50 protein-coding genes and 2 pseudogenes (1 of these 52 running past the window's edge) are annotated in these 57,671 nt (G+C 51.0%); 17 read left to right on the top strand and 35 right to left on the bottom strand.

The window, feature by feature from the left end:
* From rimL to OGV52_RS07950, 5 genes are all read right to left on the bottom strand, one after another.
* Nucleotides 1-430: the 5' portion of a 50S ribosomal protein L7/L12-serine acetyltransferase gene (rimL, locus tag OGV52_RS07970; protein ID WP_115190558.1), read on the bottom strand. Its footprint begins 116 nt before the window's first position; 430 of the gene's 546 nt are visible here — the first part of the coding sequence; its start codon is at nucleotides 428-430; the stop codon falls past the left edge of the window.
* Nucleotides 431-532: 102 nt separating this feature from the next.
* Entirely contained in the window at nucleotides 533-757 is a 225-nt protein-coding gene (locus OGV52_RS07965) for an HP1242/YdcH family protein (protein WP_003833168.1), read from the bottom strand.
* A gap of 167 nt (nucleotides 758-924) precedes the next feature.
* Nucleotides 925-2,580, bottom strand: coding sequence for a glucan biosynthesis protein D (locus OGV52_RS07960; protein WP_153690343.1), 1,656 nt, complete (start codon nucleotides 2,578-2,580; stop codon nucleotides 925-927).
* A gap of 193 nt (nucleotides 2,581-2,773) precedes the next feature.
* The gene (gene hglS, locus OGV52_RS07955) at nucleotides 2,774-4,117 is read right to left on the bottom strand and encodes a 2-oxoadipate dioxygenase/decarboxylase HglS (RefSeq protein WP_016156596.1); all 1,344 of its coding nucleotides are present in this window, start codon (nucleotides 4,115-4,117) and stop codon (nucleotides 2,774-2,776) included.
* A gap of 120 nt (nucleotides 4,118-4,237) precedes the next feature.
* Entirely contained in the window at nucleotides 4,238-5,140 is a 903-nt protein-coding gene (locus tag OGV52_RS07950) for a manganese-dependent inorganic pyrophosphatase (protein WP_065554425.1), read from the bottom strand.
* 230 nt (nucleotides 5,141-5,370) lie between these two features.
* Here OGV52_RS07950 and pcaQ point away from each other — a divergent pair, with 230 nt between their 5' ends.
* Nucleotides 5,371-6,294 (top strand): pca operon transcription factor PcaQ, encoded by a 924-nt coding sequence (gene pcaQ / locus OGV52_RS07945; RefSeq protein ID WP_003020288.1) that lies wholly within the window; start codon nucleotides 5,371-5,373, stop codon nucleotides 6,292-6,294.
* Nucleotides 6,295-6,339: 45 nt separating this feature from the next.
* On the opposite strand, the gene OGV52_RS07940 is transcribed toward pcaQ, so the two are convergent.
* The 7 genes from OGV52_RS07940 to cybB form a co-directional block, all read right to left on the bottom strand.
* The gene (locus tag OGV52_RS07940; RefSeq protein ID WP_287108325.1) at nucleotides 6,340-8,028 is read right to left on the bottom strand and encodes a methyl-accepting chemotaxis protein; all 1,689 of its coding nucleotides are present in this window, start codon (nucleotides 8,026-8,028) and stop codon (nucleotides 6,340-6,342) included.
* Between the two features lie 169 nt (nucleotides 8,029-8,197).
* Entirely contained in the window at nucleotides 8,198-9,316 is a 1,119-nt protein-coding gene (locus OGV52_RS07935; protein WP_016153173.1) for an S-(hydroxymethyl)glutathione dehydrogenase/class III alcohol dehydrogenase, read from the bottom strand.
* Nucleotides 9,317-9,348: 32 nt separating this feature from the next.
* Nucleotides 9,349-9,624: a metal/formaldehyde-sensitive transcriptional repressor gene (locus OGV52_RS07930; RefSeq protein WP_003833178.1), complete on the bottom strand. Its 276-nt coding sequence runs from the start codon at nucleotides 9,622-9,624 to the stop codon at nucleotides 9,349-9,351.
* A 331-nt stretch (nucleotides 9,625-9,955) separates the two neighbouring features.
* Nucleotides 9,956-11,257: an AppA family phytase/histidine-type acid phosphatase gene (locus OGV52_RS07925; RefSeq protein WP_287108324.1), complete on the bottom strand. Its 1,302-nt coding sequence runs from the start codon at nucleotides 11,255-11,257 to the stop codon at nucleotides 9,956-9,958.
* 278 nt (nucleotides 11,258-11,535) lie between these two features.
* Complete coding sequence (locus OGV52_RS07920; protein ID WP_029139549.1) at nucleotides 11,536-12,804, bottom strand: Y-family DNA polymerase; 1,269 nt, start codon at nucleotides 12,802-12,804, stop codon at nucleotides 11,536-11,538.
* 2 nt (nucleotides 12,805-12,806) lie between these two features.
* Nucleotides 12,807-13,226 carry a translesion error-prone DNA polymerase V autoproteolytic subunit gene (locus OGV52_RS07915; protein ID WP_016153176.1) on the bottom strand — a complete coding sequence of 140 codons (420 nt, stop codon included), beginning with the start codon at nucleotides 13,224-13,226 and terminating at the stop codon, nucleotides 12,807-12,809.
* A 171-nt stretch (nucleotides 13,227-13,397) separates the two neighbouring features.
* Nucleotides 13,398-13,928: a cytochrome b561 gene (cybB, locus tag OGV52_RS07910; protein ID WP_019076843.1), complete on the bottom strand. Its 531-nt coding sequence runs from the start codon at nucleotides 13,926-13,928 to the stop codon at nucleotides 13,398-13,400.
* A gap of 240 nt (nucleotides 13,929-14,168) precedes the next feature.
* Here cybB and OGV52_RS07905 point away from each other — a divergent pair, with 240 nt between their 5' ends.
* On the top strand, nucleotides 14,169-15,095 hold the full coding sequence (locus tag OGV52_RS07905) for an alpha/beta hydrolase (RefSeq protein WP_287108322.1): 927 nt from the start codon (nucleotides 14,169-14,171) through the stop codon (nucleotides 15,093-15,095).
* Between the two features lie 40 nt (nucleotides 15,096-15,135).
* On the opposite strand, the gene aldA is transcribed toward OGV52_RS07905, so the two are convergent.
* The 3 genes from aldA to hrpA all read right to left on the bottom strand — a co-directional run bounded on the left by aldA (nucleotide 15,136) and on the right by hrpA (nucleotide 21,554).
* Nucleotides 15,136-16,575: an aldehyde dehydrogenase gene (gene aldA, locus OGV52_RS07900; protein WP_287108321.1), complete on the bottom strand. Its 1,440-nt coding sequence runs from the start codon at nucleotides 16,573-16,575 to the stop codon at nucleotides 15,136-15,138.
* A 199-nt stretch (nucleotides 16,576-16,774) separates the two neighbouring features.
* Nucleotides 16,775-17,566, bottom strand: a complete 792-nt coding sequence (locus OGV52_RS07895) for a YdcF family protein (protein WP_287108320.1) — start codon at nucleotides 17,564-17,566, stop codon at nucleotides 16,775-16,777.
* An 85-nt stretch (nucleotides 17,567-17,651) separates the two neighbouring features.
* On the bottom strand, nucleotides 17,652-21,554 hold the full coding sequence (gene hrpA / locus OGV52_RS07890; protein WP_047498566.1) for an ATP-dependent RNA helicase HrpA: 3,903 nt from the start codon (nucleotides 21,552-21,554) through the stop codon (nucleotides 17,652-17,654).
* Nucleotides 21,555-21,755: 201 nt separating this feature from the next.
* On the opposite strand from hrpA, the gene azoR reads away from it, so the two are divergent.
* Nucleotides 21,756-22,361: an FMN-dependent NADH-azoreductase gene (gene azoR, locus OGV52_RS07885; RefSeq protein WP_006684422.1), complete on the top strand. Its 606-nt coding sequence runs from the start codon at nucleotides 21,756-21,758 to the stop codon at nucleotides 22,359-22,361.
* A 43-nt stretch (nucleotides 22,362-22,404) separates the two neighbouring features.
* Here azoR and OGV52_RS07880 read toward each other — a convergent pair whose 3' ends face one another.
* The 10 genes from OGV52_RS07880 to OGV52_RS07835 form a co-directional block, all read right to left on the bottom strand.
* Nucleotides 22,405-22,590, bottom strand: a complete 186-nt coding sequence (locus OGV52_RS07880) for a hypothetical protein (protein WP_016153181.1) — start codon at nucleotides 22,588-22,590, stop codon at nucleotides 22,405-22,407.
* A 98-nt stretch (nucleotides 22,591-22,688) separates the two neighbouring features.
* On the bottom strand, nucleotides 22,689-23,090 hold the full coding sequence (locus OGV52_RS07875) for a hypothetical protein (RefSeq protein ID WP_016156605.1): 402 nt from the start codon (nucleotides 23,088-23,090) through the stop codon (nucleotides 22,689-22,691).
* Nucleotides 23,066-24,370 (bottom strand): phosphatase PAP2/dual specificity phosphatase family protein, encoded by a 1,305-nt coding sequence (locus OGV52_RS07870; protein ID WP_049282411.1) that lies wholly within the window; start codon nucleotides 24,368-24,370, stop codon nucleotides 23,066-23,068. The genes OGV52_RS07875 and OGV52_RS07870 overlap by 25 nt, the downstream gene beginning before the upstream one ends.
* The gene (locus OGV52_RS07865) at nucleotides 24,360-26,120 is read right to left on the bottom strand and encodes a bifunctional alpha/beta hydrolase/class I SAM-dependent methyltransferase (RefSeq protein ID WP_287108317.1); all 1,761 of its coding nucleotides are present in this window, start codon (nucleotides 26,118-26,120) and stop codon (nucleotides 24,360-24,362) included. The genes OGV52_RS07870 and OGV52_RS07865 overlap by 11 nt, the downstream gene beginning before the upstream one ends.
* Nucleotides 26,113-26,754 (bottom strand): lysophospholipid acyltransferase family protein, encoded by a 642-nt coding sequence (locus OGV52_RS07860; protein ID WP_047501707.1) that lies wholly within the window; start codon nucleotides 26,752-26,754, stop codon nucleotides 26,113-26,115. Before OGV52_RS07860 ends, OGV52_RS07865 begins: the two co-directional genes overlap by 8 nt.
* Nucleotides 26,755-26,757: 3 nt before the next feature.
* Nucleotides 26,758-27,675, bottom strand: coding sequence for a phosphatidate cytidylyltransferase (locus tag OGV52_RS07855; protein ID WP_287108316.1), 918 nt, complete (start codon nucleotides 27,673-27,675; stop codon nucleotides 26,758-26,760).
* The gene (locus OGV52_RS07850; protein ID WP_103766346.1) at nucleotides 27,672-28,277 is read right to left on the bottom strand and encodes a CDP-alcohol phosphatidyltransferase family protein; all 606 of its coding nucleotides are present in this window, start codon (nucleotides 28,275-28,277) and stop codon (nucleotides 27,672-27,674) included. Before OGV52_RS07850 ends, OGV52_RS07855 begins: the two co-directional genes overlap by 4 nt.
* 111 nt (nucleotides 28,278-28,388) lie before the next feature.
* A complete protein-coding gene (locus tag OGV52_RS07845) occupies nucleotides 28,389-28,712 on the bottom strand; it encodes a YdbL family probable chaperone protein (protein ID WP_016156611.1) in 324 nt (107 codons plus the stop codon).
* Nucleotides 28,713-28,719: 7 nt separating this feature from the next.
* Complete coding sequence (locus OGV52_RS07840; RefSeq protein ID WP_016156612.1) at nucleotides 28,720-28,911, bottom strand: YnbE family lipoprotein; 192 nt, start codon at nucleotides 28,909-28,911, stop codon at nucleotides 28,720-28,722.
* Complete coding sequence (locus OGV52_RS07835) at nucleotides 28,908-31,547, bottom strand: YdbH family protein (RefSeq protein WP_103766347.1); 2,640 nt, start codon at nucleotides 31,545-31,547, stop codon at nucleotides 28,908-28,910. Before OGV52_RS07835 ends, OGV52_RS07840 begins: the two co-directional genes overlap by 4 nt.
* Before the next feature lie 690 nt (nucleotides 31,548-32,237).
* Between OGV52_RS07835 and OGV52_RS07830 the strand changes: the two genes are divergently transcribed.
* On the top strand, nucleotides 32,238-33,227 hold the full coding sequence (locus OGV52_RS07830; RefSeq protein WP_003833196.1) for a 2-hydroxyacid dehydrogenase: 990 nt from the start codon (nucleotides 32,238-32,240) through the stop codon (nucleotides 33,225-33,227).
* A gap of 112 nt (nucleotides 33,228-33,339) precedes the next feature.
* Complete coding sequence (hslJ, locus tag OGV52_RS07825; protein ID WP_046274558.1) at nucleotides 33,340-33,759, top strand: heat shock protein HslJ; 420 nt, start codon at nucleotides 33,340-33,342, stop codon at nucleotides 33,757-33,759.
* Nucleotides 33,760-33,772: 13 nt separating this feature from the next.
* On the opposite strand, the gene OGV52_RS07820 is transcribed toward hslJ, so the two are convergent.
* On the bottom strand, nucleotides 33,773-34,039 hold the full coding sequence (locus tag OGV52_RS07820) for a putative hemolysin (protein ID WP_003020360.1): 267 nt from the start codon (nucleotides 34,037-34,039) through the stop codon (nucleotides 33,773-33,775).
* A gap of 274 nt (nucleotides 34,040-34,313) precedes the next feature.
* Between OGV52_RS07820 and nifJ the strand changes: the two genes are divergently transcribed.
* The 5 genes from nifJ to ttcA all read left to right on the top strand — a co-directional run bounded on the left by nifJ (nucleotide 34,314) and on the right by ttcA (nucleotide 41,346).
* Nucleotides 34,314-37,838, top strand: coding sequence for a pyruvate:ferredoxin (flavodoxin) oxidoreductase (gene nifJ, locus OGV52_RS07815; protein ID WP_287108314.1), 3,525 nt, complete (start codon nucleotides 34,314-34,316; stop codon nucleotides 37,836-37,838).
* A 366-nt stretch (nucleotides 37,839-38,204) separates the two neighbouring features.
* Nucleotides 38,205-39,338 (top strand): porin OmpC, encoded by a 1,134-nt coding sequence (gene ompC, locus OGV52_RS07810; protein WP_016156616.1) that lies wholly within the window; start codon nucleotides 38,205-38,207, stop codon nucleotides 39,336-39,338.
* A 145-nt stretch (nucleotides 39,339-39,483) separates the two neighbouring features.
* A complete protein-coding gene (locus OGV52_RS07805; RefSeq protein ID WP_043016208.1) occupies nucleotides 39,484-39,696 on the top strand; it encodes a KTSC domain-containing protein in 213 nt (70 codons plus the stop codon).
* An 81-nt stretch (nucleotides 39,697-39,777) separates the two neighbouring features.
* Complete coding sequence (gene uspF / locus OGV52_RS07800; RefSeq protein ID WP_016153190.1) at nucleotides 39,778-40,212, top strand: universal stress protein UspF; 435 nt, start codon at nucleotides 39,778-39,780, stop codon at nucleotides 40,210-40,212.
* Nucleotides 40,213-40,410: 198 nt separating this feature from the next.
* Nucleotides 40,411-41,346, top strand: a complete 936-nt coding sequence (gene ttcA / locus OGV52_RS07795; RefSeq protein WP_181221782.1) for a tRNA 2-thiocytidine(32) synthetase TtcA — start codon at nucleotides 40,411-40,413, stop codon at nucleotides 41,344-41,346.
* Nucleotides 41,347-41,395: 49 nt separating this feature from the next.
* Here the strand turns inward: ttcA and dbpA are convergent, their stop codons facing one another.
* The 4 genes from dbpA to OGV52_RS07775 all read right to left on the bottom strand — a co-directional run bounded on the left by dbpA (nucleotide 41,396) and on the right by OGV52_RS07775 (nucleotide 45,490).
* Nucleotides 41,396-42,769 carry an ATP-dependent RNA helicase DbpA gene (dbpA, locus tag OGV52_RS07790; RefSeq protein WP_047498663.1) on the bottom strand — a complete coding sequence of 458 codons (1,374 nt, stop codon included), beginning with the start codon at nucleotides 42,767-42,769 and terminating at the stop codon, nucleotides 41,396-41,398.
* Between the two features lie 28 nt (nucleotides 42,770-42,797).
* Nucleotides 42,798-42,965 carry a proline-rich small protein YnaL gene (gene ynaL, locus OGV52_RS07785; RefSeq protein ID WP_016153197.1) on the bottom strand — a complete coding sequence of 56 codons (168 nt, stop codon included), beginning with the start codon at nucleotides 42,963-42,965 and terminating at the stop codon, nucleotides 42,798-42,800.
* Nucleotides 42,966-43,240: 275 nt separating this feature from the next.
* On the bottom strand, nucleotides 43,241-44,224 hold the full coding sequence (gene zntB / locus OGV52_RS07780) for a zinc transporter ZntB (protein WP_016153198.1): 984 nt from the start codon (nucleotides 44,222-44,224) through the stop codon (nucleotides 43,241-43,243).
* 156 nt (nucleotides 44,225-44,380) lie between these two features.
* Nucleotides 44,381-45,490: a methyl-accepting chemotaxis protein gene (locus OGV52_RS07775; protein WP_049282424.1), complete on the bottom strand. Its 1,110-nt coding sequence runs from the start codon at nucleotides 45,488-45,490 to the stop codon at nucleotides 44,381-44,383.
* Nucleotides 45,491-45,900: 410 nt separating this feature from the next.
* Between OGV52_RS07775 and OGV52_RS07770 the strand changes: the two genes are divergently transcribed.
* On the top strand, nucleotides 45,901-48,015 hold the full coding sequence (locus tag OGV52_RS07770; RefSeq protein ID WP_287108311.1) for a putative bifunctional diguanylate cyclase/phosphodiesterase: 2,115 nt from the start codon (nucleotides 45,901-45,903) through the stop codon (nucleotides 48,013-48,015).
* 67 nt (nucleotides 48,016-48,082) lie between these two features.
* Entirely contained in the window at nucleotides 48,083-49,315 is a 1,233-nt protein-coding gene (locus OGV52_RS07765) for a GGDEF domain-containing protein (RefSeq protein ID WP_049282426.1), read from the top strand.
* A 12-nt stretch (nucleotides 49,316-49,327) separates the two neighbouring features.
* Here the strand turns inward: OGV52_RS07765 and smrA are convergent, their stop codons facing one another.
* Nucleotides 49,328-49,891, bottom strand: coding sequence for a DNA endonuclease SmrA (smrA, locus tag OGV52_RS07760; protein ID WP_016153202.1), 564 nt, complete (start codon nucleotides 49,889-49,891; stop codon nucleotides 49,328-49,330).
* Nucleotides 49,892-50,104: 213 nt separating this feature from the next.
* Between smrA and ogt the strand changes: the two genes are divergently transcribed.
* From ogt to uspE, 3 genes are all read left to right on the top strand, one after another.
* Entirely contained in the window at nucleotides 50,105-50,620 is a 516-nt protein-coding gene (gene ogt / locus OGV52_RS07755; RefSeq protein WP_075848156.1) for a methylated-DNA--[protein]-cysteine S-methyltransferase, read from the top strand.
* Between the two features lie 194 nt (nucleotides 50,621-50,814).
* The gene (gene fnr / locus OGV52_RS07750) at nucleotides 50,815-51,567 is read left to right on the top strand and encodes a fumarate/nitrate reduction transcriptional regulator Fnr (RefSeq protein ID WP_003020397.1); all 753 of its coding nucleotides are present in this window, start codon (nucleotides 50,815-50,817) and stop codon (nucleotides 51,565-51,567) included.
* Nucleotides 51,568-51,718: 151 nt separating this feature from the next.
* Complete coding sequence (uspE, locus tag OGV52_RS07745) at nucleotides 51,719-52,669, top strand: universal stress protein UspE (RefSeq protein WP_016153204.1); 951 nt, start codon at nucleotides 51,719-51,721, stop codon at nucleotides 52,667-52,669.
* Nucleotides 52,670-52,717: 48 nt separating this feature from the next.
* Here uspE and OGV52_RS07740 read toward each other — a convergent pair whose 3' ends face one another.
* On the bottom strand, nucleotides 52,718-52,978 hold the full coding sequence (locus OGV52_RS07740; RefSeq protein WP_049281460.1) for a DUF2534 family protein: 261 nt from the start codon (nucleotides 52,976-52,978) through the stop codon (nucleotides 52,718-52,720).
* A 243-nt stretch (nucleotides 52,979-53,221) separates the two neighbouring features.
* Between OGV52_RS07740 and OGV52_RS07735 the strand changes: the two genes are divergently transcribed.
* Nucleotides 53,222-54,253, top strand: a complete 1,032-nt coding sequence (locus tag OGV52_RS07735) for a mechanosensitive ion channel family protein (protein ID WP_115190545.1) — start codon at nucleotides 53,222-53,224, stop codon at nucleotides 54,251-54,253.
* Between the two features lie 204 nt (nucleotides 54,254-54,457).
* Here the strand turns inward: OGV52_RS07735 and OGV52_RS07730 are convergent.
* Together OGV52_RS07730 and OGV52_RS07725 are read right to left on the bottom strand one after the other, a co-directional pair.
* Nucleotides 54,458-54,862: pseudogene (locus tag OGV52_RS07730) on the bottom strand (cupin domain-containing protein); the annotation flags it as partial.
* 216 nt (nucleotides 54,863-55,078) lie between these two features.
* Nucleotides 55,079-55,462 carry a VOC family protein gene (locus OGV52_RS07725; protein ID WP_287108309.1) on the bottom strand — a complete coding sequence of 128 codons (384 nt, stop codon included), beginning with the start codon at nucleotides 55,460-55,462 and terminating at the stop codon, nucleotides 55,079-55,081.
* A 117-nt stretch (nucleotides 55,463-55,579) separates the two neighbouring features.
* Between OGV52_RS07725 and OGV52_RS07720 the strand changes: the two genes are divergently transcribed.
* On the top strand, nucleotides 55,580-56,350 hold the full coding sequence (locus OGV52_RS07720; RefSeq protein ID WP_047500391.1) for a DeoR/GlpR family DNA-binding transcription regulator: 771 nt from the start codon (nucleotides 55,580-55,582) through the stop codon (nucleotides 56,348-56,350).
* Nucleotides 56,351-56,760: 410 nt separating this feature from the next.
* On the opposite strand, the pseudogene OGV52_RS07715 reads toward OGV52_RS07720, so the two are convergent.
* A pseudogene (locus tag OGV52_RS07715) lies at nucleotides 56,761-57,671 on the bottom strand (IS3 family transposase); the annotation flags it as partial.

The following is a 57,671-nucleotide window of genomic DNA, read 5'->3' as shown; positions in this document are numbered from 1 at the left end:
CCTGGTTGCTCTCAACGTTTTCTACGCGACATTTAATCACGAAGCGGCGAATCTCCTGACGCTGCGCATAATGATGAATTAAGGCCTGTAGCGCCTGGGACATGATGCCTTTACCCTGATGCTCCTCATCCAGCCAGTAGCCGATATAAGCCGCTTTGTTCAGCGGTTCTATCTGGTTAAACGAGATAACCCCGACCACATTTTCTTGCGCAAAAATCAGGAACATTTTGGCGTAACCGCGCTGGTGCAACATCATATTGCCCTGCACATTCTTGCGGGTGTCCTCCTCAGAGGCAACAAACTGCGGCCAGTTCAGCGACTGCTGGAGCCAGCGTTTATTTTTAAGCACCAACTGATGCAGAGGCGTGACGTGTTGCTCTTCTACGGCACGCAGTTCCAGCGTGTCATTGATGGTAATCACTTCTGACATTTTCATTCCATTATGATGGTTAAGCAGGCCACCCTGCTCATCAAATAAAAACAGGAAGGGCTCCCTTTTGGAAGCCCTTTTACACAGCAAGCGCCGTTTTACTTAGCTCTCACTGACACTCTCTTTTTGCAATATTTTGAGCAGATCTTCCTTCAGGTGGAGTTTCTGTTTCTTAAGGCGAACAATGTCCAAACTATACCCCCGACCATCCGAACCTTCCAGTCTGGAGATCTCATGATCAAGGCTGTTGTGTTTTTCGAATAAGGACAGAAAGCGAGGGTTCTCGGATTTCAGTCGGGAAATAAGGTCTCTGTATTCTGGAAACATACTTTCTCCCTGTTAGTGGAAAAGAACGTGTATAAGAAATACACACCTCCAGAGTACCCACTTGACTTACAGAAAAATGCGAACGGGATCGAGTAAATAGTGTACAGAATGGTTGTGAAGAGGATTACAGATACGGCTCCCCATTCGGAGAGCCGTAAAGGGAGTGATTAACGCATCTCGCGGTCGTCAACGTACTGACGTTTATCCGGCGCTGGCGGGAAGTACTGATACAGCCAGGTTTCACTGATGGCGTCGCCCTGACAACGCAGGAACATACGCATATCTACCGGATCGGTTGAGTCAGTGGTCGGATACCAGTCAAACTGAATGCGATAACCGTCGATAGGTTCCACGTAAAGGATCTCAATCTGTTTCGCTTCACCGCTGGAGAGCGTAATCACCGGTTCAATACCCTTCGGCGCTGCGGCTTTTAGATCGCCACCAACGAAATCAACAGCAAAACGTCGCGCCCATTTTTCCGGGTAGTGCTCGCCCGGCGCCCATCCTTCCGGGAAGCCGCCCATGCCTGTTCGGGTCGCCATCACGCGAGCCAGCGGTGAACGCACCGGCGGCTGTGCGCTCCAGTACAGGCGATATTTGAATTCCAGATCATCGCCCGCTTTGATCGACCTTTCAGGCTGCCAGAAGCAGACGACGTTATCCAGCGTTTCGCCGGTCGTCGGGATCTCCATCAGGCCGATAGTCCCCTTGCCCCACTGGTTACGCGGTTCGACCCACAGGCTCGGACGCTTGTTGTACCAGCCCATGATATCCTGGTAATGGGAGAAGTCGCGATCGAGCTGCAGCAAGCCAAACCCTTTCGGGTTGTTATCGGTATAGGCGTTGAACTGCAGTTTTTGCGGGTTATTCAGCGGGCGGCAGATCCACTCGCCATTGCCCCGCCACATCGCCAGACGGTCGGAATCATGAATTTGCGGGTGAATGGTGTCACACATCCGACGTTCGTTGTTGCCGCAGCTAAACATGCTGGTCATCGGTGCAATACCGAGCTGCTTGATGTCTTTGCGCGCATAGATGTGGTTTTGTACATCCATGATCACCTGCGTTTTCTCGCAGTGGATCACGAACTTAAATGCACCGGTTACGCTGGGGCTGTCGAGAAGCGCATACACGGTAAAGGAGGTTGCGCCCGGTTTGACCGTTTCGAACCAGAAAGAGGTGAAATCAGGAAACTCTTCTTTGCTGTCGGTGTAGGTATCTACCGCCAGACCGCGGGCCGATAAACCGTACTGATAGGTGTCATCCACGGCGCGGAAATAGCTGGCGCCCAGGAAAGAAACGATATCGCGACGGGCTAATTCTGGCGCTTTAAACACGCGGAACCCGGCGAACCCGAGGTCAGTCTGCCCTTCCAGCTGTTTGGTATCCACACCCGCATCATTGTATTTAAACAGCTCCGGACGGAAGTGGATTTCGCGCGCCATATGCGTGCTGCCATCAACCGAGAACATGCGTACACGGCGACGAAAGCCCATTCCCACATGGAAGAACTGCGCATCAAGCTGACGATTTTCAACATTGTTCCACAGAGACTGCTCTGCGTCATATTGAATGCTGTTGTAGGCCTGCGGCGTCAGTTTCGCCAGCGTGTCAGGTAACGCGCGCGGTGCGCCGCCCCAGGGCTTCTGTGCTAAGTCATGGGCCATCGATTGCAGAACGGAAAAATCAAAACGTACGGTTTTTCCGTCTGCAATGTCAGACTCTGCCGCAAAGGCGGCGCTGGAAAAGAGTGATGCAATACCACTGGTTCCGCACACGGCGGCCATTGCCATTGAACCTTTAATAAATCGTCTGCGATTCATGCCTGAAAGTAAGTCCTTCTGGTCGTGTAAATGGTCCCGCGCCGGCCATAATCAGCGGCAAGAGAGTGCACATTTCTGACCGCTCACTCTAGACAAAATTCATTAATAATCCAATTGTTGGTCGCCGATTATCTGTACAAAATCGAAAATATTTTATGTCGATGGGAACAGACCGAATCCCATGTAAATTCAATTAAAGTAAACCACACCGCCGTTTACTGCGATCTTGCGCCTCCTGATACAACGCAAACTCATCATAAACCGCACAACCCAGCGCCTGTTCAAACGCGTCGCGGCTGGAATTACCGTGGCTACGGGCCTGAGTTTCATTCCCCAAATTAGACTGGAAAATTCCCGCGGCGCTCACCGGTAAAAAATCTTCGTAGGTAATGGGCTGAGCAACCAGCCAGCCCCGCTCAATGAGCGGTTGCGGGTCGTCATCCGGGCGAATCGCCTGTCGATGCGCCTCGCCCGACGGCGTCAGCCGGTAGCGGAACCAGGCAAGTCCCTGCTGGCGCAGCAGAAATTCGCTGTCCGGGAATGCTTTGAACACCTCCTGCAAATGCAGCTGATGCGTCAGGTTGTCTTTTCCCGTTCCCGCTTTATTCAGCAATTCGTCGTATAATGCTCTGCCTTTCGGCGTCAGGGCCACGCCGCGCTGTTCGATTTCACCAAAACGCGCCGTGTGAGTGCCACGCATTTCACCGGCAAATAACACCGGCTCTTCCAGCGCTTTAAAACTGGTCTGGCGCAATAAAATGGGCACCTCGCGGCGCGGCGGCCCTTCAATCAGTATTTTGGGTTCAATGCCACACTCCGGCATCATCGACTGAACCCGGTCGATATCCAGCGTACGCGGCGTCAGATGATTGATATGACACCCAGGGAAACACACCACATCAGCAATCAGCCGGTGCTCATTGTGCAATGCGTGATAGGTCGCCTCATCGACCGTGGCATGCTGATGCCAGCGGAAAGTTTCCAGCGCTTCTTGCACAAACTCCTGCGCCTGCTCAGGCGTAAAACTGCCCTGCACATCAAACTCATCCAGCAGTTCGTGACAACGACGGGTGAAAATATCGCGTTTCGCGAGGATCTCCGCGGCTTTTTGCCGTAGCGCGGCGTTTTCGATTAATTCGAGCCGCAATAACGAGGTGAATACCCGAAACGGGTTGCGCGAAAGCGACGCATCGTCAATGGGACGAAACGCGGTGGAATGCACGGGAACACCGGCCTGGGAGAGATCGTAATAACTCACCGGATACATGCCCATAATGGCAAACATCCGGCGTAGCGTAGAAAGCTCCTGCGCAGTGCCCACCCGAATGGCGCCGTGGCGCTCAACGTTTAGCCGGGCCAGCTCATCTGCATTCGCCAGTTTTTCATGCAGCGTAGGATTATTTTCCAGTACCGCCAGATTCACATCAGCGACAAGTTCCAGCAACGTGCCATATTGCGGGACTTCCTGCTGGTACATTGCTGACATTGCCTGCGAAAATTGTTCCCGAATCTCATCTGCCGTGATGGTGTTCGCCATAATGTCATGCCTCCAGTGAATATTACCTGGAGTGTAGAAAACGCCGCTGACTCCGGTGGGAAGAATTTACAAAGTGTGACCCCGCGTAAATTTCCCCCCCCTACAGACGGTGAACAGAACCTACTGGCGTGGTTTTAAATGACTTTCCAGCCAGGGCAACATCTGTTTTTTACGGCTGAGCATCCCCTCCACCTTACAGGGCTGTGGGATGTCTGACAGCGCTGAACCGGCAAACCACAGGCTGGTGTCGCCCAGATTAATATCGGTGAGCATCAGTACAACCAGCGCGGCATTCTTTTCCTCAGCATAGCGCGCCATTTCCAGACGGAGATCGTCCAGCACCGCATCCACCTGTTGCAGCGCATACAGTTCAAGCTGCGCCACACACACCGAATGTCCATGAATGGTGAAGGTTTTAATGTCTTTCTGCAGAAGCTCGCGAGCGCTCATGCCTTCCACGCTTGTTTTAGCAGATAGCAGGTCGCGACTAAACGCCTCGAGATCCACACCGGTTTTTTGGGCCAGGGCCTCCACCGCCAGGCGATCGTCAGAGGTGGTCGTTGGCGAACGAAGCGTGACAGTGTCACTCAATGCGGCACCCAGCAATAAAACGGCCTCAGCGGCAGACAACTGGCTGCGCTCCTCTTCCGTCATCAGTTGCCATAACAGCGTCGCGCTGCTGCCGACTGGCTTCACCCATACTTCAGGTGGCAGACGAGTGACTAATCCACCGAGTCGGTGATGATCGATAATTCCCACGACGTTACTTTCTGCCAGCGATGCCGGCCCCTGGGCAGGCTCGGTGAAATCGACCAGCCACACATCACGATCGGTCAGTTCAAACGTCAGCCGTTCGGGCATCGTCAGTCCCGCATGCTCAAAGATAAATTGCGTTTCGCGGTTAGGTTCGCCCAGACGCCATGCCGTCGCCTGCTGGCCACGTAAAGTAAGCCAACGCGCCGTCATGGCGGCGGTACAAATGGCATCGCTATCGGGGTTAAGGTGCCCTATTACATCTATCATCAATCAGTGCCTTGTGAAGAGAATGGTTCAAAAGCAAACAATAACGAAAGTATATCGACTGGACGCATTCTCTTCCATGATCCCACCACCCGGCAGCGCTGTACAAAACATAAGCAAAATAAATCAGTTGTAAGTAAAATAGGATAAATGTTAATAATATTTTGCTATCAAGTTATCAAAATCGAACAACTTCACTTGTCACCGATACGACTCTGTTTTTAACATCGCTTATGGAAAAAAATGTTCTGTTCAATCAGCGCATTCGCTTGCGCCACCTTCATACTTTTGTCGCCGTTGCACAGCAGGGAACGTTGGGCCGCGCGGCTGAGACCCTTAACCTGAGCCAACCAGCCCTCTCCAAAACGCTGAATGAACTGGAGCAACTGACCGGTACCCGGCTCTTTGAGCGTGGCCGCCTTGGCGCACAATTAACGCTGCCCGGAGAACAGTTTCTTACCCACGCAGTCAGAGTGCTGGATGCGCTCAACACCGCCGGACAAGCCTTAAACCAGCGCGAAGAGTCACAGACGGATGTCGTACGGATTGGCGCCTTACCCACCGCGGCCCTGGGCATTCTGCCGGCGGTCATTGGCCCGTTCCATAAGCAGCAAATGGAGACCACGCTGCAGGTTGCCACCATGAGTAATCCCATGATCCTGGCGGGTTTAAAGTCAGGGGAAATTGATCTCGGCATTGGCCGTATGGCCGATCCGGAATTGATGGTTGGTCTGAACTACGAGCTGTTATTTCTGGAATCGCTCAAACTGGTCGTGCGCCCTAACCACCCGTTGTTGCAGGAAACCATCACGCTGAGTCGGGTGATGGAGTGGCCGGTGGTGGTTTCACCAAAAGGAACCGCCCCTCGCCAGCACGCAGAGGCGTTGTTGCAAAGTCAGGGCTGCAAAATGCCGCCGGGCTGTATTGAAACGCTGTCAGCATCACTCTCCCGCCAACTGACGGTCGATTACGACTATGTGTGGTTTGTCCCTTCAGGCGCGGTTAGAGAAGATTTACGCCAGGCGACGCTGGTGTCGTTGCCGATACCCACCCACGGTGCGGGTGAACCCATCGGCATTCTTACCCGTGTCGATGTGCAGCTCTCTCAGGCCGCACAGATCCTGATCGCCGCAATACGCAAAACCGTACCGTTTTGATGCCAAAAATTAAGGGACCATCAGGTCCCTTAATTGATTTTATTGTTAAAACGTTTCCCAGTTCTCGCCACTGGCAGTTGCCGCCTGCGGGCGTGAATGGTCAGGCTTTGTCGTCACAGGAACGCGTTTAATAGCACTTGTCCCTGTTAAACGGAATGTGCCAACAGCTTCCGTTAAGCGCGCCGCCTGCTCTTCCAGCGATGCCGCTGCGGCAGAGGCTTCTTCAACCAGCGAGGCATTTTGCTGCGTTACCTTATCCATTTCTGAAATTGCCTGACTCACCTGGACGATACCCCGGCTCTGCTCATCAGAGGCCGCTGCAATTTCCAGCATAATGTCGGTGACGCGTTTTACCGCATCGACAATATCCGTCATCGTATTGCCCGCGGCGACCACTTCTCCGGAGCCCTGGTCAATCAGTCGAACTGATTCGCTGATCAATCCCTCAATCTCTTTTGCCGCCTGAGCGCTGCGGCTTGCCAGCGTGCGCACCTCACTGGCAACCACGGCAAACCCACGGCCCTGCTCTCCTGCCCGCGCTGCTTCAACCGCTGCGTTCAGCGCCAGAATATTGGTCTGGAAAGCAATGCTGTTAATAACGGCTGTGATTTCGGAGATTTTCTTTGAACTCGTTGAGATATTGCCCATGGTTTTGACCACGCCAGAAACCATCTGACCGCCCCGACTGGCCTTGCCGGAAGCATCTTCTGCCAGCTTGCTCGCATGATGCGCGTTGTCGGCGTTTTGCTTCACCGTCGCCGTCAACTCTTCCATGCTGGCCGCCGTTTGTTCAATCGCCGCAGCCTGTTGTTCGGTACGTGAAGACAGATCGGTGTTCCCCGCCGAAATCTCACTGGTACCGCGATAAATCTCTTCCGCGCCCTGACGCACCGTGCCTACCGTTTTCCCCAGCGAACGTTGCATTGTTTGCAGATGGCGGCTCAGGCGACCAATTTCGCTGCGCCCGGTCGGTTCCTCCGGCATGGTCAGATCCCCCGCTGAAATTTGCTCAATGCGCTGGGCGGCACGCAACAGAGGATGAATGACGGTACGGCGCAGAACAATGAACGTCATCACGGTCAGCGCCAGCGCAAGAACAAATGCGCCCAGCATAAAAGCCATACCAAGCTGTGTACGCTGATGCGCCTGTTCGCTTAACTGATTCGCCCTGGTGGTACGAATGTCGATCGCCTTTAACAGCACCTTGTTGTACGCAGAGTCCAGCGGTCTGGCCTGTTCATTTTCATGGTTGATGATCGCTTCAAACATGCCGTTTTTAGCGTACTTCAGCATCGGCTGTAAGCCGTCGGTATAGGCTTTGAAGCTGGCGCTCAGTTCAGCGTCTAACGCTTCATCGGCAGGCGTTTTTACCGCGCGTGACATATAAGCATTGAAACCGTCCTGCGATTGCTTAATCCGTTTTTCTGCCTCGGCGATATTGGCCTTCATGTCATCCATTTCGGCAATACGGCTCGCCGCGCCGGCGTGGATCATGTTGATACGCGCGGTACGCAAGTGGTTAGAGCTGTTAGATAACCCCATCCTGACCTGAATCTCATCGGTCACGTCGCGCTGATCGCGATCGGCCTGCATAAGAAAATAGCTTGCCAGCCCGGAACTTAAGGCGAACAGCAGAAGGATGCCACCGAGAATGGAGGAAAACAGCGGAACCAGCCGGATTTGATGCAGAAAGCCCAGTTTATGCTGGGCTTGCATCGATGTAGTGTTGTCCATGACCGTCGACTCTCTTGTAGGGTTTATGCGTGAAAACACGCCCGTTAGATAGTCATCGGCAATCCGGGAAGTTTACTTACCGTGAAAAGCGCCGGATTCGTCACACTTTCACAACATAATTCTAAAAAATTCAGGAAAGTGCCAGCGGTGAAATCCGCTGGCCAATGAATCAGTTATCGCCAAAGTGGATAACGGTACGGATGGATTTACCCTGATGCATTAAATCGAACGCGTCGTTAATCTGCTCCAGCGGTAAACGGTGGGTAATAAACGGATCCAACTGAATTTTCCCGCTCATCGCATCTTCAACCATACCAGGAAGCTGAGTACGACCCTTCACGCCGCCAAATGCGGAACCGCGCCAGACACGCCCGGTAACCAACTGGAACGGACGCGTTTTGATCTCTTGTCCGGCTCCTGCCACGCCAATAATGATGCTTTCGCCCCATCCTTTATGGCAGCATTCCAGCGCCGCGCGCATCACGTTAACGTTACCGATACATTCGAAACTAAAGTCCACGCCGCCATCGGTAAGCTCGACAATCACATCCTGAATCGGTTTGTCGTAATCCTTCGGATTGATGAAATCGGTCGCGCCCATTTCACCTGCCAGCGTAAATTTTTCCGGATTGGTATCAACGGCCAGAATACGCCCGGCTTTCGCCTGCGCCGCGCCCTGAATCACCGCCAGGCCAATACCGCCCAGACCAAATACGGCGACGGTATCACCTTCTTTCACTTTTGCGGTGTTATGGACCGCTCCGATACCGGTGGTCACGCCACACCCCAGCAGACACACTTTGTCCAGCGGAGCCTGCGGGTTAACCTTCGCCAGAGAGATCTCCGCGCAAACGGTGTATTCGCTGAAGGTGCTGGTGCCCATATAGTGATAAATCGGCTCGCCGTTATACGAGAAACGGGTTGTGCCATCCGGCATCAGACCTTTGCCCTGGGTCGCACGCACGGCCTGACACAGGTTAGTTTTACCCGATTTACAGAACTTACACTCGCCACATTCTGCGGTGTATAGCGGGATCACATGATCGCCCGGTTTCAGGCTGGTAACGCCTTCACCCACTTCAACCACAATGCCGCCACCTTCATGGCCGAGCACCGCCGGGAAAACCCCTTCCGGATCGTCGCCTGAGAGCGTAAAAGCATCAGTATGGCACACGCCGGTGTGGGTAATTTTAACCAGCACTTCACCTTTCTTTGGCGGTGCGACATCGATTTCGACAATTTTTAACGGTTGGCCAGGGCCGAATGCAACTGCTGCACGTGATTTCATTTGTCTCTTCCCATTATTGCGAGGTGATGGTGTTATTTTAGATAAGCACGCAGAAGATGGCCGATTTCAGCCATGCGCACGGCACGCTGGTCTGGGGTTGTTTCCCCGCTGACCAGTTCGTCTTTCAGGTGGATCTCAACCATTTCGCCCATCAGGCCATTGGATGCGCCGCGCACGGCGGCAATTTGTTGCAGGATAGCCAAACACGGCTCGCCGGACTCCAGCGCGCGCTCAAGCGCATCAACCTGACCGCGAATACGGCGTACACGGGTGAGAATGCGTTTTTTATCTTCGGGTGAATGCGGCATACGCCCTCCAAATACTATAGGGGGGTATACTATCAGTCTTTTTAACTAATTGTAAAATAAATAACTTGTTATTATTTAATACGTTGCACAAACAGCACATTTAGACATATCACCGTTTTAAGCGGTTTTAGAGCCGCAACACCGAGCGCTTTGTCGATGGATTCTGCATCGCTGAACAGTCCGGATTTTTTCTGGAGCAGCGTAACTGGATTGTCACTCGCAAAGAACAGGCAATTGAAAGACTCATGTAATTATGATCAATACGAATACCCCCGACTACAAACCGGGGGTTTCTATTTTTTAATACGCTATATATATAATAATTAGTTACTTATTCCGTAACTGCACACTCTGGCACGCGAATTTCCTTAATGAGCCTGGAAAAACTTTTTAACGAACACATTCCCTGAATATTTTTCTCTTCACATGCAATTAATTTTAAATCAACTTTGCCGGCAGGTTTTTCTAACGATAACGGTTGTATATCCCTCATATCTCTCAGCGTCTGATAAACAAATGAAACCTGAACCCAATCCGTATTATCACTGGTTCTTTTCCACTTTTCGAATACAAGCTCCCCACCAGGAGGGGTATTATCGGGTTGACCGGGCAGCGACCAGTTAAGATCTAAAGCCCCGCTTAAATTTGCAAGATTGGTATCATGACCAGCAATAAACAACAGAGATACGGGTAATTTTATGCCATACCTGTTTTCTGTTGTACCATTTGTCAATAATGCAGTGTCTATCATATCGAGTAATGGTGTGGCTCTACTACGGGCAACTTCTGGAGTTCTTTGCAAAAGATCAAACTGAGCGTTATGCAGACTTAACAAATCTCTCCATTCTTTTTCTCCCGTAATACGCCCCCAGGCTACCTGTGGCATTCCCTGGGCCTCTTGCAACAGAAATATCTCAGTCAGCGTGGAAGAAAGACTCCAGGCACCAGGTAATGATACATTGTCAGGAGTTACCTTAAGTTCAGACGGTAAAGCCTCTGGTAATGTGCATTTCGTAGACTTCTCTGTAGTCTTACATGTCTCCGATTGTGAGAAATTTAAAACATTTTCCAGGGTCCGAAACGAAGATTGATAGCGTTGGGTATACAGTTCAATATTTCCTCCGGCCCGTTCCAGAATAGCGTTTTTAACCTTCAATGTGTTAAACGAACATTTCCCCATTTTTACCGGATTAAAAAGAGGATCAGTTTTTTCTTCATCCTTCTGATAATGCACTTGAATTTGACATTTTGGTGCTAACCCAACCAGAAACGCCTCACCCGTTTTACGGGTGCGTTGATCCGTGTCTGCAATAACAGCAACCTGCCCTGGAGATGGGCACGTTTGATTATTCAACAGACCTTTGCTCGTGAACCATAAACGTTGATACTGACCTAATTCAGAAACAAGTTCTCCCCCACGAGGCGTTAGCCATCCTAACGGCACATCCCATTGTGGCCATTGATCGGGTGTAACATCTTTCATTATTGGAGTGAACTTCGTAGGTGCTCTTACTCCATGACGACTCACTATCACAACCCGCTCAAGTTTCATACCGTTCTGCTCTTCAGCATGTATTGAGAAAGAACCGCATAAGAGAGAAAAAAATAATAAACGAATGATGAATGTATTCATTACCAGCACCACCTTTTCGTAAGTGAAAAACAAACAACTCGTATAAGCCAGTTCGATAACTGGTTCTATCAGATAGAAATAATCCTACTCCTGAGTTCACAACAATCCAACTTTTTGAATATCAACTTTGTATCTTATCGAAGTATTAAAGGAGCGCTAATTTAGCCGCACTGGAAAGGTATCCAAGGTTATGGAATCGTTGGCAATTTACAACGTCCTGTCATTGAAAGGATAATTGATCCGGTATAAATAAGGTGGGCGGAAGCCTTGTTTGGCTATCAATTTACCCGCAGCAAATCACTGTATCTCGTTGTATAACGTGGTGAAAGCATGTCTCGCTTCATCGCCCACGGCTGCTGTATCCCTTGCCCGGCAAAGTAGAGCGTTCCTTTCCCCTTTTCAGCATTAAGAGTATCCAGTAGGTCCATCAATTTATCGCTGTTACGCCGCGGGGCGTTATTATCAAAAAGATTCAGCTGTGCAACGCCAGAGCTAAAAAAATCCCCCAGCATAACGCCCGCTTTTTGATAACGTAGCCCCTCTCGCCAAACGGCGTCCAGGCTGCGCGTGGCTGCTGTAATAATGTCCCGGCTATCCTGAGTTGGCGTCAGCAGTTTTATCGATGCGCTGTTACCGTAATAAGGTTCATTCAGGGCAAACGGACTGGTTTTGATAAACGTAGAGATAAACCGGCAGTACTGGTGTTCTCTGCGCAGCTTTTCCGCAGCACGTGAAGCATAGGTGCAAATGGCCTCTCTCATGGCGTTGTAATCCGTGAGTTTTTCACCAAACGATCTTGAGCAGATAATTTCCTGCTTATCCGGCGCAAATTCTTCCAGCGCCAGACAAGGCTCACCGCGCAATTCCCGGACGGTTCGCTCAAGCACGACGCTGAAATGTTTACGAATGAAGCGAATATCGGTATCCGCCAGGTCGAGAACCGTTTTAATGCCCATGACGTCCAGTTTTTTGCCGATGCGGCGTCCGATGCCCCAAACTTCATCAACCGGGAGTGCTGCCATCAGCTTACGCTGGCGTTCAATATTTGAGAGATCCACGACTCCGCCCGTCTGTTCCTGCCACTTTTTGGCCGCATGGTTTGCCAGTTTGGCCAGGGTTTTGGTCTGAGCGATACCGACCCCAACCGTGAGACGTGTTTTCTGCAAAATGGTTGCTCTGATTTCCTGACCAAAATCCGTAAGATCCCTGCAGTTTCGCACGCCCGTTAAATCACAAAAGGCTTCATCAATACTGTATATCTCCACGCGTGGCGATAACTCCTCCAGAATCGACATCACCCTGCTGCTCATATCCGCATACAGTTCGTAGTTCGAACTAAAACAGAACACGCCATAGCGCCTGAACAGATCTTTCTGTTTGAAGTACGGAGCGCCCATATTAACGCCAAGCGCCTTTGCCTCTACGCTGCTGGCAATAACGCAGCCATCGTTGTTTGAAAGAACGACAACGGGCTTCCCTTTCAGATCAGGCCGGAATGCCGACTCACAGCTGGCATAAAACGCGTTAACATCCACCAGTGCAAACATCATCAGCCCGCTGCTTTAATGATAAATGTCACCACGCCAAATATATCCAGCGTGTCCTCGCTGCTAATCATGATCGGCGCGTAGGCGCTGTTCTCTGGTTTCAGCATCACAACCGGATGTAATTGCAGGCGTTTAACGGTGAATTCGCCCTCAACGGCGGCAATAACGATGTCTCCATGGGCAGGTTTTCTGGCGCTGTCGACAATCAGTAAATCGCCCTCGCCGATCCCTGCTCCCCTCATAGAGTCGCCAGATGATTTAACAAAATAGGTTGCGCTGGGATGCCGTACCAGCAGGTCATTGAGGTCGATACGTTTCTCAACGTAGTCCTGTGCAGGAGATGGAAAACCGCAGGGCACAAGATCGCTAAATAACGGAAAGTGTTTAATTTCGCGGCGTTCCGCAGGCTGGAAAAACAACATAATAATCTGCCTCTCATTTACTGTATTTATATACAGTAGTTTTAATAAGAGCAGCAATCAAGTAGCGAGAGTGATGAACTGGACGTTGTTTAACCATCTTGTCGGTAAGTTTTTATGATGTCTGGAAAAATAATCGGCTAAAAAAATACCCCGCATTTGCGGGGCATTACATCAGGAGCGTTTTCGCGGCATCATGCGCAGCAGCGTATTGTCCTTCCAGAAATAGTGGTGCATCAGAGCCGCAGCGGCATGCAGAGCAATAACAAAATAGCCCAGATTTGCCAGCGTCACGTGCCAGGACTTCAGCATATCCACTACATCAAAATTGGCCTCTGCCGCATGCGGCATAACAATGCCGAATGCAATCCACGGGTTACCCCGGTTATACATCATCACCAGTCCAATAATCGGCAGAACAATAAACAGCAGATAGATAACCAGATGCCCCAGATGCGCCATTCCGGTCATCATCGGCTTCGGTTTTGGCACAATCGGCGGTGCCGGATATTTTAGCCTGACCAGCAGACGCGCCACCATCAGCGTTAAAATAGTGATGCCACAGGATACGTGCACCATGTTAAATAAGGGACGATAGCTGCGCGGGAAAAATCCGCGAAACTCCATAGCGCTGTAGGCCACAATGACCAACAAAAAGACCAGCCAGTGAATGCCAATTTGCAGGCCAGAATACTTATTCCCCATAACACTTCCTGAATAAAAACAATAATGCGTCACCATAACGGGCTTTTGTTAAAAATTCATTAACTTTTGCTCACCCGGCTTATTCGTACGCGGGATAAATTTATCAAGCTCTCGCCTTCCGGCGGAGATTCGCCTCCACCGTCTTTCATTTCCCGCGAATTCAATACGTCGTGAGTCTCTCCCCGTTTTCAATTCATTAACTATGTTATAGCTAACCTTTGCCAATGAGGGAGCATAGTAATGGAAGCACTGAGTCGTGAAGCGTTAGAAAACATGATGGAGCAAGCCGTTGCCCACGCGGCCACCTTCTCATGCTGGCCGCAGGGTGAAGCCCCCGGAGCAAAAAACAGCGATGCGGTATTCACGCCTGAACCCCGGCATACCGGAACGTCTGCTTATGATCGTGCGGTAACCGGCATTCGTGCACCAGAAATTACCGTTTACGCCCCTGCAAAACCTAACGGCACAGGGATCCTTGTTACCCCTGGCGGCTCTTATCGTCGCGTGGTGATGGATAAAGAAGGCAGCGCACTGGCACCGTTCTTTAACGCTCACGGTTATACCCTGTTTGTGATGACCTACCGCATGCCGGGCGATGGTCACGAGGAAGGCGCAAATGCGCCGCTGGCCGATGCCCAACGCGCCATGCGCTACATTCGCGCCAACGCTCATGAATGGAAAATCAACCCTGACCGTATCGGCGTGTTGGGCTTCTCCTCCGGGGGACACGTGGCCGCCAGTCTGGGAACCCGGTTTGACGAATCGGTTTATACGCCGATTGATAGCATAGACGAACAATCTGCGCGCCCTGCTTTTATGGCGCTGGTGTACCCGGTGATCACCCTGCGCGAAGATATCGGTCACCCAGGCTCTCGCCTTGAGCTGGTTGGCGCAACGCCCGAAAAGGAAGACCTGCAGCGCTATTCTCTTGAAGAGCAAGTGGATCACACAACGCCGCCGACGTTCTTGCTACACGCCATTGACGATCCGGCGGTGAAGGTGGAAAACAGCCTGGTCTTCTTTAATGCGCTACGTAGGCCAGGGGTTTCGGTCGAAATGCATCTGTTTGAACGCGGTAAGCACGGATTTGGTATTCGCGATGCGCAGGGATTGCCGCTGGCCATCTGGCCGGAATTGATGATGAACTGGATCGCCAGCAAAGTGTGAGAATTGCGCCGGGTGGCGTACAGGCTCACCCGGCGAAAACTTAGGACTGCAGATACACCACCTGCGTTTGCAGATATTCGTTCAGACCGTGTTTACCGTCAGCCCCGCCAATCCCGGACTTGCGCCAGCCAGCATGAAAGCCCTGCATCGCCTCGAAGTTTTCACGATTAATATAGGTTTCGCCAAACTTCAGCCCTTTGATCGCCTTCATCGCCGTATTCAGATTCTGCGTATAGATCGATGAGGTCAGACCGTAATCGCTGTCATTGGCCATCATCAGCGCCTGTTCCAGCGTATCAAACGCTACCACCGGCAGCACCGGACCAAACGTCTCCTCGTGCATAATCGCCATCTCCTGGCGCACGTCTAACAGTAACGTCGGTGGATAGTAATACCCTTTGCCGGAAACGGCCTTACCGCCCAGCACCACTCTGGCGCCTTCCTGCACCGCTCGTGCAACTTTCTGCTCTACACGCTCCAGCGCAGAGGCGTTAATCAGCGGTCCCATCGCAATATCATTGCGCTCAGCCGGATTGCCAAACTGCACGGCTTTCATCGCCTCGCCCAGACGATTGACGAATTGGTCATAAATACCTTTCTGAACGTACACGCGCTCGGCACAGTTGCATACCTGTCCGGTGTTGATCACCCGCGAGTCAACAATTGCCTTTACGGCCAGTTCAAGATCGGCATCATCCATCACGATAGCCGGGGCCTTACCGCCCAACTCCAGACAAACTTTGGTGATATTTTTAGCCGCCGCAGCCATAATTTTCTCACCCGCCCCGACGCTACCGGTCATGCTCACCATGGCCACCTTCGGGTTTGCGGCCAGCGCCTGACCGACCGTTTCACCACGTCCCAGCACCAGATTAAATACGCCGCGCGGCAAGCCAATATCATCAACAATTTTGGCAAAGGCGATGGCGTTATTCGGTGTAAATTCACTCGGCTTAATGACAATGGTATTACCCGTCAACAGTGCGGGAGCCAGTTTGCGGGCAATCAGGAAAAACGGAAAGTTCCACGGCAGAATGCCCGTAGTCACGCCCAAAGCGCGCTTAAACAGCAGAATATTCTCGCCCGGACGATCGCTTTGCAGGATCTCGCCTTCATAGCGACGCGCCCACTCCGCCATGTAATCGATATAGTCGGCGGTAAACGAGACTTCGACCTCAGCCAGTTGCTGTATTTTTCCACCCTCCGCCACAATCAGCGCGCTGATTTCACTGGCTCGCTGACGGATACCCGCAGAAATTTTGCGTAACCAGTTCGCCCGTTCAATGGCGGGCAGCGCTTCCCATTGCGGCTGAGCGCGCTGTGCAGCATCGATCGCTTTACACGCATCCTCGGCACGTCCATCGGGAATACGCGAGATCACCTCTTCCGTGGCCGGATTGACGACATCAATCCAGGCATCATCGTGCCAGGTCACAAACTGCCCATCGATATACATAGGATGTTGTACGGGTACTGACATGCGGCTCTCCTGTGATTGATTTGTTTTTAACAAGTAAAACTATTGTTAATTAATATCAATCATGCAGGTCGTATTATGGCTGGAGTGGCTGTTCTGTGAGCGGCTTCATAAAAGCGTCTGGCAAAGTGATGATGAAGGGAAAAAACAGGTGTGATTTTTGCCCGTTTGCCGCAAAACGCCGACAAACGGGCAACAGGAATTACAGAGAGCGGCTCTCCAGTAAATCAGTCAGCACGATGTCATTTTGCAACTGCTGCCAGGCTTGCTCAACGTTCTGAGGAATATCAACATGGGCAATAAAATTGCGGCCACACGGCCCATAACCGGTGGCATCATCACGCAGGCGAGGAAGCTCACCGGTTATGAGAGACAGATAGCGATCCACTGACCACAAACCTTCTGCTGCTGGCACAAAATCCACGCCGTCTTGCTGTTGGGCCAGCTCAGGGATGAATCCAGGGAAACTCAACCAGCGCGGCGCATGCGGCTCATCGCGGGTTACGCGCTGAAAGGTTGCCATCGTGCGACGTTGCATAGTGGGATCCTGTACCACAATGACGGTATGAATACTTTCCGTCGCCTGATTCAATAATGCACAGCTAAAACGGGCATTCTCACCGCAGTTTGTTGACTGGTCTTCCACCCAAATCTTCTCCCCCGGGATTTGCCAGAACTGATGTGCGATATCGGCAAGGATCGCCGCTTCCGCGCGCCCGGTGGTACGAATGATGTTGTAACGAGGATGCTCTGCAATCGCGTCATACAGAAATCGTGTGGAGTGACCGATGCCACCGCTAATCAACAAGGGAACCTGTTGCTCTTTCGCGATCCGGCAGGCGGCGTCGATGGTCGGAATAACCGCGTTCCCTGCCAGAATCACGCAATCTGACTGAACGGTGATATTCCCCGTAAAATCATTCTGCGCCAACCATCGCCCTACGGTATTGATCGCCGCAAGCGTGGTTGCGGAAAGTGTCGGAAACTGGCTCATACTCATGACTCCTGATCTTAATACTTTATCGGGTTGCATACCGGGCGGTGACGTCACCTTACCCGGTATGCTGTCTGGTACCGATTTATCCCGAAATCTGCTCCATCGCCTGCAAAATACGTTTATCGGAAATCGGATACGGCGTACCAAGCTGCTGGGCAAAATAGCTGACGCGCAGCTCTTCTATCATCCAGCGGATCTCTTTGACATCGTCATCTTCACGGCGCGCGGGAGGCAGTTTATTGAACCACTGCTGCCAGGCCTGCTGCACGCTATCTACTTTCAGCATCTGCGCACGGTCACGATGCGGATCGATAGCCAGTTTTTCCAGACGCTTTTCGATAGCCTGCAAATAACGCAGCGTATCGCCCAGACGCTTGAAACCATTGCCGGTAACAAATCCACGGTACACCAGCCCGCCCATCTGCGATTTGATATCCGCAAGCCCCAGCGCCATGGTCATATCCACGCGCCCTTTCAGACGTTTGTTGATATTAAACACCGCGGTCAGAATTTGTTCGACCTGCTTAGCAATATCCACCACCGTATCATTCAATTCAGCCCGCACTTTCTCATGCAGCGCCGCAAAGCCTTCTTCGGTCCACACCGGACCACCGTTGGCGTCGATCAGTTGATCCACACCACAGGATATACAGTCGTCAATCAAATCCAGCACTTTACCGTACGGGTTAAAATACAGCCCCAGCTTGGCTTTGTTGGGCAGTTTTTCATGCAAATATTTGATTGGTGAAGGAATATTCAGCAACAACAGGCGGCGTAAACCGCACCACATCGCCTGCTGTTGCTCCAGCGGGTTATCAAACAGTTTGATGGCAACGCTGTCACGCTCATCCACCAGCGCTGGCCAGGCTTTGACCTTATAGTTACCGCGTTTTTGCTCGTAACTCTCCGGAAGCTGACCGAAGCTCCAGATGTGCAACCCGCTCTGTTCGATACCGTCATCCGCCACCGCAGACAATGTTTCCTGCACTTTACCCTTCAGTGCGTCTTTCAGATCCTGCAGCGAACGTCCTTCCTGCAGCTTTTTGTTCTTATCATCCACTACCCGGAAGGTGATTTTTAGGTGATCGGGCACCTGATCCCAATGCCAGTCTTCACGGTCAACGGTCACGCCGGTCATGCGGCGCAGTTCACGCTCCAGCGAGTCCAGCAGCGGCAGTTCCAGCGGCGTGACGCGGCCTAAAAACGCTTCCGCATAGTTCGGCGCGGGCACAAAGTTGCGTCGTACCGGTTTCGGCAGAGACTTAATCAGGGCGATCACCAGTTCACGGCGCAGCCCCGGAATTTGCCATTCAAAACCGCTCTCTTCGATCTGATTGAGCAGCGGGAGCGGAATATGTACGGTCACACCGTCCGCATCGGCTCCGGGTTCGAACTGGTAACTTAACCGTAGTTTGAGATTGCCCTGATGCCAGAAGTTCGGGTAATCCAGCTTACTGATTTTTTCCGCGCCCTCTTTGATGAGCATGCTCTTTTCAAAGTTGAGCAGATCCGGCGTTTCACGGCTGATCTTTTTCCACCAGCTGTCAAAGTGACGCGCGGAGACCACATCATGGCTGATGCGTTGGTCGTAAAACTCAAATAGCGTCTCATCATCAACCAGAATGTCGCGACGGCGCGATTTGTGCTCTAACTCTTCCACCTCAGCGCGTAACTTCAAATTGTCACGGAAAAACGCATGGCGCGTTTGCCAGTCGCCTTCCACCAGCGCATGGCGGATGAACAGTTCACGCGACAACGCGGGATCGATCTGGCTGTAGTTCACCTTACGGGCTGCAACAATCGGTAAACCGTAGACGGTAACCTTTTCTGTTGCCATCACCGCGCCCTGCGCACGTTCCCAGTGCGGTTCACTGTATGAACGTTTGATCAGATGCTGGGCAACCGGTTCGACCCACTCAGGATCGATGCGTGCAGCAATACGTCCCCACAGGCGGCTGGTTTCCACCAGCTCCGCTACCATCGTCCACTTCGGCGGTTTTTTAAATAGACCAGAGCCCGGGAAGATCGAGAAGCGAGCGTTACGCGCCCCGGTAAATTCCTGTTTATCGGCATCTTTCATCCCGATATGTGACAGTAAACCGGTCAGCAACGCGACGTGGATCTCTCTGTATTCAGCGGGTTCGCTGTTAACAGGAATCCCTAACTCTTTCACCACCTGGCGCAGTTGCGTGTAGATATCCTGCCATTCACGCACGCGCAGGTAGTTCAGAAAATCAAGTTTGCACTGACGACGGAACTGGTTTGACGACAGCGCTTTCTGCTGCTCGCCGAGATAGTTCCACAGATTCACAAATGCGAGGAAATCAGACTCTTTGTCGTGGAAACGGCGATGCTTCTCGTCGGAGGCCTGCTGCTTGTCCATCGGGCGCTCGCGCGGATCCTGAATAGACAGCGCCGAGGTGATAATCATCGCCTCACGTACGCAGCCATGTTTTTGCGCTTCCAGCACCATGCGCGCCAGGCGTGGATCCACCGGCAGTTGCGAGAGCTGACGACCCAATGGCGTCAGTTTGTAAGCGGTTGCCTGTTCGTCGGTGGTTATCGCCCCCAGTTCTTCGAGCAGGCGTACACCGTCCTGAATGTTACGTTTATCCGGCGCTTCAACAAACGGAAACGCCGCGATATCGCCCAGCCCCAAGGCGGTCATCTGCAAAATAACGGACGCCAGGTTGGTACGCAGGATCTCCGGGTCGGTAAACTCCGGGCGCGACAGGAAATCGTCTTCGGAATACAGACGAATACAGATCCCCTCCGAAACACGACCGCAACGGCCTTTACGCTGGTTGGCAGAGGCCTGCGACACCGGTTCAATCGGCAAGCGCTGAACTTTGGTGCGGTAACTGTAACGGCTGATACGCGCAGTACCCGGATCAATCACATACTTGATCCCCGGAACGGTCAGCGAGGTTTCCGCCACGTTGGTCGCCAGCACGATACGGCGACCGCTGTGCGACTGGAACACACGGTTCTGCTCGCTGTTGGAAAGACGCGCATATAGCGGTAGCACTTCGGTATGGCGCAAATCCAGCTTATTCAGCGCATCGGCGGTATCGCGGATTTCGCGCTCGCCGCTCATGAAGATCAAAATATCGCCCTGACTTTCACGGCCTAACTCATCTACGGCATCAAAAATTGCTTGCAATTGGTCACGCTCGGTGTCATCTGCGTCTTCAACAATTGGACGATAGCGAACTTCCACCGGATAGGTTCGACCAGAGACTTCGATAATCGGTGCATTATTGAAATGCTTTGAAAAACGCTCCGGATCGATGGTCGCCGAAGTGATGATAATTTTTAGATCCGGACGGCGCGGCAGAAGCTCTTTCAGATAGCCGAGCAGAAAATCGATATTCAGGCTGCGCTCATGCGCTTCATCGATGATGATGGTGTCGTACTGCATCAGCAGCCGATCCTGCTGGATTTCCGCCAGCAGGATACCGTCCGTCATCAGCTTAACCATGGTGTTGTCGCTGACATGATCGCTAAAACGGACTTTATAACCGATACAACCGCCCGGCTCGGTTTGCAGCTCTTCTGCAATACGGTTCGCCACGGTACGCGCCGCCAGACGGCGCGGCTGGGTGTGGCCGATCAGCCCTTTTACCCCGCGCCCGAGCTCCATACAGATTTTGGGTAACTGAGTGGTTTTCCCTGACCCCGTTTCCCCGGCGACAATCACCACCTGGTTATCGCGTATCGCTTCCAGAATATCCTGTTTTTTCTGACTGACGGGCAGGTTTTCCGGGTAGCTGATGACCGGACGCGCGGCTTCACGCAGCACAACTTTACCTGCAGCGTGATCAATCTCTTTTGCCATCTCCTGGTAAATGGCCTGTTGTGCATCAGGATTTTTAACCTTCTTCACGCCCTGCAGGCGGCGGGCAAAACGCTGTCTGTCACGCAGCATCAGTGAATCCAGCTGTTGCTGCAACATGTTGAAGGTTAATTTTTGTTGTTCTGTCATAGCGTTAAAAGGCAGTGCTCTGCCGGGTTAAATCTCTTTTAGATGATAGGTATAGAGTACCACATCAGCGCTTTTCATGTGTTGTTCAATAATTTCGAACATAGGATTCGATATATTGCGCTATCACTGCGACAGGATTGTGAATAAAGTGTCAACAAGCAACGGGGCACTCCCCCTTCAAACACATAAAAGGAAACACCCATGAGCAAGGTATTAGTTCTTAAATCCAGTATTCTGGCAGGGTACTCTCAGTCTGGTCAGTTGTCTGATTATTTTGTTGAACAGTGGCGTGAAAAGCACTCCGCTGATGAAATCACCGTCCGTGACCTGGCTGCAAATCCTGTTCCGGTACTGGATGGCGAACTGGTGGGTGCGCTGCGCCCGAGCGATGCACCGCTGACACCGCGTCAGCAGGAAGCGCTGGCGTTGTCCGATGAGCTGATTGCTGAGCTGAAAGCGCATGATGTGATTGTTATCGCTGCGCCGATGTATAACTTCAACATCCCAACCCAGCTGAAAAACTATTTCGATCTGATTGCCCGTGCAGGTGTGACTTTCCGTTATACCGAGAAAGGTCCGGAAGGTCTGGTGACGGGTAAACGCGCAGTCGTGTTGACCAGCCGTGGTGGTATCCATAAAGATACGCCGACTGACCTGATCACGCCGTATCTGAACGTATTCCTGGGCTTTATCGGCATCACCGACGTGAACGTCGTCTTTGCTGAAGGCATTGCGTACGGCCCGGAAGTGGCGTCCAAAGCGCAGTCCGATGCGAAAGCCGCTATCGACAGCGTCGTCGCTGCCTGATAATTCACCCTCTCACCATACGGTGGGAGGGTTTCTCCAGCATTTACTTCTTTACCTGCACCTGTTTGCCGTGAATGCGGTTAATATCACGCCAGATGGTTGCATAATCTCTGCACTTCGCCAGATTCTCTTCCCAGCAATGCAGCAAAAATTGTTCTGGCTCGGCAACATCCCGGCTTAACAGCTTGAATATCCAACGATTCCAGACATACCACTTGAAAAGCCACATGATTTAACTCCGCAACGCGACCGGTGTTGAACTATATCAGCCTCAGTTTGATGCCGTGTGGCAACTATTGCGATGTCGATGAATAAGTCAGATGAATACTACAGTAGCAGCACCAGCCAGAAAGCCCACAGAACTGTAACAAGACAGAGCGTTTTTCGACATTGTCGCAATGCACCTGACTGGCGTTCAGCCAGCGTCAGGGCTTTCAGCCGTTCGCGTCGCCAGATAAAGTACAACGCGTTTCCGGCCTGCTTGTTGTTTTGCTTATTAATCAGCGAAAAATAGCGCTGGTCGAGCCACAGTCGCCAACAACCAAACCAGACCACAGCGCACAGCAATGCAATGACGGCGCGCACGACACCTGGTGAAGCAACAAACAGCGCCCACACCATCGGCGGGAGGGAAAAAAGCAGAATGAAGCGCCAGCTTGCCAGCGTGTGCCGTAGCAAAGCGTGCTGAAGCACCTCAGCATCTGTTACATTGTCACTTTCCGTTGCCATTGTTGCAGCATCTCCAGATGTTTATCAGTCAGCACCACATGTGGTCGACTTGCTCGAATTTGCACCACGGCGTGCTCTACCGTCGGCGCATGGCCATAACGCAACAGCCACGCTGCGACCACCATTGCACTGCGCGACAATCCTAAGGCACAGTGCACCAGCACAGTTCCCTGCCGCACACGCAGAGTTTCCAGACTGTCCACCGCCTGCTGTAGCTCGGCTTCATGTGGGATCACTAAATCCAGCATCGGTACACAATGATAAGAGTGCGAGGCTGTCGCCCGTCCACGCGAAAACTCAAAGGTTAAGTCGAGCACCGCCTTTTGCGCAGGCGCGCAGCGCGGAAAACTGCCGAGATATACGCCAGCCGCAATCGGACTTACTGCCGGTATACGGCGGGTGAACCAGAGCATCGACAGCCACATTCCTGAACGCCACGGTAATGATAGCCAGTAAACAGAGGGAGGCAGTCGACCCTGTAAATCTTTCGCCGTCACCACCGCGCCGAATCCAGCGTAACCGCAGCCGACCATCAACAAGCCCAGCGCTGGCCATAACAACCATGGCGTCAGCAACACAGCGGTAATAAAACATAATGCCGAGCCCAGCAGGTAGCGGCGCATCAACCTCAGACAGGCTGCATCCGGTTTGCTCCAGCGCCAGCGGCATTGTTCCGGTACCATCCAGTCAATCAGCATGCCTGCCACCAGCCCGGTAATAATATCGATAAAGTGATGCTGCCAGGTGGTCAACACCGATAGCGCGATCAGTAATGACCAGCCATCGCACAGTCTGCGCCAGCCGCCGGACAGATGGCGACTGAAATGCCGCCACAGCAGCCAGCAGAGAATGATATGCAGCGACGGCGACTGGTTATAGGGCAGATCGAACTGTTCGAGCTGTGCAAACAGCCAACCCGCCGCGCCCGTCACTTCGGGGCGGGTAAAGCTAAACTGTAACGGGAACAGTAAAAAACCGCCGCAGGCAATCAACGATGCCAGTACCAGTCTGAGCACCAACCGACGCTGCTCGAAACGCGTGGTGCAAACAAACAGGGATAACCCGTAAAACAGATCCAGACTCCAGTACGGGATGATGGTCCACGGAATAAAAGGAATAGCAGATTCCCAACCAAAGACGATGCTACCAACGTTCTGATACTGAGCATCTTGCCAGGCGGTAAACTGATTCACCTTGCCGTACGTAAGGAAAAAAAATGGTGCCAGCAGCAGTAACCAGCCCACCGCCTGCACCGTAACTTTACGCTGTTCAGGAAGCACGGCGTACCGCCATAGAAACGGTGAAAATCCCCCATTCATCAATCAGTTGGGTGCACTTCTCAAAGCCCGCCTCGCGAATCAGCGCATCCATTTCACCCTGCGTACGCACGCGCATAACCCATGCTTTGCCGTCTTTATGACTGGTCAGCGACCAGGCTATCGTTTTAAGCTGTGGATGCCACGGCTGCCCGGTGTATATCAATAGGCCCCCTGGCGCTATCGCATCCGCAAGCCCGGCCAGAGAGTTTTTGACCAGCAAATTCTCTGGAAACAGCTCGTACAAACCAGAGACAATCCCCAGAGTAGGACGAGGTTCCAATGCCGCCAGTTCTTCACGGTTGAAGGCATCGCCTTGTTCAAAGCGTGCAATGTCAGTCAGACCTATGCTGGCGATCATTTCCCGACCTATATTCACATTCAATGTACTGTAATCGCGCAGTAAAATTGAGCGTACCGCCGATTCGCCAGCCAACGCATCGAACACATAACGCCCGTGTCCGGCAGCAATATCCACCACATGTACCGGCGTGCCCTGCTCCGCCAGTTGTGCAACCGCCTGGCTAATCAACATCTGCAGATGAATCTTACGTTGACGGATCCCTTTCCAGCCCACGCTGTTGAGGTAGTTTTTGTCAATCAAACGCCCCAGCGCGCTGCTGCCCTGCGGCTGATTGCGATAGACGTAATCCAGCGTACTCCCCGAATCAAAGCCGGTTTCAAATCCCAGACGAACGCCTGTCGATTGTGTCCCGAGAAGCTTCATGCCATAGCGCAGGCCACGATACGCAATGTCGTCGAGAGAATATGGCGCGGGTCCCCCGCTGAGCATCCGCCAGGTATCAGCGCCAGGGCTCCAGCGATCTTCGTTGCTGTAATCAAAACGCTGCAGTGGCATAGCATATAAGGTGGTAATGAAATTACGCATTTTGTCGAACGCCAGATGCCGGTCTTTCTCCCCCAGCGTATCGTGATAAAACCCCGGCAACACGTGCAGCTCCTTGAGAGGATTTCTCAGGCGCTGATAAAAATCAATTTGCGGCTGGCGATGCACGACAAAATCATCCCCGGACACCAGCAATTGCACAGGCATCGTAATGGCGGCAGCATCGTTGACAATGCGTTCTGCCGTTTTGTAGAGATCCAGCAGAATGTTCACCGCAATGGCACGGGTGATCTGGGTATCAAGATTAAAGCTCGCTACACGATCGACATCGTGCGTCAGGTATTTTCCTTTAACATAAGAGTTAACGAAAAACAGACCGCGCAGTCGTTGCATCAGCGCCAGTCCTGGACGGGCAAACGGCACATACAATTTAACTTTGAAAGCCGGTGATGCCAGTACTAATCCACGAATAGCGGGGGCATAGTCATGAGCCCAGGTTGCGGCCAATACCGCGCCAACGCTCTGAGCCACGACCACCACATCTTCCATTGCGGCATGACTGTCAGCGGCAGCGAAACGCACAAACTCTTCAACATCTTGTACCGAACGCGCCAGAGAAGGGCTATAACCGCGCTGGCCTGGAGAGTGGCCGTGACCACGAGCATCCCAGGCATAGAATGCGGTGTCCGGCATCGCCAGCTCATCCACAATATGCTGCAACCGTCCGGAATGTTCGTGACCGCGATGGAACATGACGATCACTTTCGTCGTCGCACCCGGCGCCGTAGCCGGCCAGTGGCGGAAAAACAGTTCAGTGTTGTCGCTGGTCACAAAATGTCGTTCGTCAGGTATTCGTGTATTAGTCATGCGAATGTAATCCTTTAGTTTGTTGCTCCAACAGCAACAGTTGCTGTCTGAGTCCGTTCATAAAGAGGTGTTTATCCCCATGAAAATGCAACGTTCTGCCAATATTGACGTCAATAAACAGCGGCAGCGGTATACGGTTCCCTTTCGCCATCACAGATTCTGTGCCACGTAGCCAGACGGGAATGATCGGTACCTCCGGTACATGCTGGCTAAGATGCCACAATCCAGATTTCAACGATGACAATTTTCCAGGTTCACCCCGCGTACCTTCCGGAAAGAGGATCAGAATCTTTCCGTCGCGTAATGCCTGTTCACACTGCGCTAACGGATTAGTTTCTCCGCCTTTTCGCGAAATGGGAATAATGTTGAGAATATTAAGCGCAAACCAGGCCATTGCTTTATTACGCAGGAAATAGTCAGCGGCAGCCACCGGATGGACCGACGACTGGCGGCGCAGCGGAAAGAGCGAAAGCAGCGCAAAAACATCCATATGGCTGTTGTGATTGGCAACGATAATTGCCGGACCGCATGCAGGTAAACGTTCCCGGTGCTTGATACGTAACCCCAGCCACAGCCAAATCACCGGCCAGACAATACACAGCGTAAACAGCGTTCGCAGAATTGAACTCAGCATAAGTTAGTAGCAAAAGTAACGAATGAAATGGAAAAACACCGGCGCGGTGAAGATCAGAGAATCCAGCCGGTCAAGGAGCCCACCATGACCCGGCAGCAATGTTCCGCTGTCCTTCACGCCGATATCGCGTTTGATTGCTGACATCACCACATCTCCACAAAAACCACTGATGCCGATAATAAAACCCGCCAACAATGACAATGGAATGCTTAACTGCGTCATCAGTGGCCCAAGCAGCGCCGCCATTAGCGTGGTGGTCGCTACGCCGCCGACCAGTCCCGCCAGCGTCTTATTAGGACTGACTTTGGGCATGACTTTGATGCGCCCAATTGATTTACCCCAAAGGTACTGCGCAATATCGTTGAATTCCGTTAAGCCAACCAGGAACAGTACCAGCAATGCACCGGTTTGTTTGCCGTCATCAGGCAAAACCAGCAAAAAAGCGACGTGGCTGAAGGCAAACACGGTAGTCATCAGGCTCCAGTGATGCTGCGAGGCGTAGCGCAAGAAGCCATGAGTATCGCCCGCAATGACCATCCGCACGGGTAAGAATAAAAAAGCGTAGACCGGGATAAACACCACAAACATACCGTACCAGTTAATGCCAATCAGCCAGTAGTTAATCGGAATAGCAATGAACATCCACAGCAACGGCATGCGATCGGTCTGACGCGACGGCACCAGCGTTAAAAACTCCTTTAACGCCATGAAGCTGACCAGCGCGAAAAAGATCAGTGCCAACCAGTGTGGGCTTAAAATCGCCAGAGAAAACAGGATGATGATTAGCCACCAGGTGCGAATACGTAACGTCAGTTCCCGCCAGTCTTTATCCGGCCGTCGCCACACCAGTAAGCCATTCACCACCGTTGCAACCAGCAGCAGTGCAAAAATGACCGCAAATGACTGCTCCAGCAGCATCATTTCGTCCCCTCTTCGCATAATGCGCTCTTACAGCGATTAACCACCGTCCATAGCAGCAGGAGGGTAGCAATACCCCACAACACGTTGTTCCACTGTACAAGCTGCGGCCACAGAGTCAGTGCCAGGCCCCATGCGCCAAATACCAGCGCCCGGTCACTTTTGCCCAGCGGTCCGGCATAGCAGCGAACACCATTAATCGTTTGCGCCAGAACGCCGCAAAACTCCGTCATTACCGCACAAAACAGCATCACCATAACCAGTATTACGTTACTGTCAGGGAGAAGCATAAACGGCAGATAAAGCGCTATATCAGAAAGAATATCCCCGCTTTCGTTTAGAATAGCCCCAAGGCGCGATTGTTGGTGACATTCACGCGCCAGCATGCCGTCGAGCGCATTAAGCGCCATTCGGATAAACAGCACGATGGGCAGAAGAACAAAATATTCGGGTTGGGGGAAAATCACCAGTACGCCACCGGTCACAAAAGAAAGCGCCATTGCGGCGAGAGTTACGTGATTCGCCGTGACGCCATTCTTATGTAGCCAAAACATCAATGGGCGTAAAAGTGTCTGAAAGGCGGGCTTGATCTGATAAAGCGTCATCATCACTCCTTGATAATTTACGGTCTTGACTATAGTGAATTAATTATCAATACCCGCCTAATACTTTCCTTTGGTGTAAAAACAAATCGGATTCTATCTACAACTTCGTCATTATTTTCTCAACCACTTACCATTGATGCCCTGGACGTACTCCCCTGGTTTAGCCCGAGCGACCAGCTTTTGTCCGGCCATTTTCGCCACTTCATCTGGAGGAATGTTATTGCTCTCAGCCAGTTGCTGATAGCTGGCGCTGCGTGCTTTATTAATCTCACTCACCAGCGCCTGCGTTTCGGCGTCGGTTTGCAATGCCACCAGATAACCATTAAGCGTTTCGCCCACCCGCCCCTGGGATCTGGCTTCATTCAAGGTCAATGCCCACCCATTGCCACTGAATAAACTCAATGCCACCAGGATCACTGCAAGCTGTTTTTTCATCGTGACCTCAGAACAGATCGCTGCGCGATTTTAATAAGCTCTCAACGTCTTTATCGACTTTGATATGGATCTCATGCTCGATTTTGACGTTCATATTAATAGTGATCGGCTCTTTAGGCGCAGCCACTTCGATTCTGGGTGTGCAGCCGATCAGCAGAGATGAAGCCAGCAGACCCAGCATGGCAGCTATCGTTTTCATTGTTGTTCCTCACATTCCTTGCCTTCCGGGCAATGGGATTCCGGCAGCGCTGCATTTTGTTCAAGCCATGCCTGTAAATTGTCGCCAAAACGCAAACTACGCCATAGCGTAAAGACGTTTTCCTCATGGGTGTAATTCAAATTAACCGTCCCCACTTTGCCATCCACCCGGCTATTGCCAGTTACGGTTGCCTGCATGGTTAAGACACCGAGATTATCCAAATTTATTTTCGTCCAGGAATGGCTTATTTCCATATAACGCAGCCAGTTAATGGCCGCACCGGCTGCCATATTATCTTTGACGACGGCATCCGCCGTGTCTTTATCAATACGCAGCGTCATAGGCCCCGGGTTGGTCAGCCAGCCGTCTTTAATGATCCACTTTTCGTTATCCAGCCATAACGGCAACGCACCGCTGACCGGGCCAGACATGGCGAATTGTTTGGGATTAACCGCGCTGATAAGCTCGCTGGAAGAGATATTCTGCACCCGTAATAATGCCGGATCGTGCTGCGGCATCCGCAGTTGTTGCATGATGACTTTGCCCCCCAGCAGTTCGGCGCTGACATCGCTTAACAGTAACGGATTGTCTTCACTCCAGGGATACGCCCCCTGTAGATCGGCGGCGATATTTTTCACCGTCACCTGATTCACCACTTCCGCAACACGCAGTGAAATAGGTCCACGCGTACCCAGTTGCCATGCGCCTTCACTAAACCGGAAAGGCAACACAAAATCGACGCCATTAATTTGGTTATCGGGCATCCAGGCGCTACCGCCTTTTAATACCCCATGGCCGCCCGCTTCAAAGCCCTGTTCCGGGGCAGCCGAAAACGCAACCTGCGCATACAGTTCACCTTCACGTAGCTTCATTTTCCAGTCTGGTGGGATGAGCGGTTGGAATACGGTGAGCGATTGTTTTGGCCACCAGGCCTGTCCGCGCAGGCGGATCCCGTCCCAACGACCATTTACCTGTACTGGACCTATCGCGCCCGCGTGAAGCTGTCCTTTAAACTGGAAAATCGTCGGGTCGGTGCCTTCCACGCTGAACTTCAGGGTTGACGGCGGTAACACGCTCCCCCCGGTAAAGGTGGTGTTCCCTGCGTCCAGCGACAGCGCGCCGCTAAACGTCGGCTTGTTGGCATCCCGTACCCAGACGATCGGCTCGTCCATCACCAGGCGTGGAGTTTCCACCTTCATGGTGCCGTATTGCAGGTGGTCAAATCCGGTGGAGAGATCAAAAAGCTTCAGGGTGTTGTCATGCCATTCGCCCTTACCCGCCACGTCCCAACGCGCATGCATTGGCGTAAAGCTGCCTTTGCCCCAGTACCGCCACTGCCAGCGACCCGCGTCAGGGAGAAAATCATTTGCCAGACCATCCAGATGCAATTCAAAACCGCCCATCTGGTTTTCATGCGCGCGCAATATAGCCTGCAGACGGCCATCTACGCCGCGCTGCGTTACTTTTACGCCCGCCAGCGGCCAGCGAATTTCGTCAATATCCAGCGAGTCAATCACCCGTCCACGCGAACGCAGCAGCGCTCCAGGCTCGAAAGCCAGCTGCGGGTCGTTCAGGCTTCCGGTGAGTCTGGCGGGTAATTTGGCGTAGAAGATCAGGTCACCCTGTTTCGCCTCGCCTATCAACTGTAACGGCATGTCGCTACTATCCACACCCAGCTTACCCGGCCCCAGCGTTAATACGGCGTTTCCTTTACCTGCATCGCCTTGGGTCAGTATGTTCAGACGCCCGCTCACCACCGCATTTTCCAGCCCGGCCTGCCAGTTTTCAACTTTCATGCCCAACCGCCCGCTGAGCGGGAATCCCTGATAAGGCCAGTTCCAGCGACCGTCGCTGATGGTTAATTGCTGACGGGTTATTTCCCACGGAAGATCGAGCAACGGATCGGCATTGTCCCGCGCCATGACGATCAGTTGTCCGCTGTTTTCTTGCCACTCCAGTTCGGCGTCCACCAGTGAGGGCTCCTGCGGCAAGCTCAAAGTTGCAACCGCATGACCGCTCACCGGTAGTCCATCAGGAACCAGCGGCATGGTAAATTCACCGACCAGTTTTACCGGCGGTTGTTCTTCAAATGCAGCTATATCCAGCTCATTTACCGTGAGATTTTGCCCGTGCAGACGCCCCTGGAATTTCACTTTTTCACCCTGGTAGCGCAGTTGCTGGGTCGATGGCGTTAGCGAGAGAGACAGTTTTCCCTGCCACTCCTGCCAGGGGGAGAGAATAACTTTGTCGATGTTAATCCAGGTATTGGGCAGCATCGATTGCCATTCAGCCAGCGTTTTGGGCGCTGCCGGAGACGCTTCTGTCTGCGGTAATTTAGCCAGGCAAGCGGAATCCAGCTCAATAGTCCCGACATTGAGCAACCAGCGGCTGGGATGGGAAAGATCGGCCTGAGTAAGGCGCGCTAGTGGGCAATCATCGACCAGATAGCGGAGTTCCGGGATATGCAGCCCATGCCGTGTCAGCCGTGGGCTCTCATCTAGCGCGATGCGCGTGCCAACAGGTAACCAGACGCCCACCAGCGTAGGAACCCACAGGCCAAGCGTCATCACCAACGTCAGCGGCACGAGAATCAATAATAAGAGAAGTGCCAGAGCGGCTTTATATTTACCCTTCATGGGTAGTTAATATCCTGATTTAGCGAAAATTTAAGCCGGTTTAGGCCAGTATTGTGGCATGTTTAACAGGATATGCCCACATTAAGAATAAATTCCCATGAAGTATATGCACTATTTATTAATCAACGGGAATCAATAAAATAATAATTAATTCAATAAGATAGCGCATTATTTTATATGGCACGCTGTTACACGTGCCGTCGGGAATATAAAGAACTCAGACTCAATGAGGCCTCAGTTCTCCATCGCTATGTTTAGGTCCTAAACGACCAGCTTCTATCAGAATTTCCTCAATGAGCTCTTCGAGGCACTCCCTACCATGATGATCGCAGACCAGATGTACCTGCCGGGAAATCTCCTCAGGTTTCATACCATCACATAATGCCGCCTTAAGCATTAAGGTGGCCCATCGCTTTGCTTCAGAGTGAGTTAACATGACCCCTCCCGATATTTGCTACCTGTATAAGCGTAGCTGTCTGGATGTGATTCGGCTGGCTTTTTACCTGCATCGATTACGGGTATTGAGTTGGACGGAAAAATATCCAGTTGTTGAAATTGAGTAACCTGCCCACACTAACAACAGATGCGCTGAAATTATTCATTACGCCTATGACTATCAATAACTTTTTAGATTTTGTAAAATAATTTGAATTGGATTAATGTGACGTCAAAATCACTGGAGAAAGTCTTATGAAACTCGCCATCTATAGTACAAAACAGTACGACAAGAAGTATCTGCAGCAGGTTAACGAGGCTTTTGGTTTTGAACTTGAATTCTTTGACTTTCTACTGACGGAGAAAACAGCCAAAACAGCCCATGGCTGTGAAGCCGTCTGTATTTTCGTTAACGACGATGGCAGCCGCCCGGTTCTGGAAGAGCTGAAAAAGCATGGCGTGAAATATATTGCGCTGCGTTGCGCCGGCTTCAATAACGTCGATCTCGACGCGGCAAAAGAGCTCGGCCTGCAGGTCGTCCGTGTGCCAGCCTATTCACCCGAAGCCGTCGCTGAACATGCGATTGGCATGATGATGACGTTGAATCGCCGTATTCACCGCGCCTATCAGCGTACTCGTGATGCCAACTTCTCTCTTGAGGGGCTGACCGGCTTTACCATGTATGGCAAAACGGCTGGGGTGATCGGTACCGGTAAGATTGGGATTGCGGCACTGCGGATCCTGAAAGGTTTTGGGATGCGCCTGCTGGCGTTTGATCCCTACCCAAGCGCTGCCGCACTAGAGTTAGGCGTTGAATATGTCGATCTTAAAACGCTGTTCGCGGAGTCCGATGTCATCTCCCTGCACTGTCCGTTAACGCCGGAGAATTATCACCTGCTCAATCACGAAGCCTTTGAGCAAATGAAAAATGGCGTGATGGTTATTAACACCAGCCGCGGGGCATTGATCGATTCACAAGCCGCTATCGATGCGCTGAAAAACCAGAAAATTGGTTCTCTGGGTATGGACGTGTATGAAAACGAACGCGACCTGTTCTTTGAAGATAAATCCAATGACGTGATTCAGGATGATGTGTTCCGCCGCCTGTCGGCCTGTCATAACGTGCTGTTCACCGGTCACCAGGCGTTCCTGACGGCCGAAGCATTGACCAGCATTTCTGAGACCACGCTGCAGAATCTGGCACAGATCTCCAAAGGCGAAACCTGTCCAAACGCCCTCTTCTAATCCCTGTGCTCCCCTGGATTCAGGGGGGCATTTTCAGATAATCACCGATGCTAAAATCTTCAGTATCATTATTATATTGAATGTATTCCCGTCACAAACGTAGAGAAATTGAATGAAAAAAGTTGTCACGTTGATTGCGCTCAGCATGCTGATGGCTGGCTGTGTGAGCAATGGAAAAGTTTCCGTCAATCGCGAACAGTTGCAGCATCACCGCTTCGTTTTGCAGAGCGTGAATGGTAAAGCCGTCACCGTCGCTAATAACCAACCCGAATTGAGTTTTGGCGAAAACATGACGGTATCGGGAAAGATGTGTAATCAATTCCACGGTCAGGGCAAACTGTCCGACGGCGAGTTGAAGGTTAAAGATATGGCGATGACCCGCATGATGTGCGCCGATCCGCAGCTTAACGCGCTCGACGGGATCGTCAGCGACATGTTTAAGCAAGGCGCACAGGTCGATCTGACTGCTGACCAGTTAACACTGGCGACAGCAGAACAAACGCTGACGTATAAACTCGCGGATTTAATGTAGGAAACGCGGTGGCTTAATAGTTGCCACAGCTTCCGGCGGCAAGCGACTGCTCACTACAGCGTTTGCCGTTGGGTAACGCACACATTCCGATAGCTGAACCATCCAGCTGACGGGCAACGGAGAGCGAACCACCAATCATGGCGCAATTAGCTTCTCCAGAACTGGACATTGCGGCCTTCATCCCCGGTGCGACATGCGCGGCGGTTGCCTGCTGAACAGGTTCACTACTACAAGCCGATAATAATAACGCGGCACACCCTACCCAAAACGCTGCGCGCATCTTACTCCCCTCTGAATATTAACCAAACGACACAGCCATAAATAATAGGCAGCGGAAACACCGCCGTCGAGAGGCAATATGCGCATTTATGCGCACTGTTTACATTTTCTGGCAATTTTTTGGCTGCTCCTTTGATCAAACCATTCATTCTGTTTATTCGAGGGACACAAAAGCGAAAATCTGTCTTTAGCGCTTTTGCTAAACTAAAAGGATAACTACAGGATTCGCCGCTGTTACGCGTGTCCCTTTTTTTGCGCAATGTAAGGGTGTCAGTATGATCACAATTGACGGTAATGGTGCGGTTGCTTCGGTCGCATTTCGTACCAGCGAGGTTATCGCCATCTACCCGATTACGCCCAGTTCGACGATGGCGGAACAGGCGGATGCCTGGGCCGGGAACGGGCTTAAAAACGTGTGGGGGGATACCCCTCGTGTCGTAGAAATGCAGTCGGAAGGCGGTGCGATAGCGACCGTTCACGGCGCGTTGCAGACCGGTGCGCTCTCTACGTCGTTTACTTCATCGCAGGGCCTGTTGCTGATGATCCCGACGCTGTACAAACTGGCCGGTCAGTTGACTCCGTTTGTGCTGCACGTTGCGGCGCGTACGATTGCCACTCACGCATTATCCATCTTTGGCGATCATTCCGACGTGATGGCGGTGCGCCAGACGGGATGCGCAATGCTGTGCGCCAGCAGCGTTCAGGAAGCACAAGACTTTGCGCTAATTTCGCAAATGGCCACCCTGAAAAGCCGGGTCCCGTTTATTCATTTCTTTGATGGTTTTCGCACATCGCATGAAATTAATAAAATAGTGCCGCTGGCCGATGACACAATCCTCGGGCTGATGCCACAGGCAGAAATTGATGCTCACCGCGCGCGCGCGCTCAACCCGGAGCATCCGGTTATTCGCGGTACGTCTGCGAACCCGGACACTTACTTCCAGTCGCGCGAAGCAACAAACCCGTGGTACAACGCGGTTTACGATCACGTAGAACAGGCGATGAACGATTTCGCTGCTGCGACGGGCCGTCAGTACCAGCCATTTGAATACTACGGTCACCCGCAGGCAGAACGCATCATTATTTTGATGGGCTCGGCGATTGGAACCAGTGAAGAAGTCGTCGAAGAGCTGCTGGCACGCGGCGAGAAAGTTGGCGTTCTGAAAGTGCGTCTGTTCCGCCCATTCTCTGCCAGACATTTACTGCGCGCCCTGCCGGAAACGGTACGGAGCATCGCCGTCCTGGATCGCACCAAAGAGCCCGGCGCGCAAGCTGAACCGTTGTATCTGGATGTAATGACCGCGCTGGCGGAAGCCTTTAACTGCGGCGAACGAGAAACGCTACCGCGGGTGATTGGCGGGCGTTATGGCCTTTCTTCCAAAGAGTTTGGCCCGGACTGCGTCATGGCGGTCTTTAATGAACTGAGTAGCGCGAAGCCGAAATCTCGCTTTACGGTCGGTATCTATGATGATGTCACCAACTTGTCGCTACCGTTACCGGAAAACACCCTGCCCGGTACCGCGAAGCTCGAGGCACTGTTTTACGGGCTGGGCAGTGACGGTAGCGTGTCGGCCACCAAAAACAACATCAAGATTATCGGTAACTCTACGCCGTGGTATGCGCAGGGTTATTTCGTCTATGACTCGAAAAAAGCAGGCGGTCTGACGGTTTCTCACCTGCGCGTTAGTGAACAACCTATTCGCTCAGCGTATCTGGTGTCGCAAGCCGATTTTGTTGGTTGTCACCAGTTGCAATTTATCGATAAGTATCAGATGGCTGAGCGCCTGAAACCTGGCGGTATATTCCTGCTTAATACCCCGTACAGTGTGGATGAAGTCTGGACACGTCTGCCGCAGGAAGTTCAGGCTGTTCTGAATCAGAAGAAAGCGCGTTTCTACGTGATTAATGCGGCCAAAATCGCCCGCGAGTGCGGTCTGGCTGCACGTATTAACACCGTTATGCAGATGGCGTTCTTCCATCTGACGCAAATCTTACCAGGCGACAGCGCTCTGGCTGAATTGCAGGGTGCGATTGCGAAAAGCTATAGCAGCAAAGGGCAGGATCTGGTTGAACGTAACTGGCAGGCGCTGGCCCTGGCGCGTGAATCCGTCGCCGAAGTGGCGCTTCAGCCAGTTGATCCACATAGCGCTAATCGCCCACCGGTGGTTTCTGATGCCGCACCTGATTTCGTGAAAACCGTCACCGCGGCAATGCTCGCCGGTCTGGGCGATGCCCTCCCCGTTTCAGCGCTGCCGCCAGACGGCACCTGGCCGATGGGCACCACGCGTTGGGAAAAACGCAATATCGCTGAAGAGATCCCCATCTGGAAAGAAGAGCTGTGTACCCAGTGCAACCACTGCGTAGCCGCCTGCCCGCACTCGGCTATCCGCGCCAAAGTGGTTTCACCAGAAGCGATGGAAAATGCCCCTGCCAGCCTGCATTCTCTGGATGTGAAATCACGCGATATGCGCGGTCAGAAATATGTCCTGCAGGTTGCGCCAGAGGATTGCACCGGGTGTAATCTGTGCGTCGAAGTATGCCCGGCGAAAGATCGCCAAAACCCGGAGATCAAGGCCATCAATATGATGTCGCGCCTTGAGCACGTGGAAGAAGAAAAAGTTAACTATGACTACTTCCTCAATCTGCCGGAAATCGATCGCACTAAACTGGAACGCATTGATATTCGTACCTCGCAGTTGATAACACCGCTGTTTGAGTACTCTGGGGCCTGCTCTGGCTGTGGTGAAACGCCGTATATCAAATTGCTTACGCAGTTGTACGGCGACCGCATGCTGATCGCCAATGCGACCGGCTGTTCATCAATTTATGGCGGTAACCTGCCCTCAACGCCTTATACCATCGACGCCAATGGTCGCGGGCCTGCGTGGGCAAACTCCCTGTTTGAGGATAACGCCGAGTTTGGGCTGGGCTTCCGCCTGACGGTGGATCAGCACCGTGTACGCGTCATGCGTTTAGTGGAACAGTTTGCTGATAACATTCCGGCTGAACTGAATGACGCCCTGCACGCTGAAGCTACGCCAGAGGTGCGCCGTGAGCAAGTTGCAGCACTGCGCCAGCACCTGAAAGATGTCGAAGGCGCACAGCAGTTGTTAACCGATGCCGACGCGCTGGTCGAGAAATCTATCTGGCTGATTGGCGGTGATGGCTGGGCTTACGATATTGGTTTTGGTGGCCTGGATCACGTCCTGAGCCTGACCGAGAACGTCAATATTCTGGTACTGGATACCCAGTGTTACTCCAATACAGGCGGCCAAGCGTCGAAAGCTACGCCGCTCGGGGCCGTCACTAAATTTGGTGAACATGGCAAGCGCAAAGCTCGCAAAGATCTTGGCGTCAGTATGATGATGTACGGGCACGTGTATGTTGCACAAATCTCTCTGGGCGCGCAGTTGAACCAGACGGTGAAAGCTATCCAGGAAGCGGAGGCCTATCCAGGTCCGTCGCTGATTATCGCCTATAGCCCATGTGAAGAGCATGGTTACGATCTCGCACTAAGCCATGATCAGATGCGTCAGCTCACGGCAACCGGGTTCTGGCCGCTGTACCGCTTTGATCCGCGTCGAGCAGATGAAGGTAAGCTGCCGCTGGCGCTGGACTCTCGGCCACCGTCAGACGCCCTGGCCGAAACATTGCTTAACGAGCAGCGCTTCCGTCGCCTGAATGCCCAACAGCCAGAAGTCGCAGAACAGCTCTGGAAAGACGCCGCAGCCGATCTGCAAAAACGCTACGACTTCCTTGCGCAGTTGGCTGGAAAAGCGGAAAAGAGCGGTACCGAGTAATGCGTTTATCTCAGTATTAACCTGGAACCCAAAAAAAAGCCCGAACAGTTGTTCGGGCTTGTCAATTTATTCGCTGGCTAATTAATAATAGCTATCAATACGTCAACGAAAAATAAAACGTGACAATAAAGGCATATAACACGCGCAGAATAGCCCAACACAATTCACTTGTATAATTTTTATTTTATATATTTACCACCCATACATTCACCACAATTATCATCATTTCCGTAGAATTATTTCTTTAAGGTTTTACTTAAGGCGTAACAATTCATATTTATCCCTTTACGGAACTTCTCCTTTAGCATGCTTTTACTCCCTACATGGGTAGTCACAGGTTAATAAAAAAACTAAAGGATTATTTCAATGAACAGAAAAGTACTGGCTCTCGTAATTCCTGCCCTGCTGGCTGCAGGCGCTGCTCACGCGGCTGAAGTTTATAATAAAGACGGCAACAAATTAGATCTCTATGGCAAAGTAGACGGCCTGCATTATTTCTCTGATGACGCTAACAGTGATGGCGATCAGACTTATATGCGTATGGGCTTCAAAGGCGAAACTCAGGTTAACGATATGATCACCGGTTACGGCCAGTGGGAATATCAGGTTCAGGCTAACGGCACCGAAGGTGATAAAGGCGACTCCTGGACTCGTCTGGCATTCGCAGGTATTAAAGTCGGCGACTACGGCTCATTCGACTACGGCCGTAACTACGGCGTAATGTACGACGTTGAAGGCTGGACCGATATGCTGCCGGAATTCGGTGGCGACTCTTACACCAAAGCAGACAACTTCATGACCGGTCGTGCGAACGGCGTGGCGACCTACCGTAATACAGACTTCTTTGGTCTGGTTGACGGTCTGAACGTGGCGTTGCAGTATCAGGGCGCGAACGAAAATCAGTCACCAGAGCAGGAAGGCACCAATAACGGTGGCGACGATCGTAACATGAAGAACTCCAACGGTGACGGCTTCGGTATCTCCTCGACCTACGATTTGGGGATGGGTGTAAGCTTCGGTGCAGCATACACCTCTTCTGACCGTACTAACGAGCAGGTTAACGATTCTACCGCGGGCGGTGATAAAGCTGACGCATGGACAGTCGGTCTGAAATACGACGCGAACAACATCTACCTGGCAACCATGTACTCCGAAACCCGCAACATGACCCCTTATGGTGGCTCAAACGGTAGTGATAATACGATTGCCAACAAAACTCAGAACTTTGAAGTGACTGCGCAATACCAGTTCGACTTCGGTCTGCGTCCGGAAGTTTCTTTCCTGATGTCTAAAGGTAAGGATCTGGGTGTAAACGGATCTGATGGCGACCAGGATCTGGTGAAATATGCATCCGTTGGCGCTACTTACTACTTCAACAAAAACTTCTCCACCTATGTTGATTACAAAATCAACCTGCTGGATGAAGATAAAAACTTCTACAGCCAAAACGACATCTCTACTGATGACGTAGTAGCACTGGGTATGGTTTACCAGTTCTAATCCGTCAGCCCGCTGGCAACAGCGGGCTCTCTTTATGTTCTAACAATTCTGTTTTATCCAGATCAAAACATTATATCTGTTGCGCTAAAACACATCTCTGATAGATGATATCTTGCATTAAGACCTGTAGTAGAGGATACCTGCAATGAATCATCATCCTGTAAAATCATCCCGTATTGCATCCGTCGGCTATGACGAATCCTCCCGCACGCTAGAAATTCGCTTTCACCAGTTGGCTACTCTGCAATATCAGCATGTGCCTGCTCGTATTTTTCGTGATTTCCTGAGCGTCGTTTCTAAAGGTCGATTTTACGATGGGGTAATAAAAGGAAAGTTTCCTGAAATAAAAATAAAGTGATGCCAAAATGTGATCTTTGTCATTGTACATAAAGTGCCATTACGCGGTAAGCTTTGGGTGGATACTTAAACAGGAGGTTTTATGAACAGAACGATTCTTGTACCCATCGATATTTCAGACTCAGAATTAACTCAACGTGTTATTGCCCATGTTGAAGCAGAGGCAAAAATTGACGATGCACAGGTTCATTTTTTGACCGTAATTCCGTCACTGCCCTATTATGCTTCCCTGGGATTGGCCTACTCGGCAGAGTTACCGGCCATGGAAGATCTGAAAGCCGAAGCAAAATCTCAACTGGAAGAGATTATCAAGAAGTTCAATATCCCAACGGACAGAGTGCACGTTCATGTCACAGAAGGTGCGCCAAAAGATAAGATTCTGGAGATGGCCAAAAAATTACCGGCTGATATGGTCATTATTGCCTCACATCGACCTGACATCACCACCTACCTGCTGGGGTCTAACGCCGCAGCCGTGGTGCGTCATGCGGAGTGTTCGGTACTGGTAGTCCGCTAAGCTGTCTGGCCCGCACATCGCTGCGGGCTTTTTGTTTCTACCTCTTATACCCCACGATTCCTGTCCTAAATGTGCTGACATTTTTCCCGCTTATCCGTACCATACACGCCACAGTTTTTATATCAGACTTCTTTTGCCGGACTATCCGGCGTGATGCATACTCTTCTGATGCCACACTATGAATTGAGCCTCTATTAAATGTCGCAAAATCAAGATATTAGCAAGAAAGAACAATACAACCTGAACAAATTGCAAAAACGTCTGCGCCGTAACGTGGGCGAAGCGATTGCCGACTTCAATATGATCGAAGACGGCGATCGCATTATGGTGTGCCTTTCCGGGGGGAAAGACAGCTATACCATGCTGGAGATCCTGCGTAATTTGCAGCAAAGCGCCCCGATCAGTTTTTCCTTAGTTGCGGTTAACCTCGATCAGAAACAACCAGGCTTCCCGGAGCATATTCTGCCGGAGTATCTGGAACAACTGGGTGTGGAGTATAAGATTGTCGAAGAAAACACCTACGGGATCGTCAAAGATAAAATCCCTGAAGGCAAAACGACCTGCTCGCTCTGCTCTCGCCTGCGTCGCGGCATTCTGTACCGCACGGCAACTGAGTTAGGCGCCACCAAGATTGCGCTCGGTCACCATCGCGACGATATCCTGCAAACGCTGTTCTTAAACATGTTCTACGGCGGGAAGATGAAAGGTATGCCGCCGAAGCTGATGAGCGATGACGGTAAACATATCGTTATCCGTCCGCTGGCTTACTGCCGTGAGAAAGATATCGAGCGTTTCTCCGAAGCGAAAGGTTTCCCGATTATTCCATGTAATCTGTGCGGCTCACAGCCTAACCTGCAGCGCCAGGTCATTGCCGATATGCTGCGCGACTGGGACAAACGCTATCCAGGGCGTATTGAAACCATGTTCAGCGCAATGCAGAACGTTGTACCTTCACATCTGAGCGATATCAATCTGTTCGATTTCAAAGGTATCAGGCACGGTTCAGAGGTTGTGGACGGCGGTGATTTAGCGTTCGATCGTGAAGAGATCCCGCTGCAGCCTGCGGGCTGGCAGCCAGAAGAAGATGATGCTCAACTGGATGAGCTGCGCCTGGACGTCGTGGAAGTGAAGTAAGTCGATAGTACCGGATAAGCGGAGCGCCATCAGGCGCTCCGACGAGTGGTTATTTCAATAACCGAACCCGGCAAGTCTTGCCTTTTATCTTACCGTTTTGCAATTGCTTCCATGCCTTATGCGCTACAGTCTGGCGAACCGCGACATAGACATGCGCCGGATGAACGGCAATTTTGCCGATATCTGCGCCTTCCAGACCAATATCACCGGTCAGCGCGCCGAGAACATCGCCGGGACGCATTTTAGCCTTTTTACCGCCATCAATGCATAACGTCGCCATCTCAGCTTCCAGCGGCAGGATTGGGCCGTTAGCGGGAGCTGGCAGCCAGTTCAGCTTCAGTTGCAGCATTTCAGAAAGAATATTGGCCCGCTGCGCTTCTTCCGGTGCACAGAAGCTAATCGCCAGACCACTGTTGCCGGCACGCGCGGTACGTCCGATACGATGGACGTGGACTTCCGGATCCCACGCCAGTTCGAAGTTAACCACCAGCTCAAGTGATTTAATATCCAGACCACGCGCGGCCACATCGGTAGCAACCAGAATGCGCACGCTACCGTTGGCAAAACGGACCAGCGTCTGATCGCGATCGCGCTGCTCAAGATCGCCATGCAGTGAGAGAGCGCTTTGCCCCGCCGCATTCAGCGCGTCACACACGGCCTGACAATCTTTTTTGGTATTACAAAAAACTACGCATGATGCAGGTTGATGCTGACTGAGCAATTTTTGCAGCAGCGCAATTTTGCCGTGGCTGGAAGTTTCGAAAAACTGCTGCTCAATCGCCGGCAGCGCGTCAACGGTATCAATTTCGATCGTTAATGGATTTTGTTGCACCCGGCCACTAATGGCGGCAATGGCTTCCGGCCAGGTCGCAGAAAACAGTAAGGTCTGACGCGAAGCTGGCGCAAAGCGAATGACATCATCAATCGCATCGCTAAAGCCCATATCCAGCATGCGATCGGCTTCATCCATCACCAGCGTATTCAGGGCATCCAGAGAAACAGTGCCTTTTTGCAGATGGTCGAGTAAACGCCCCGGTGTGGCGACAATAATATGTGGCGCATGCTGCAGGGAGTCACGTTGTGCGCCAAAGGGCTGCCCACCGCACAACGTTAAGATCTTGGTGTTAGGCAGAAAGCGCGCTAAGCGACGCAGCTCACCCGCCACCTGGTCAGCAAGCTCGCGCGTTGGGCACAGCACCAGGGACTGCGTCTGAAACAGCGCGACATCAACATGCTGTAATAATCCAAGACCAAAAGCCGCCGTTTTGCCACTGCCGGTTTTAGCCTGCACGCGAACATCTTTCCCCGCCAGAATTGCCGGTAACGCAGCAGCCTGAACAGGCGTCATTTCAAGATAACCCAGCTCGTTAAGATTCTCGAGTTGGGCAGCAGGTAAAACATTCAGGGTTGAAAAAGCGGTCACAATTTAATCTCGCGGTAAAAACTCACAATCAGCAGGCGCGTATCCTCGCAGATCTGCGCCCGCGATGCGACAATTTAATCGGCTCTTCATCCGGAGGGGGATCCGGCATTGGCTGCGGACGAGGTATGGGATCGGGAATGGGAACCGGGTCGGTCGGTAGCGAATCAGTGTGCGGCGTTGCAATCAGACAGTTCATATACCCCTCCAGTTATGCAGGTTGGCTCTTTTAGGGTAGACGCTGATTTCCTGCAGGCAAAAAAAAGCCGACTAATCTAAGTCGGCGTCGTACGAATCAATTGTGCTATGCAGTAATTCAAAAAAGGAAGTAAGACAATATGGAGCGCAACGCCCATCGCTTGACGTTGCATTCACCTGCGAGAGAGATATTGCCCCGAATAGGTAGATGGTTTATTGACTTCGCTCAAAAACCAGGACGTTTTCATGCGCAAAAGTCACTAAAAAACGTTGTTGTTACAACCATTTACTACGATGCAACCATAAAGTAACACCACCAATCAGGACCACTAACAGAATACAAAAAAGTGAGAAGCCAAACTGCCAGCCACCGCCAGGGATACCGCCGAGGTTAACGCCAAACAGCCCGGTTAAAAATGTGCTGGGAAGAAAAACCATTGCCATCAATGACATTGTATACGTTCGGCGAGCCAGAGACTCCTGCATAACCTGCGCAATTTCATCCGCCATAATACCGGTCCTGGCAATACAAGCATCTATTTCATCCAGCCCTCTCCCTAGCCTGTCAGCGATATCCTGCATCCGCCGCCGATGGTCGTCGGTCATCCAGGAAAAACGTTCGCTCGCCAGCCGGGAATAGACATCGCGCTGAGGCGCCATATAGCGGCGCATCACAATTAACTGCTTACGCAGCAATGCCAGGAAACCACGCGGCGGAATCTGCTGATCGAGCAGGTTATCTTCCAGATCAATAATCTTATCGTGCAGTTGTTCGATAAACTCACTGGCATGATCGGTTAGTGCATCGCAAACATCCACCAGCCAACTACCACAATCAGCCGCTCCCGTGCCTTCCTGGAGATCGCTGACCACATCATCCAGCGCCAATACTTTACGCTGACGCGTTGAGACAATCAGACGTTCATCCATATATAAGCGCATCGCAACCAGTTGGTCAGGTCGCTCGTCGGTGCTGCCGTTAATACAGCGCAGCGTAATCAACGTACCTTCCCCTACCCGGCTTACGCGTGGGCGCGTGCTTTCACCCGCCAGCGCATCACGCACGTTATTGGGAAGTAAAGGCGTTGTCGCCAGCCATTGCGCACTTTCAGGATGGGTATAATTAAGATGCAGCCAGCAGGGATGTTGACTGTCGATAACATCGTTATCTTCCAGTGGCTTCACCCCACCACGGCCATCCAACAGCCAGGCAAACACGGCATCCGGCACATTAACATCCGTTCCCTTAATGGCTTCCACAGCGCCTCCACAAACATTCAGCTTTTTTCGTTAGTCTAGCTGTCAGAATATGTTAAGCAATATCTCATTGTCCCATTGTGCTGAAATGATTCATAAAAAGTATCTGATAATAAGAAAAGCGCCGACGAATGCGGCGCTGGTTACGAGATGCCCCTCTCAGGCCCGCTGGCGTCTCTCTGATTCAAGTGTATGACTTAAACGAAATTTATGCGTTCGCGATTGAAGGTCAATCACCTGGTTTTTCAGGATACCTGAGGAGTCAGAAAGCTCATCAACCATAATGGCATTACTTTGAGTGACGTTCTCCAGTTCGGCCAGAGCATGGGTAATTCTGATAATCCCTTTCTCCTGCTCCTGCGTAGTGGTTAATATCTCGCCCATCAGTTGGTTTAATTGCCCTGCCCCCCCGACAATATCATGCATGTTTTTTTCAGCTTCACGCACAATAGCAGCGCCTTGCTGAACATTTTGATGGGTTTGGGCAATCAGTTGCTTAATATTCTTAGCAGCATCTGCACTACGGTGTGCAAGCATTCTTACCTCACCGGCCACCACGGAAAACCCTTTGCCATGTTCACCGGCCCTTGCAGCTTCCACAGCAGCATTCAATGCCAGAATATTTGTCTGGAATGCAATACCATCTATCAGCGTAATAATTTCTGTCATTTGCTGTGCGCATTCGGTGATTGAACGCATATTTGTCGCAACCTGCACCATTAATTCGCCACCCTGACGGGCGCATTGCGTGGCAATTGTTGCCTGGGCGCTGGCTATTTGCGTGTTATCAGCATTATTCCGCGTATTAACCGCTATTTCATCCATGTTGGCAGCCGTCTGCATTAATGCTCCGGATTGCTGTTCTGTTTTCACTGAAAGCTCGGCGCTGCGTTCCGCCAGCTGTTCAGAAAGCGTCATCGCCGTTTGCGAGGATGTTCTGATCTCATTAACGAGTGCTGAAATATTACTTGATAAGCTATTGATGCCAGGAATTAGTCTACCCGCACAGTTATTACCAAACTCGGGAATACTGATTGCCAGATTCCCGGATGTTACCTCTTCAATGCTTCTTTTAACCGTATTAATCGGCATGACCAGATATTTCGTCATGTACCACCACAAACATAATATAGAAATAATGCTTACCGCATTAGTACCAATAATAATTTCTGGGGTGGCCGAAAAAATCATTTCAACAACATTGAGCGCAACCGCCGTAATGAGCAGAAATAAAATAATAAAGGTTCTGACGCTTATATCATTTAACATTTTAACCCTGTGCACCAAGAAATAACGTGGATGTTATTTTTATAGCATCTGCAATACAGATTTCCATTGCTCTGTGACGAAAGCTGAACTTTCAATGAGAGCCAGCAGACCTTTTACTTAAGTCAATAAATTACACTACCCATTCATAATAGTTCAGCACTTTATCCCGGCAATGGCGGTAATGTTCCCCACCATCAGATTATTGTGATGGCGAACACGTGACGAGCATAAAACACACAGAAACATAATTTTCATGAATACTTATATAAGTAATGGCTTGTCATTTTCAATATCTTGCCCTTCGCTCTAATACTCATTGCAAAAACACAAGAACATTCCTGGTTTTATCAGGTTAACTGGACAAAACCTGCTAGATTTATCATCACGGCTTTTTTTCGATAGGTAGTAAGATGTTGCACGTGTCGTGGGACCCTGTATTGATTGGGATTTCCTTTGTTGTCGCATTTATTGCCTCCTTTATTGCCCTCGACAGCGCGGGTAAGGTAGCAATCTCCAGCAAACGTGAATCTACCTTCTGGCGGCTATCTGGCGGCGCTACGCTGGGTATGGGCATCTGGTCGATGCATTTTATCGGTATGCTGGCCATGAAAATGACTATGCCGATCAATTATCACCTATCACTCACCGCGTTTTCGTTCTTTATTGCGCTCATTTCTGCAACTCTCGCCATCAATATCGCTATTTCCGGTAATACGCTATCAACAAAACGACTGGTCATTGCCACCAGCATATTGAGTGCCGGCGTTGTCACGATGCACTACGTTGGCATGTATGCCATTATCGAACATGTGGCCATCTCATGGGATCGCTCGCTGATTTTGCTCTCTGTAATTATTGCCGTCGTTGCGTCTGGCGTAGGTTTATGGCTGGCCTTCCATTTACGCCAAAACACCCGTCGCGTGCTGATTAACCGACTTATTGCTGCCCTTATTATGGCGCTGGCAATTGCTTCTATGCATTACACCGGTATGGGAGCGGCAACGTTCACCCATTTTGGACACACTGCGCACGATGGGCTCAGTACGCTGGAACTCTCTGTCTGGGTCTGCGCCGTCACGCTGATTATTTTGGGTATCATGCTGGTCGTCTCGATGGTGGATTCACAACTGCGCACTTCCCGACTGGCTGACAACCTGCATCAGTTGAACTGCCAGCTTGAACATCAGGTCCACTTCGACGCGCTGACTGGACTTGCTAATCGAACGCAAATAGATACCCGCTTACAGGCCTGCCTGCGGCATTCCAAATTGCATCAACAGCATTTCGCGTTGGTATTTATCGACCTCGATCGTTTTAAAGTCGTTAACGATACCTGGGGGCATCACATCGGCGATCAACTGCTGATTGCCAGTACACAGCGTATCTACAGTTGCCTTGATGATTCAATGACGCTGGCAAGACTGGGGGGAGATGAATTTATCTTGCTGGTTCCAGACTGCAACCCGCAGGCTATCTCCGCCTTGCTTGCGCGAATTTCAGATGCGATCGGTGACCCCTTTACCTTATTCGGTCATACCATTCGGGTTTCGTTAAGTGCGGGGAGCAGTATTTATCCCGAACATGGCTCGACACTGCATGAGCTAAAAGTGAAGGCCGATATGGCGATGTATCATGTCAAACAGGCGGGCAGAAACGGCTGGGCTATTTATAGTCCCCAGATGGAAGCTATCGCAGATACGCCGCCGACATTTCTACAGGAACTTTCACAAGCGCTTGAACGCAACCAGTTTGAGCTATGGTATCAGCCTAAATATACCGCCGGAGATCATTCCCTGACTGGTTTTGAGGCGTTATTACGCTGGCATCATCCGGAGCGCGGCATGCTGCTACCGGCTGAATTTCTGCCTGCGCTGGAAGAAACGGGCCTGATTATTCCCGTCGGCAAATGGGTTATCCAACAGGCATGTTTGCAGTTGCATCAGTGGACATTACAAGGGAATACAGAATGGACGCTCGCCGTTAACCTCTCTCCCGCCCAGTTTGAACTGCATGATATTATTGATGTTGTTTGCAACGCCCTGGCGCAATACCAACTTTCACCTGCCTGTCTCACGCTGGAGCTCACGGAGAGCACTGCACTTAAAAATTTAAAACGCAGTATTGAAATCCTGAATGCTTTTTCGGCTTTGGGGATCACCGTTTCTATTGATGATTTCGGCACTGGTTATTCAAATATATTGATGTTGAAGTCACTGCCGGCACGGGAATTAAAAATCGACAGGATATTTGTCAAAGATATTAGCGAGAACAGTAAAAATACAAAAATTGTGTCTACCATTATTGACATAGCTCACTCCATGAATATGCGCGTGGTGGCTGAAGGAATAGAAACCCAGGAGCAGGAAATACTTCTTACCCAGATGGGGTGTAGCATGCTGCAAGGTTTCCTGTTTGCAAAACCGCTGCCAGCGCATAAGATTCATGAACTGATCCAACAAGAAAACAGCATCAAACAAAAGCCAGTCGTACAACCCTTGTCTCACCGACAATCAATAACTTTGTGAGACTGTAATATCTAAAATATTCGCCATTAAACGGGCAACACAGCAGATAAAGATAACGGGATTATCGATGAGCACAACCGAGCTGCATTCACTGGATTTGTTAACCTTTCCGGTGTGGATTGTTTCGCCACAAACCGAAGAACTGGTGTTCGCTAATATCGTTGCACGTGAGTTAATGCGGGATCTCTGTTTTTCCCCACTGCGCAAGGGCATATTCTCAACGCATTCTCAAAATGATTTAACCATGTATCTCAGTGACTTGAGCAATCATCATCACGTTGTTGAGATCCTCACGGTTTACCGCGATGGTGAGGAAATCGCGTTGGCCAGCCGCCTGTCCATTAAATCTCTGCCGGGCGTGGGGGATGTTATCCTTTTCGAAGGCATTGAAACGCCTACTGCGCAAGGTCTGAAAGCCAGCCGTTCAGCAACTTATCAACGAAAAAAACAGGGCTTTTATGCGCGTTTTTTCCAGACCAACTCCGCGCCAATGTTACTGATTGATCCGTCCCGCGATGGCCTGATCGTTGATGCAAACCTCAGTGCCCTGAATTTTTATGGTTACAACCTTGATGTGATGTGCCAGAAACATACCTGGGAGATCAACATGCTGGGCCGCCATATATTGCCGGTAATGCATGAAATCGCCCATCTGCCCGGCGGCCATAAGCCTTTGCACTTTGTCCATAAACTGGCTGACGGCACCTCACGTCATGTGCAAACCTACGCCGGACCGATTGAAATTTACGGTAATAAACTCATGTTGTGCATTATTCATGACATTACCGAACAAAAACGGCTGGAACAGGAGCTTGAGCATGCCGCTCTGCGTGACCCTTTAACGGGATTACTTAATCGCCGACATTTTTATCAGGTAACCGAGCCGGAGCAGACGCATGCGGTGTCATTGACGCAGGACTACAGCCTGTTGTTGATCGACACCGATCGTTTTAAAAGCATTAACGATCTCTTCGGTCATTTAAAAGGCGATGAAGTGCTTTGCGCTCTGGCCCGCACACTGGAATCCTGTGCACGAAAAGACGATCTTATTTTTCGCTGGGGTGGTGAAGAATTTGTGCTGCTGCTACCGCGAACCTCGCTGGATGTCGCCCTCAATCTTGCAGAAGTGATCCGCGCGACGGTAGCCAAGGTTACTCTCCCTGGTCTTCCCCGCTTTACCGTCAGCATTGGCGTTGCGCGGCACGAAACGAACGAAAGTATTGATGAATTATTCAAACGCGTGGACGACGCGTTGTACAAAGCCAAGCACGAAGGCAGGAACAGAGTACTGGCCGCCTGATAAATACGTTGCTCAGCGGCTGCGCTTAGCGTGACGCTCCCAGTTTTCCTGTTTTGCCTGCGCGGTTTTACGTAATGCCACATAGCATGCTCCGCTGCCGCCGTGATGCGGCAAAGCGGCGCAGTAGGCCTGGACGTCATCAAATTCTGTCAGCCAGCGCGCCACATAGCTGCGAACAATATTGGCATGAGCGTTATCGTCACGCCCCTTACCGTGTATCACCAGCACGTTACGTAATCCATCTTGCTGTGCCTGTAGAATAAAACTGAATAGCATCTGGCGGCATGTTTCTACGGGCTGGCGGATGAGATTAAGGCTCGCCTGCTGCGGATATTTTCCGGTTCGCAGTTTGTCAGTCACGCCGTGCTGTAAACCTTCGCGACGAAACTCCAGCGGCTCGTTCAACGGGATAATATCGAGAAACCCCGTCGTGAGAAAGTTATCCAGTTGAAGCGTATCGATACGCGCCGGAGTGCGGATATTACGCGTTGGCTGCCAATGTACATCGGCGCAGCCCTTCAGCGGTTGGACATCCCCCATAGCATCCAGAAACAGCGAAGCATCATCAAGATTCATGTTTCTTCCTCCAGCGAATTACGACGAGCATTATCATAACCGCGCACTATTATACCGACAACGGTTTACGATTATTTCCAATAATTCACCCGGCTCGCTCCGCTGAAAAGATCTACTCACGACATACAGATATCCGTTTTTAGGGGTATAGCTGCGACTGTCGCTGGCGTGATAATGTGTAACCTCGCCTGAACGCTGTAATGAGAGAAACGGATGCTGAACTTACTGGAAGATACCATCGACACGCCGCTGGGCCCGCTGTGGGTTATTTGTGATGAGCAATTTCGCCTGCGCGCGGTGGAATGGGATCAGCACCGCGATCGCATGGAACAATTGCTGGATATTCATTACCGCACAGAAGGTTATCAGCGTATTACAGCTAAAAACCCAGGCGGATTAAGCGATAAACTGTCGGAGTATTTTGCCGGGAATCTCAGCATTATTGACACGCTGGAAACGGCAACGGCTGGCACGCCTTTCCAGCGTGAAGTCTGGCAAGCATTACGCACTATCCCGTGTGGGCAGGTCATGCACTATGGTCAACTGGCCGAACAGTTAGGGCGCCCCGGTGCTGCAAGAGCCGTCGGTGCGGCCAATGGCGCCAACCCGGTAAGCATTGTGGTCCCCTGCCATCGCGTCATTGGGCGTAACGGCACCATGACTGGATATGCTGGCGGGGTACAGCGAAAAGAGTGGTTATTGCGTCACGAAGGCTATTTGCTACTCTAGATTCCAGGCAATTAATGCCTTATTCGTCACACTTTCGCATAATGTGACCACAAATTTAATACGGTTAATCAAGGAGATACAAACATTCATTCCGGTTATACCTGAATTATTCTCTATTGGGAGTAGCTCAGGCTTACGTGCTCACCAAAAAGATGTTAAAATTGACAAATATCAATTACGGCTTGAGCAGACCTATGATCCCGGAAAAGCGAATTATACGGCGCATTCAGTCTGGCGGTTGTGCTATCCATTGCCAGGATTGCAGCATCAGCCAGCTTTGCATCCCGTTCACACTTAACGAGCATGAGCTTGACCAGCTCGATAACATCATCGAGCGCAAAAAGCCTATCCAAAAGGGGCAAACGCTCTTTAAAGCAGGTGATGAACTTAAATCACTCTACGCTATCCGCTCCGGAACGATTAAAAGCTATACCATTACCGAACAAGGCGATGAGCAAATTACCGGCTTCCATCTGGCGGGTGATCTGGTCGGTTTTGACGCGATTGGCAGCGGACATCACCCGAGCTTTGCCCAGGCGCTGGAAACCTCAATGGTTTGCGAAATTCCTTTCGAAACCCTTGATGACCTGTCCGGAAAAATGCCGAATCTGCGTCAGCAGATGATGCGTCTGATGAGTGGCGAAATCAAAGGCGACCAGGATATGATCCTGCTGTTGTCGAAGAAAAATGCAGAAGAGCGCCTGGCGGCCTTTATCTACAACTTGTCTCGCCGCTTTGCCCAGCGCGGATTCTCGCCTCGTGAGTTCCGTCTGACCATGACCCGCGGCGACATCGGTAACTACCTGGGTCTGACGGTTGAAACCATCAGCCGCCTGTTGGGTCGTTTCCAGAAAAGCGGTATGCTGGCAGTGAAAGGCAAATACATAACTATTGAGAATAGCGACGCGCTGGCAGTTCTTGCTGGCCACACGCGTAACGTTGCGTAATCTTTCCGCAAGCATTTCTGTTATCCTTCTGTCAAATCGCTAAATTTTCCCGATTTATTGATCTGGCAGGAGGTTCTCCCCTGTTTCAATCCACATTATTGGGTTACTCTTTTAATTACAAACTGCGATGACAGTTGTAAGGAGACCCTGTATGGCTATGTATAAAAATATGCTGGTCGTCATCGATCCAAACCAGGACGATCAACCAGCATTACGGCGAGCTGTTTATTTGCATCAACGGATTGGTGGCAAAATTAAAGCCTTTTTGCCAATCTATGACTTTTCCTACGAGATGACTACCCTGCTGTCGCCCGATGAGCGTACGGCAATGCGTCAGGGGGTCATCAGCCAGCGAACAGCATGGATCCGTGAACAAGCAAAATACTACATCGAAGCAGGGATCCCTCTTGAAATTAAAGTGGTATGGCACAACCGTCCCTTTGAAGCCATCATCCAGGAAGTCATTAGCGCTCAGCATGACCTGGTCCTCAAAATGGCACACCAACACGACCGCCTCGAAGCCGTAATTTTCACGCCTACCGACTGGCATTTATTGCGCAAATGTCCAAGCCCGGTATGGATGGTTAAAGACCAGCCATGGCCTGAAGAGGGTAAAGCGCTGGTTGCGGTGAACCTCGCCAGTGAAGAGCCTTATCACAACGCGCTCAATGAAAAACTGGTCAAAGAGACGCTGCAACTGGCAGAACAGGTTAACCATACTGAAGTGCATCTGGTTGGCGCCTACCCTGTTACGCCAATCAATATCGCAATTGAACTACCTGAGTTTGACCCCAGCGTTTATAACGACGCGATCCGTGGACAGCATCTGCTGGCCATGAAGGCGTTGCGCCAGAAATTCAGTATCGATGAGAAAGTGACGCACGTTGAAAAAGGATTACCTGAAGAGGTCATTCCTGATTTAGCTGAGCACTTGCAGGCGGGTATTGTGGTACTGGGTACCGTCGGTCGTACCGGTATTTCTGCCGCGTTCCTTGGTAACACCGCTGAACAGGTTATCGATCACCTACGCTGCGACCTGCTGGTCATCAAGCCGGATGAATATCAGACGCCAGTTGAACTGGATGACGAAGAAGACGATTAACTACACAACTCAATGCCGGATGGCGATCTCATCCGGCATAACAAACGCTTAGTGTTGCTCGTCGCCGCCGAGAAAATAGATTCCCAGCGGGATAGCCAACAGAATCGTAAACACCATGCTGTAGACACAAATCATTGCCGATTGAATGGCGTACATTGAAGCGGTCCAGTCGGATAGCGGAATGTCATACTGTTCAATCACACCACCGATCGTCGCTCGCGTCACGACCGACGCTGCGATAATAAACACCCCAAGCAGGCACAACAGAAACTTCCGTCCCTTCGCTGTCTTCAGCTTAGCCATGATCATAGTACTGTCCTTTTGCAGATGAAAACCTTGTTACTTTGCGCTAACAATACCATGACATCAACTGACTGTCTGCTACATAAACCGCTTTCAGGGTGGATACCAGCGCTATTTCGCCGAAAATAGCGCTAATTGCATTATATATCTCCCCTATGGATTAATGATCTGACCGCCAGAACTGAGTAAAATATTCGAGGATTAGGATATCAGAAGATATTTCACTACCACGGAGCTGTTGAAAGAATCATGATCGCTGAACTGTTTATAAATAATGCGTTTAATTTGACGGTAATTCTCAGCTGCTGTGCCGCGCTGGTTCTGATGAGCGTCTGGTATCATCGTGGAGAGCGTCGCTGCAAAGGATTCATATTTCATGCCGCGCAATTTCTTGTCTATGCCATTATCATCGGGACGTTAGGCAGTATTGCTAATAACGTTATCGAAAATTACAGCCTGAAATTTATCTCCTCCAGCGTGGTCGACTTTATCTGCACCTCGTTGATTGCGCTGATCCTTACCATCAAACTTTTTCTGGTAATTAATCAGTTTGAAAAGACGCAGATTAATAAAGGCAGAGATATCACCAGCGCGAGGATCCTGTCGCGAATCATCAAGATTACCATCGTGGTTGCCATCATTTTGCTGTATGGCGAACATTTCGGAATGAGCTTATCCGGCCTGTTAACCTTCGGCGGCATCGGCGGTATCGCTGTAGGTATGGCAGGCAAAGACATTCTGAGCAACTTTTTCTCAGGGATTATGCTCTACTTCGACAGACCCTTTAGCATCGGCGACTGGATCCGCTCCCCGGACCGCAATATTGAAGGTACAGTTACGGAAATCGGCTGGCGAATGACCAAAATAAACACCTTCGATCATCGTCCGTTATATGTCCCAAACTCGATTTTCTCCTCTATCAGCGTAGAAAACCCAGGAAGGATGACGAATCGCCGCATCAAAACGGTGATCGGGTTACGATATGAAGATGCTGATAAAGTCAGTGCCGTTGTCGAGTCGGTCAGAGAAATGCTGCAAAACCATCCGGGAATAGACCAGAAACAAACCCTGCTGGTTTATTTTAATGAATTCGCCGATTCATCGCTGAATATCATGGTGTATTGCTTCACGAAAACCACCGTGTGGCAGGAATGGCTTGCGGTACAGCAGGACGTTTATTTAAAGATTATTTCGATAGTCAAGGCACACGACGCCGACTTTGCGTTCCCCAGCCAGACGCTGTATATGGATAATCCTGAAGCATCGCCATCGACACACTAACAAAAGAAAAGGCGCGGAAATCCGCGTCTTTTTTCTGCACTTATTTCAATGAGGCAATATCAATGACAAAGCAGTGCCAGCGCCAGCGTTGGAATATACGGATTCAGGTCATGTAGATGCGGAACTGTATCAATAATCAGCTCAAACTGATTCACTTCGGGCATCGGATTCTTTACCTGCAGAACGCGTGACCCGCACAGCCCAGGGGAGCAGGTTGTACTCAGCGTCGCTTACCGGTTCAAGCCACTCGTTCGATGCGCCAGCGGCCGGGATTTCCACAGCGATATGGGCAAACCAGCTATCACGCGCGGCGCCGTGCCAGTGTTTCATTCCCGCCGGGATGTGTACGACATCACCGGTTTTCAGTTCACGCGCCGGTTGATTCCACGCCTGATACCAGCCTCTGCCGCCGGTCACCAGCAAGATTTGTCCCCCTTGATGATGGATATGCCAGAAGTTACGACAGCCCGGCTCAAATGCTACGTTACCAATCACCACGCCTTCCATGGAGAGCATGGTCAGATAGCTGTCGCCAGTGAAATATTTCGCATACGCTTCATTTTTCTCTCCGCGAGGAAAGACGCTGTTACCATCAAATTGTTGATTCATAATCTCCGCGCCGGCGCTGGAGACGGTATTCCGTTGATTTTGCATTTCGACTCTCCAAAACGGTGGCAGCACGCGCCACCGGATGCTGAAAACTATAAAAATTATAGAGACTCGACAGGCGGGTGATTAGAGGTGAAAAGAAGGACAACCTTATGAATCATGCTCATCAATAGTCGGTAACAGGTACAACATTTCTACTGGAGATGGCGTGAAGCCTTAGGCCACAATTTCAATCAAGTTGCCGTCAGGATCGCATATCACCGCTTCGTAATAGCCATCACCGGTGGTGCGCGGGCCAGAAACTAATATCCCCTGTTCTTTTGCTCGCATCGCCATGGCATCAACGTTTTCACTGCCGCCAACTGAAATGGCGAGATGCACCCAGCCTGAGGTGTTATTGTCGGGAGCATGTTTTGTCAGTCCAGGCTTAGTCATTAACTCAATCGCGATATCCTCACCAATTTTGACAAAATAGGATTCAAATCCTGGATTGGTTTTACTGCAGTAATTTTCGTTGATCTTTGCGTCAAAAAACGTGACCCAGAATTGAGCTTGTTGCTCAAGATCCCGTGTCCATAACGCCACATGCGCAACCTTCATAGCTAACCTCTTCTTGTTGTATCCAAACAATAGGTTCCCTAAAGGGATGTTGACATCGTGAACCATAATGCACAATTATGCTTGTTATTGCTCGATGTTTATTTCACTGGAGTATTGATGCTCGATTACGCAGCATTCCCTGAACAGCGCCAGGCGCTTATCTATCAGATCCTGCAGGAAAACGGCAGAGTCATCTGTTCCGAACTCGCCAGCAGGTTAGGCGTTTCGGAACATACAATCCGCCGCGACCTGCATGAACTGAGTAAAGATGGCGTGTGTAAAAAAGTCTATGGCGGCGCGGTCATTGCACTCCCTGAATCCGAAGACATCACCGTGCGCAAGAGTATTAATGTGGCGAAAAAGAGCAACATCGCGCAGAGATGCGCCCGGATGGTCAAATCCGGAAGCTGCATTTTTATCGACACGGGCAGTACTAATCTGGCGATGGCTGAAGCCCTACCCGCCGAGCTGGCGTTAACCGTGGTAACAAATTCCCCGGAGATTGCCGCCGTTTTACTAAAAAAACCACTGTTTGACGTCATTATGCTGGGCGGCGCGGTGCAACGATCTTCTGGAGGGTGTGTGGGTGCCACCGCTATCTCGCAGGTGCAGGACATTTTATTCGATCAGGGATTTATTGGCGGCTGCGCGATGTCGCCTGAATCCGGCTTAACCGGATTTGATTACGCGGATTGTGAGTTCAAAAAAGCGGTGATCAAACAGTGTAATGAAACTATTGTCGCGCTGACGGCTGAAAAGATCCCGGCCGTCGCCCGTTATGTCGTTACCGAAAGCAGCAATATCGATGTAATTGTCGTCGAGGAAAATATCAGCAAAGAGTATGCCACGGCGTTTCAGGCGCACGACATTCGTATTTATACAGTGTAACCCATTCTATTGGGTGATACTTTTCCATTGCTTTTATGACTCACCTTCTCCACAGCCTTGTCTGTTCGGGAAATCGCCAATGCAACGTCCCGAACAGGCCAGCGATATCAGTGCTTGATTATAAATGAACATATTATTTCATTGTTCTAAAAAGATAAAATTACGAATACAGACAACCAATACCGTCAATTATACCGTATACAGTTGAATTGTTTGATTTTACACCAGTAGTTTACCTGCTCGCTCACCCACAATAATACGCGTCCCTCCAATACCTCGCGAGCATTTTGATGATTCGTCTGATACCTGCTGAGCATTAGCGCAAGACGAAACATCAAACTCAGCCGCCTTCTATACTTTCAGTCTACCGACTGGAGGATTCTATGTGTGGACGTGTAAATAGACCCGTTTTAGTTCCATGCATTTTTTGAGATCCCGGCAAAATAATGGTGCTGTCGGTATTCCTCCGGTGTCATATTGTTCAGTGCTTCATGCGAGCGTTCACAGTTATATTCTGACAACCATTTCTCCGTGATTTCCCGCACTTCATTCAGCATTCTGAACAGATAAAAATCGAGTATTTCTGTACGGTATGTCCGGTTAAAGCGCTCAATAAAAGCGTTCTGTGTCGGCTTACCCGGCTGGATAAATTCCAGTTTTACTGCATATTTCTCTGCCCATTCAGCCAGAGCCAGTGAGATAAATTCCGGATCGTTATCAATGCGTAGCATGACAGGATAGCCGCGATTTGCGGCGATCCTGTCGAGTACACGGACCATCCGCAGAGCTGGCAGATTCAGATCGATTTCAATCGACAATGCCTCACGGTTAAAGTCATCAACAACATTGAACGTGCGAAAACGACGGCCACAGACCAGGGCATCATGCATAAAATCGACAGACCAGCTCTGATTCAGCGCTTCCGGCGTGGCCAGTGGCGAGGGATTACGCACCGGCAACCGCTGTTTGCCCTTACGACGAAAGTTCAGCTTCAGCAGACAGTAAATACGGTGGATCCTTTTGTGATTCCACGGGTGTCCCTGCCGCCTCAGAACCTGAAAAAGTTTCGGAAAACCGTATCGTGGGTATCGCTCAGCCACTGCCTGCAACGCGACAATAACGGGTTCGTCACGCGTGGTATCCGGACGGTGATGGTAAACCGTTCTGCTCAGGTTCAGACTCCGGCAGGCCTGACGGATACTGAGTCCAAATGTCGTTATCAGATGAGTGACCAGCTCACGCTTAAAGGCTGGTTTTAAAGCTTTTTTTCGATAACGTCTTTCAGCGCCCGGCTCTCAAGGCTCAGGTCGGCAAACATCTG

The sequence above is a fragment of the Citrobacter sp. Cb041 genome (genome assembly GCF_030336655.1).
Lineage (GTDB): Bacteria > Pseudomonadota > Gammaproteobacteria > Enterobacterales > Enterobacteriaceae > Citrobacter > Citrobacter braakii.
Note: the sequence above shows the minus strand (reverse complement) of the source record. Positions and strands in the feature narration are given on the sequence as shown.

Excerpts from the sequence above, each read along its gene's own strand:
- nifJ (WP_287108314.1), top strand. The coding sequence starts at position 34,314 with ATGATCACAATTGACGGTAATGGTGCGGTTGCTTCGGTCGCATTTCGT.
- OGV52_RS07880 (WP_016153181.1), bottom strand. The coding sequence starts at position 22,590 with ATGTGGCTTTTCAAGTGGTATGTCTGGAATCGTTGGATATTCAAGCTG.
- OGV52_RS07960 (WP_153690343.1), bottom strand. The coding sequence starts at position 2,580 with ATGAATCGCAGACGATTTATTAAAGGTTCAATGGCAATGGCCGCCGTG.
- aldA (WP_287108321.1), bottom strand. The coding sequence starts at position 16,575 with ATGTCAGTACCCGTACAACATCCTATGTATATCGATGGGCAGTTTGTG.
- OGV52_RS07925 (WP_287108324.1), bottom strand. The coding sequence starts at position 11,257 with ATGAATACATTCATCATTCGTTTATTATTTTTTTCTCTCTTATGCGGT.
- cybB (WP_019076843.1), bottom strand. The coding sequence starts at position 13,928 with ATGGGGAATAAGTATTCTGGCCTGCAAATTGGCATTCACTGGCTGGTC.
- OGV52_RS07905 (WP_287108322.1), top strand. The coding sequence starts at position 14,169 with ATGGAAGCACTGAGTCGTGAAGCGTTAGAAAACATGATGGAGCAAGCC.
- OGV52_RS07875 (WP_016156605.1), bottom strand. The coding sequence starts at position 23,090 with ATGGCAACGGAAAGTGACAATGTAACAGATGCTGAGGTGCTTCAGCAC.
- OGV52_RS07940 (WP_287108325.1), bottom strand. The coding sequence starts at position 8,028 with ATGGACAACACTACATCGATGCAAGCCCAGCATAAACTGGGCTTTCTG.
- uspF (WP_016153190.1), top strand. The coding sequence starts at position 39,778 with ATGAACAGAACGATTCTTGTACCCATCGATATTTCAGACTCAGAATTA.
- OGV52_RS07725 (WP_287108309.1), bottom strand. The coding sequence starts at position 55,462 with ATGAAGGTTGCGCATGTGGCGTTATGGACACGGGATCTTGAGCAACAA.
- OGV52_RS07775 (WP_049282424.1), bottom strand. The coding sequence starts at position 45,490 with ATGTTAAATGATATAAGCGTCAGAACCTTTATTATTTTATTTCTGCTC.
- hglS (WP_016156596.1), bottom strand. The coding sequence starts at position 4,117 with ATGGCGAACACCATCACGGCAGATGAGATTCGGGAACAATTTTCGCAG.
- OGV52_RS07835 (WP_103766347.1), bottom strand. The coding sequence starts at position 31,547 with ATGAAGGGTAAATATAAAGCCGCTCTGGCACTTCTCTTATTATTGATT.
- OGV52_RS07820 (WP_003020360.1), bottom strand. The coding sequence starts at position 34,039 with ATGCGCGCAGCGTTTTGGGTAGGGTGTGCCGCGTTATTATTATCGGCT.
- ttcA (WP_181221782.1), top strand. The coding sequence starts at position 40,411 with ATGTCGCAAAATCAAGATATTAGCAAGAAAGAACAATACAACCTGAAC.
- OGV52_RS07950 (WP_065554425.1), bottom strand. The coding sequence starts at position 5,140 with ATGATAGATGTAATAGGGCACCTTAACCCCGATAGCGATGCCATTTGT.
- OGV52_RS07740 (WP_049281460.1), bottom strand. The coding sequence starts at position 52,978 with ATGATCATGGCTAAGCTGAAGACAGCGAAGGGACGGAAGTTTCTGTTG.
- OGV52_RS07735 (WP_115190545.1), top strand. The coding sequence starts at position 53,222 with ATGATCGCTGAACTGTTTATAAATAATGCGTTTAATTTGACGGTAATT.
- OGV52_RS07965 (WP_003833168.1), bottom strand. The coding sequence starts at position 757 with ATGTTTCCAGAATACAGAGACCTTATTTCCCGACTGAAATCCGAGAAC.
- fnr (WP_003020397.1), top strand. The coding sequence starts at position 50,815 with ATGATCCCGGAAAAGCGAATTATACGGCGCATTCAGTCTGGCGGTTGT.
- OGV52_RS07855 (WP_287108316.1), bottom strand. The coding sequence starts at position 27,675 with ATGATGCTGCTGGAGCAGTCATTTGCGGTCATTTTTGCACTGCTGCTG.
- azoR (WP_006684422.1), top strand. The coding sequence starts at position 21,756 with ATGAGCAAGGTATTAGTTCTTAAATCCAGTATTCTGGCAGGGTACTCT.
- uspE (WP_016153204.1), top strand. The coding sequence starts at position 51,719 with ATGGCTATGTATAAAAATATGCTGGTCGTCATCGATCCAAACCAGGAC.
- ynaL (WP_016153197.1), bottom strand. The coding sequence starts at position 42,965 with ATGAACTGTCTGATTGCAACGCCGCACACTGATTCGCTACCGACCGAC.
- hrpA (WP_047498566.1), bottom strand. The coding sequence starts at position 21,554 with ATGACAGAACAACAAAAATTAACCTTCAACATGTTGCAGCAACAGCTG.
- pcaQ (WP_003020288.1), top strand. The coding sequence starts at position 5,371 with ATGGAAAAAAATGTTCTGTTCAATCAGCGCATTCGCTTGCGCCACCTT.
- OGV52_RS07920 (WP_029139549.1), bottom strand. The coding sequence starts at position 12,804 with ATGTTTGCACTGGTGGATGTTAACGCGTTTTATGCCAGCTGTGAGTCG.
- ogt (WP_075848156.1), top strand. The coding sequence starts at position 50,105 with ATGCTGAACTTACTGGAAGATACCATCGACACGCCGCTGGGCCCGCTG.
- OGV52_RS07840 (WP_016156612.1), bottom strand. The coding sequence starts at position 28,911 with ATGAAAACGATAGCTGCCATGCTGGGTCTGCTGGCTTCATCTCTGCTG.
- hslJ (WP_046274558.1), top strand. The coding sequence starts at position 33,340 with ATGAAAAAAGTTGTCACGTTGATTGCGCTCAGCATGCTGATGGCTGGC.
- OGV52_RS07915 (WP_016153176.1), bottom strand. The coding sequence starts at position 13,226 with ATGTTGTTTTTCCAGCCTGCGGAACGCCGCGAAATTAAACACTTTCCG.
- OGV52_RS07850 (WP_103766346.1), bottom strand. The coding sequence starts at position 28,277 with ATGACGCTTTATCAGATCAAGCCCGCCTTTCAGACACTTTTACGCCCA.
- OGV52_RS07830 (WP_003833196.1), top strand. The coding sequence starts at position 32,238 with ATGAAACTCGCCATCTATAGTACAAAACAGTACGACAAGAAGTATCTG.
- smrA (WP_016153202.1), bottom strand. The coding sequence starts at position 49,891 with ATGAATCTTGATGATGCTTCGCTGTTTCTGGATGCTATGGGGGATGTC.
- OGV52_RS07930 (WP_003833178.1), bottom strand. The coding sequence starts at position 9,624 with ATGCCGCATTCACCCGAAGATAAAAAACGCATTCTCACCCGTGTACGC.
- OGV52_RS07935 (WP_016153173.1), bottom strand. The coding sequence starts at position 9,316 with ATGAAATCACGTGCAGCAGTTGCATTCGGCCCTGGCCAACCGTTAAAA.
- OGV52_RS07860 (WP_047501707.1), bottom strand. The coding sequence starts at position 26,754 with ATGCTGAGTTCAATTCTGCGAACGCTGTTTACGCTGTGTATTGTCTGG.
- OGV52_RS07720 (WP_047500391.1), top strand. The coding sequence starts at position 55,580 with ATGCTCGATTACGCAGCATTCCCTGAACAGCGCCAGGCGCTTATCTAT.
- OGV52_RS07805 (WP_043016208.1), top strand. The coding sequence starts at position 39,484 with ATGAATCATCATCCTGTAAAATCATCCCGTATTGCATCCGTCGGCTAT.
- OGV52_RS07865 (WP_287108317.1), bottom strand. The coding sequence starts at position 26,120 with ATGACTAATACACGAATACCTGACGAACGACATTTTGTGACCAGCGAC.
- OGV52_RS07845 (WP_016156611.1), bottom strand. The coding sequence starts at position 28,712 with ATGAAAAAACAGCTTGCAGTGATCCTGGTGGCATTGAGTTTATTCAGT.
- ompC (WP_016156616.1), top strand. The coding sequence starts at position 38,205 with ATGAACAGAAAAGTACTGGCTCTCGTAATTCCTGCCCTGCTGGCTGCA.
- OGV52_RS07765 (WP_049282426.1), top strand. The coding sequence starts at position 48,083 with ATGAGCACAACCGAGCTGCATTCACTGGATTTGTTAACCTTTCCGGTG.
- OGV52_RS07895 (WP_287108320.1), bottom strand. The coding sequence starts at position 17,566 with ATGAGCCAGTTTCCGACACTTTCCGCAACCACGCTTGCGGCGATCAAT.
- OGV52_RS07770 (WP_287108311.1), top strand. The coding sequence starts at position 45,901 with ATGTTGCACGTGTCGTGGGACCCTGTATTGATTGGGATTTCCTTTGTT.